The organism is Alkalihalobacillus sp. NPDC127517, assembly GCF_050276055.1.
GTDB lineage: Bacteria > Bacillota > Bacilli > Bacillales > Bacillaceae_D > Alkalicoccobacillus.
The window spans coordinates 115,344-171,157 of the sequence record NZ_JBNNQX010000011.1 but is presented as its reverse complement, the minus strand read 5'-3'; the positions used below and the strand labels follow the sequence as shown (position 1 = coordinate 171,157).

At 39.6% G+C, this 55,814-nt stretch carries 70 protein-coding genes, 2 tRNA genes and 1 other annotated feature (1 of these 73 only partly in view); of the genes, 62 read left to right on the top strand and 10 right to left on the bottom strand.

Annotated elements, in window-relative coordinates:
• Positions 1–109: 109 nt before the first annotated feature.
• On the bottom strand, positions 110–505 hold the full coding sequence (locus ACQKKO_RS16205) for a sigma-w pathway protein ysdB (RefSeq protein ID WP_498648994.1): 396 nt from the start codon (positions 503–505) through the stop codon (positions 110–112).
• A gap of 173 nt (positions 506–678) precedes the next feature.
• Here ACQKKO_RS16205 and ACQKKO_RS16200 point away from each other — a divergent pair, with 173 nt between their 5' ends.
• Positions 679–1,761 (top strand): M42 family metallopeptidase, encoded by a 1,083-nt coding sequence (locus ACQKKO_RS16200; RefSeq protein WP_498648992.1) that lies wholly within the window; start codon positions 679–681, stop codon positions 1,759–1,761.
• A 281-nt stretch (positions 1,762–2,042) separates the two neighbouring features.
• Here ACQKKO_RS16200 and sspI read toward each other — a convergent pair whose 3' ends face one another.
• The gene (gene sspI / locus ACQKKO_RS16195; protein WP_479822301.1) at positions 2,043–2,249 is read right to left on the bottom strand and encodes a small acid-soluble spore protein SspI; all 207 of its coding nucleotides are present in this window, start codon (positions 2,247–2,249) and stop codon (positions 2,043–2,045) included.
• A 112-nt stretch (positions 2,250–2,361) separates the two neighbouring features.
• Between sspI and ACQKKO_RS16190 the strand changes: the two genes are divergently transcribed.
• The 14 genes from ACQKKO_RS16190 (at position 2,362) to uvrC (ending at position 19,839) form a co-directional block, all read left to right on the top strand.
• Positions 2,362–3,117, top strand: coding sequence for a TrmH family RNA methyltransferase (locus ACQKKO_RS16190; protein WP_498649026.1), 756 nt, complete (start codon positions 2,362–2,364; stop codon positions 3,115–3,117).
• 68 nt (positions 3,118–3,185) lie between these two features.
• Positions 3,186–3,418, top strand: a binding site (T-box leader).
• Between the two features lie 46 nt (positions 3,419–3,464).
• Entirely contained in the window at positions 3,465–4,499 is a 1,035-nt protein-coding gene (gene pheS / locus ACQKKO_RS16185; RefSeq protein WP_498648988.1) for a phenylalanine--tRNA ligase subunit alpha, read from the top strand.
• 17 nt (positions 4,500–4,516) lie between these two features.
• Positions 4,517–6,937: a phenylalanine--tRNA ligase subunit beta gene (gene pheT / locus ACQKKO_RS16180; protein ID WP_498648986.1), complete on the top strand. Its 2,421-nt coding sequence runs from the start codon at positions 4,517–4,519 to the stop codon at positions 6,935–6,937.
• Between the two features lie 285 nt (positions 6,938–7,222).
• Complete coding sequence (zapA, locus tag ACQKKO_RS16175) at positions 7,223–7,483, top strand: cell division protein ZapA (protein WP_498648984.1); 261 nt, start codon at positions 7,223–7,225, stop codon at positions 7,481–7,483.
• 21 nt (positions 7,484–7,504) lie between these two features.
• On the top strand, positions 7,505–8,050 hold the full coding sequence (locus tag ACQKKO_RS16170) for a CvpA family protein (protein WP_498648982.1): 546 nt from the start codon (positions 7,505–7,507) through the stop codon (positions 8,048–8,050).
• 82 nt (positions 8,051–8,132) lie between these two features.
• A complete protein-coding gene (gene polX / locus ACQKKO_RS16165; protein WP_498648980.1) occupies positions 8,133–9,863 on the top strand; it encodes a DNA polymerase/3'-5' exonuclease PolX in 1,731 nt (576 codons plus the stop codon).
• 16 nt (positions 9,864–9,879) lie between these two features.
• On the top strand, positions 9,880–12,240 hold the full coding sequence (locus ACQKKO_RS16160; protein WP_498648978.1) for an endonuclease MutS2: 2,361 nt from the start codon (positions 9,880–9,882) through the stop codon (positions 12,238–12,240).
• 15 nt (positions 12,241–12,255) lie between these two features.
• A complete protein-coding gene (locus tag ACQKKO_RS16155; protein ID WP_498648976.1) occupies positions 12,256–12,672 on the top strand; it encodes a DUF350 domain-containing protein in 417 nt (138 codons plus the stop codon).
• A gap of 527 nt (positions 12,673–13,199) precedes the next feature.
• Complete coding sequence (locus ACQKKO_RS16150; protein ID WP_498648974.1) at positions 13,200–14,267, top strand: amino acid ABC transporter substrate-binding protein; 1,068 nt, start codon at positions 13,200–13,202, stop codon at positions 14,265–14,267.
• A 92-nt stretch (positions 14,268–14,359) separates the two neighbouring features.
• The gene (locus ACQKKO_RS16145; protein WP_498648972.1) at positions 14,360–15,535 is read left to right on the top strand and encodes an amino acid ABC transporter permease; all 1,176 of its coding nucleotides are present in this window, start codon (positions 14,360–14,362) and stop codon (positions 15,533–15,535) included.
• 5 nt (positions 15,536–15,540) lie between these two features.
• A complete protein-coding gene (locus ACQKKO_RS16140; RefSeq protein ID WP_498648970.1) occupies positions 15,541–16,749 on the top strand; it encodes an amino acid ABC transporter permease in 1,209 nt (402 codons plus the stop codon).
• Between the two features lie 17 nt (positions 16,750–16,766).
• Positions 16,767–17,558, top strand: a complete 792-nt coding sequence (locus ACQKKO_RS16135; RefSeq protein WP_498648968.1) for an amino acid ABC transporter ATP-binding protein — start codon at positions 16,767–16,769, stop codon at positions 17,556–17,558.
• A 99-nt stretch (positions 17,559–17,657) separates the two neighbouring features.
• On the top strand, positions 17,658–17,972 hold the full coding sequence (gene trxA / locus ACQKKO_RS16130) for a thioredoxin (protein ID WP_203089748.1): 315 nt from the start codon (positions 17,658–17,660) through the stop codon (positions 17,970–17,972).
• Between the two features lie 91 nt (positions 17,973–18,063).
• Positions 18,064–19,839, top strand: coding sequence for an excinuclease ABC subunit UvrC (gene uvrC, locus ACQKKO_RS16125; protein WP_498648966.1), 1,776 nt, complete (start codon positions 18,064–18,066; stop codon positions 19,837–19,839).
• Positions 19,840–19,904: 65 nt separating this feature from the next.
• Here the strand turns inward: uvrC and ACQKKO_RS16120 are convergent, their stop codons facing one another.
• Positions 19,905–20,312, bottom strand: coding sequence for a YslB family protein (locus ACQKKO_RS16120; RefSeq protein ID WP_498648964.1), 408 nt, complete (start codon positions 20,310–20,312; stop codon positions 19,905–19,907).
• A 379-nt stretch (positions 20,313–20,691) separates the two neighbouring features.
• Between ACQKKO_RS16120 and ACQKKO_RS16115 the strand changes: the two genes are divergently transcribed.
• Genes ACQKKO_RS16115 through sdhB form a run of 3 tightly spaced genes read left to right on the top strand, consistent with a single transcriptional unit; the run spans position 20,692 to position 23,856 of the window.
• Positions 20,692–21,300 (top strand): succinate dehydrogenase cytochrome b558 subunit, encoded by a 609-nt coding sequence (locus ACQKKO_RS16115; RefSeq protein ID WP_498648962.1) that lies wholly within the window; start codon positions 20,692–20,694, stop codon positions 21,298–21,300.
• 40 nt (positions 21,301–21,340) lie between these two features.
• Positions 21,341–23,110 carry a succinate dehydrogenase flavoprotein subunit gene (gene sdhA, locus ACQKKO_RS16110; RefSeq protein WP_498648960.1) on the top strand — a complete coding sequence of 590 codons (1,770 nt, stop codon included), beginning with the start codon at positions 21,341–21,343 and terminating at the stop codon, positions 23,108–23,110.
• Positions 23,107–23,856, top strand: coding sequence for a succinate dehydrogenase iron-sulfur subunit (gene sdhB / locus ACQKKO_RS16105; RefSeq protein WP_203089762.1), 750 nt, complete (start codon positions 23,107–23,109; stop codon positions 23,854–23,856). The genes sdhA and sdhB overlap by 4 nt, the downstream gene beginning before the upstream one ends.
• A 52-nt stretch (positions 23,857–23,908) precedes the next feature.
• On the opposite strand, the gene ACQKKO_RS16100 is transcribed toward sdhB, so the two are convergent.
• Positions 23,909–24,133 carry a helix-turn-helix domain-containing protein gene (locus ACQKKO_RS16100; RefSeq protein ID WP_143846335.1) on the bottom strand — a complete coding sequence of 75 codons (225 nt, stop codon included), beginning with the start codon at positions 24,131–24,133 and terminating at the stop codon, positions 23,909–23,911.
• A 258-nt stretch (positions 24,134–24,391) separates the two neighbouring features.
• Between ACQKKO_RS16100 and ACQKKO_RS16095 the strand changes: the two genes are divergently transcribed.
• From ACQKKO_RS16095 to ACQKKO_RS16035, 13 genes are all read left to right on the top strand, one after another.
• On the top strand, positions 24,392–25,621 hold the full coding sequence (locus ACQKKO_RS16095; protein WP_498648958.1) for an efflux RND transporter periplasmic adaptor subunit: 1,230 nt from the start codon (positions 24,392–24,394) through the stop codon (positions 25,619–25,621).
• Positions 25,614–26,303: an ABC transporter ATP-binding protein gene (locus tag ACQKKO_RS16090; RefSeq protein ID WP_498648956.1), complete on the top strand. Its 690-nt coding sequence runs from the start codon at positions 25,614–25,616 to the stop codon at positions 26,301–26,303. The genes ACQKKO_RS16095 and ACQKKO_RS16090 overlap by 8 nt, the downstream gene beginning before the upstream one ends.
• Positions 26,296–27,525, top strand: coding sequence for an ABC transporter permease (locus ACQKKO_RS16085; protein ID WP_498648954.1), 1,230 nt, complete (start codon positions 26,296–26,298; stop codon positions 27,523–27,525). Before ACQKKO_RS16090 ends, ACQKKO_RS16085 begins: the two co-directional genes overlap by 8 nt.
• 389 nt (positions 27,526–27,914) lie before the next feature.
• Entirely contained in the window at positions 27,915–28,178 is a 264-nt protein-coding gene (locus tag ACQKKO_RS16080) for a phosphocarrier protein HPr (RefSeq protein ID WP_479822261.1), read from the top strand.
• A gap of 3 nt (positions 28,179–28,181) precedes the next feature.
• On the top strand, positions 28,182–29,903 hold the full coding sequence (gene ptsP, locus ACQKKO_RS16075) for a phosphoenolpyruvate--protein phosphotransferase (protein ID WP_498648951.1): 1,722 nt from the start codon (positions 28,182–28,184) through the stop codon (positions 29,901–29,903).
• A 160-nt stretch (positions 29,904–30,063) separates the two neighbouring features.
• The gene (locus ACQKKO_RS16070; RefSeq protein ID WP_498648949.1) at positions 30,064–30,513 is read left to right on the top strand and encodes a MarR family winged helix-turn-helix transcriptional regulator; all 450 of its coding nucleotides are present in this window, start codon (positions 30,064–30,066) and stop codon (positions 30,511–30,513) included.
• Between the two features lie 38 nt (positions 30,514–30,551).
• Entirely contained in the window at positions 30,552–31,352 is an 801-nt protein-coding gene (gene racE, locus ACQKKO_RS16065; protein ID WP_498648947.1) for a glutamate racemase, read from the top strand.
• Between the two features lie 140 nt (positions 31,353–31,492).
• A complete protein-coding gene (locus tag ACQKKO_RS16060) occupies positions 31,493–32,587 on the top strand; it encodes a GerMN domain-containing protein (protein WP_498648946.1) in 1,095 nt (364 codons plus the stop codon).
• Between the two features lie 117 nt (positions 32,588–32,704).
• Positions 32,705–33,475, top strand: a complete 771-nt coding sequence (rph, locus tag ACQKKO_RS16055; RefSeq protein WP_498648943.1) for a ribonuclease PH — start codon at positions 32,705–32,707, stop codon at positions 33,473–33,475.
• Entirely contained in the window at positions 33,465–34,064 is a 600-nt protein-coding gene (locus tag ACQKKO_RS16050) for an XTP/dITP diphosphatase (protein ID WP_498648941.1), read from the top strand. Before rph ends, ACQKKO_RS16050 begins: the two co-directional genes overlap by 11 nt.
• A 14-nt stretch (positions 34,065–34,078) precedes the next feature.
• A complete protein-coding gene (locus ACQKKO_RS16045) occupies positions 34,079–34,588 on the top strand; it encodes a metallophosphoesterase family protein (RefSeq protein ID WP_498648939.1) in 510 nt (169 codons plus the stop codon).
• A gap of 324 nt (positions 34,589–34,912) precedes the next feature.
• Positions 34,913–34,983: transfer RNA gene (locus tag ACQKKO_RS16040), tRNA-Gly, on the top strand.
• A gap of 15 nt (positions 34,984–34,998) precedes the next feature.
• A tRNA-Arg gene (locus ACQKKO_RS16035) sits at positions 34,999–35,072 on the top strand.
• Positions 35,073–35,216: 144 nt separating this feature from the next.
• Here the strand turns inward: ACQKKO_RS16035 and ACQKKO_RS16030 are convergent.
• The 3 genes from ACQKKO_RS16030 to ACQKKO_RS16020 are packed head-to-tail and all read right to left on the bottom strand — an operon-like array spanning position 35,217 to position 37,260.
• Positions 35,217–36,329, bottom strand: a complete 1,113-nt coding sequence (locus ACQKKO_RS16030) for a site-specific integrase (RefSeq protein ID WP_498648937.1) — start codon at positions 36,327–36,329, stop codon at positions 35,217–35,219.
• Between the two features lie 49 nt (positions 36,330–36,378).
• The gene (locus tag ACQKKO_RS16025; RefSeq protein WP_498648935.1) at positions 36,379–36,795 is read right to left on the bottom strand and encodes an ImmA/IrrE family metallo-endopeptidase; all 417 of its coding nucleotides are present in this window, start codon (positions 36,793–36,795) and stop codon (positions 36,379–36,381) included.
• A 12-nt stretch (positions 36,796–36,807) separates the two neighbouring features.
• Complete coding sequence (locus ACQKKO_RS16020; RefSeq protein WP_498648933.1) at positions 36,808–37,260, bottom strand: helix-turn-helix domain-containing protein; 453 nt, start codon at positions 37,258–37,260, stop codon at positions 36,808–36,810.
• Between the two features lie 196 nt (positions 37,261–37,456).
• Here ACQKKO_RS16020 and ACQKKO_RS16015 point away from each other — a divergent pair, with 196 nt between their 5' ends.
• Genes ACQKKO_RS16015 through ACQKKO_RS15995 form a run of 5 tightly spaced genes read left to right on the top strand, consistent with a single transcriptional unit; the run spans position 37,457 to position 38,646 of the window.
• Positions 37,457–37,699, top strand: coding sequence for an XRE family transcriptional regulator (locus tag ACQKKO_RS16015; RefSeq protein ID WP_498648932.1), 243 nt, complete (start codon positions 37,457–37,459; stop codon positions 37,697–37,699).
• Positions 37,677–37,997, top strand: a complete 321-nt coding sequence (locus ACQKKO_RS16010; RefSeq protein WP_498648930.1) for a DUF771 domain-containing protein — start codon at positions 37,677–37,679, stop codon at positions 37,995–37,997. The genes ACQKKO_RS16015 and ACQKKO_RS16010 overlap by 23 nt, the downstream gene beginning before the upstream one ends.
• Positions 37,998–38,012: 15 nt before the next feature.
• The gene (locus tag ACQKKO_RS16005; RefSeq protein ID WP_498648929.1) at positions 38,013–38,141 is read left to right on the top strand and encodes a hypothetical protein; all 129 of its coding nucleotides are present in this window, start codon (positions 38,013–38,015) and stop codon (positions 38,139–38,141) included.
• Between the two features lie 4 nt (positions 38,142–38,145).
• The gene (locus ACQKKO_RS16000; RefSeq protein ID WP_498648926.1) at positions 38,146–38,370 is read left to right on the top strand and encodes a hypothetical protein; all 225 of its coding nucleotides are present in this window, start codon (positions 38,146–38,148) and stop codon (positions 38,368–38,370) included.
• Between the two features lie 18 nt (positions 38,371–38,388).
• On the top strand, positions 38,389–38,646 hold the full coding sequence (locus ACQKKO_RS15995) for a hypothetical protein (protein WP_498648924.1): 258 nt from the start codon (positions 38,389–38,391) through the stop codon (positions 38,644–38,646).
• 16 nt (positions 38,647–38,662) lie between these two features.
• Here ACQKKO_RS15995 and ACQKKO_RS15990 read toward each other — a convergent pair whose 3' ends face one another.
• Positions 38,663–38,932 carry a hypothetical protein gene (locus ACQKKO_RS15990; RefSeq protein ID WP_498648922.1) on the bottom strand — a complete coding sequence of 90 codons (270 nt, stop codon included), beginning with the start codon at positions 38,930–38,932 and terminating at the stop codon, positions 38,663–38,665.
• A gap of 94 nt (positions 38,933–39,026) precedes the next feature.
• Here ACQKKO_RS15990 and ACQKKO_RS15985 point away from each other — a divergent pair, with 94 nt between their 5' ends.
• The 8 genes from ACQKKO_RS15985 to ACQKKO_RS15950 all read left to right on the top strand — a co-directional run bounded on the left by ACQKKO_RS15985 (position 39,027) and on the right by ACQKKO_RS15950 (position 43,606).
• The gene (locus ACQKKO_RS15985; protein ID WP_498648920.1) at positions 39,027–39,221 is read left to right on the top strand and encodes a hypothetical protein; all 195 of its coding nucleotides are present in this window, start codon (positions 39,027–39,029) and stop codon (positions 39,219–39,221) included.
• Between the two features lie 95 nt (positions 39,222–39,316).
• The gene (locus ACQKKO_RS15980) at positions 39,317–40,552 is read left to right on the top strand and encodes a phage replication protein O (RefSeq protein WP_498648918.1); all 1,236 of its coding nucleotides are present in this window, start codon (positions 39,317–39,319) and stop codon (positions 40,550–40,552) included.
• Positions 40,549–41,157, top strand: a complete 609-nt coding sequence (locus ACQKKO_RS15975; RefSeq protein ID WP_498648917.1) for a DUF6011 domain-containing protein — start codon at positions 40,549–40,551, stop codon at positions 41,155–41,157. Before ACQKKO_RS15980 ends, ACQKKO_RS15975 begins: the two co-directional genes overlap by 4 nt.
• On the top strand, positions 41,151–41,588 hold the full coding sequence (gene ssb / locus ACQKKO_RS15970; protein ID WP_498648915.1) for a single-stranded DNA-binding protein: 438 nt from the start codon (positions 41,151–41,153) through the stop codon (positions 41,586–41,588). Before ACQKKO_RS15975 ends, ssb begins: the two co-directional genes overlap by 7 nt.
• 318 nt (positions 41,589–41,906) lie before the next feature.
• On the top strand, positions 41,907–42,365 hold the full coding sequence (locus tag ACQKKO_RS15965; protein ID WP_498648913.1) for a hypothetical protein: 459 nt from the start codon (positions 41,907–41,909) through the stop codon (positions 42,363–42,365).
• 10 nt (positions 42,366–42,375) lie between these two features.
• Positions 42,376–42,903, top strand: a complete 528-nt coding sequence (locus tag ACQKKO_RS15960) for a Holliday junction resolvase RecU (RefSeq protein WP_498648911.1) — start codon at positions 42,376–42,378, stop codon at positions 42,901–42,903.
• Between the two features lie 112 nt (positions 42,904–43,015).
• Positions 43,016–43,384: a hypothetical protein gene (locus tag ACQKKO_RS15955; RefSeq protein ID WP_498648909.1), complete on the top strand. Its 369-nt coding sequence runs from the start codon at positions 43,016–43,018 to the stop codon at positions 43,382–43,384.
• Between the two features lie 30 nt (positions 43,385–43,414).
• Positions 43,415–43,606 carry a hypothetical protein gene (locus tag ACQKKO_RS15950; protein WP_498648907.1) on the top strand — a complete coding sequence of 64 codons (192 nt, stop codon included), beginning with the start codon at positions 43,415–43,417 and terminating at the stop codon, positions 43,604–43,606.
• Between the two features lie 12 nt (positions 43,607–43,618).
• Here ACQKKO_RS15950 and ACQKKO_RS15945 read toward each other — a convergent pair whose 3' ends face one another.
• Entirely contained in the window at positions 43,619–43,798 is a 180-nt protein-coding gene (locus ACQKKO_RS15945; protein WP_498648906.1) for a hypothetical protein, read from the bottom strand.
• A 79-nt stretch (positions 43,799–43,877) separates the two neighbouring features.
• Here ACQKKO_RS15945 and ACQKKO_RS15940 point away from each other — a divergent pair, with 79 nt between their 5' ends.
• A complete protein-coding gene (locus ACQKKO_RS15940) occupies positions 43,878–44,162 on the top strand; it encodes a DUF7352 domain-containing protein (protein WP_498648904.1) in 285 nt (94 codons plus the stop codon).
• A 12-nt stretch (positions 44,163–44,174) separates the two neighbouring features.
• On the opposite strand, the gene ACQKKO_RS15935 is transcribed toward ACQKKO_RS15940, so the two are convergent.
• A complete protein-coding gene (locus tag ACQKKO_RS15935) occupies positions 44,175–44,351 on the bottom strand; it encodes a hypothetical protein (RefSeq protein ID WP_498648902.1) in 177 nt (58 codons plus the stop codon).
• Positions 44,352–44,460: 109 nt separating this feature from the next.
• On the opposite strand from ACQKKO_RS15935, the gene ACQKKO_RS15930 reads away from it, so the two are divergent.
• From ACQKKO_RS15930 to ACQKKO_RS15850, 17 genes are all read left to right on the top strand, one after another.
• On the top strand, positions 44,461–45,045 hold the full coding sequence (locus ACQKKO_RS15930; protein WP_498648900.1) for a hypothetical protein: 585 nt from the start codon (positions 44,461–44,463) through the stop codon (positions 45,043–45,045).
• Entirely contained in the window at positions 45,046–45,486 is a 441-nt protein-coding gene (locus ACQKKO_RS15925; protein WP_498648899.1) for a hypothetical protein, read from the top strand.
• 32 nt (positions 45,487–45,518) lie between these two features.
• Entirely contained in the window at positions 45,519–46,049 is a 531-nt protein-coding gene (locus tag ACQKKO_RS15920) for a hypothetical protein (protein WP_498648898.1), read from the top strand.
• A 171-nt stretch (positions 46,050–46,220) separates the two neighbouring features.
• Positions 46,221–46,625, top strand: a complete 405-nt coding sequence (locus ACQKKO_RS15915; RefSeq protein ID WP_498648897.1) for a hypothetical protein — start codon at positions 46,221–46,223, stop codon at positions 46,623–46,625.
• Positions 46,626–46,697: 72 nt separating this feature from the next.
• Positions 46,698–47,051: an HNH endonuclease gene (locus ACQKKO_RS15910; protein ID WP_498648895.1), complete on the top strand. Its 354-nt coding sequence runs from the start codon at positions 46,698–46,700 to the stop codon at positions 47,049–47,051.
• A gap of 129 nt (positions 47,052–47,180) precedes the next feature.
• The gene (locus tag ACQKKO_RS15905; protein ID WP_498648893.1) at positions 47,181–47,663 is read left to right on the top strand and encodes a hypothetical protein; all 483 of its coding nucleotides are present in this window, start codon (positions 47,181–47,183) and stop codon (positions 47,661–47,663) included.
• 122 nt (positions 47,664–47,785) lie between these two features.
• Complete coding sequence (locus ACQKKO_RS15900; protein WP_498648892.1) at positions 47,786–48,877, top strand: hypothetical protein; 1,092 nt, start codon at positions 47,786–47,788, stop codon at positions 48,875–48,877.
• Positions 48,855–49,433, top strand: a complete 579-nt coding sequence (locus tag ACQKKO_RS15895) for a hypothetical protein (RefSeq protein WP_498648890.1) — start codon at positions 48,855–48,857, stop codon at positions 49,431–49,433. Before ACQKKO_RS15900 ends, ACQKKO_RS15895 begins: the two co-directional genes overlap by 23 nt.
• Positions 49,434–49,505: 72 nt before the next feature.
• Entirely contained in the window at positions 49,506–49,850 is a 345-nt protein-coding gene (locus tag ACQKKO_RS15890; RefSeq protein WP_498649024.1) for an HNH endonuclease, read from the top strand.
• Positions 49,851–49,907: 57 nt separating this feature from the next.
• Positions 49,908–50,114 carry a hypothetical protein gene (locus ACQKKO_RS15885; RefSeq protein ID WP_498648889.1) on the top strand — a complete coding sequence of 69 codons (207 nt, stop codon included), beginning with the start codon at positions 49,908–49,910 and terminating at the stop codon, positions 50,112–50,114.
• 187 nt (positions 50,115–50,301) lie between these two features.
• Entirely contained in the window at positions 50,302–50,637 is a 336-nt protein-coding gene (locus tag ACQKKO_RS15880) for a P27 family phage terminase small subunit (protein WP_498648887.1), read from the top strand.
• On the top strand, positions 50,634–52,268 hold the full coding sequence (locus ACQKKO_RS15875) for a terminase TerL endonuclease subunit (RefSeq protein WP_498648886.1): 1,635 nt from the start codon (positions 50,634–50,636) through the stop codon (positions 52,266–52,268). Before ACQKKO_RS15880 ends, ACQKKO_RS15875 begins: the two co-directional genes overlap by 4 nt.
• Positions 52,269–52,282: 14 nt before the next feature.
• Positions 52,283–53,437 carry a phage portal protein gene (locus ACQKKO_RS15870; protein ID WP_498648884.1) on the top strand — a complete coding sequence of 385 codons (1,155 nt, stop codon included), beginning with the start codon at positions 52,283–52,285 and terminating at the stop codon, positions 53,435–53,437.
• Positions 53,430–54,221, top strand: coding sequence for a head maturation protease, ClpP-related (locus ACQKKO_RS15865; RefSeq protein ID WP_498649022.1), 792 nt, complete (start codon positions 53,430–53,432; stop codon positions 54,219–54,221). The genes ACQKKO_RS15870 and ACQKKO_RS15865 overlap by 8 nt, the downstream gene beginning before the upstream one ends.
• A 2-nt stretch (positions 54,222–54,223) precedes the next feature.
• Positions 54,224–55,387: a phage major capsid protein gene (locus ACQKKO_RS15860; protein WP_498648881.1), complete on the top strand. Its 1,164-nt coding sequence runs from the start codon at positions 54,224–54,226 to the stop codon at positions 55,385–55,387.
• 2 nt (positions 55,388–55,389) lie between these two features.
• Positions 55,390–55,680 carry a phage gp6-like head-tail connector protein gene (locus ACQKKO_RS15855; RefSeq protein WP_498648879.1) on the top strand — a complete coding sequence of 97 codons (291 nt, stop codon included), beginning with the start codon at positions 55,390–55,392 and terminating at the stop codon, positions 55,678–55,680.
• Positions 55,667–55,814, top strand: partial view of a head-tail adaptor protein gene (locus tag ACQKKO_RS15850; protein WP_498648877.1) — the start only. The gene runs 221 nt beyond the window's last position; the window shows 148 of its 369 coding nt (coding positions 1–148); the start codon lies at positions 55,667–55,669; the stop codon falls past the right edge of the window. The genes ACQKKO_RS15855 and ACQKKO_RS15850 overlap by 14 nt, the downstream gene beginning before the upstream one ends.

Genomic DNA, 55,814 nt, shown 5'->3' with positions numbered 1-55,814 from the left:
TTGGGACAAACACAAAACGAATAAGGAAAATGGCGAATGATTCGATTGGTGAATCATTCTCCATTCGTAATTTTATAAGCGAATTGATGTTTTCTCCTAATCTCTTTCTCTACTCCTTCAGCTGATCGCGTAGAAATTCTTTTATAGGTGATTTCCACTCAATGGTTGCTTCCGGATAGCGAGTCCGAATGTCTTCCTCGATATATTGAAAGTCTTCTCGCTTTAAGCCTTGTAGTGCATTAAATTCCTTTGTCCAGATATAGATGGTAATGATATCGAAGGAGGATTTTGTAGTGCCCATATATTTCTCTCCTTCAAACATCACGCCTTTGTACGTAAGGGAAAAGTTTTTGCGAACATCGGTTTGATCATCTAAAAAGAAAAATTGCTGATGTCTGTGAGCTTTCTCGAGTTTTCGTAAAGGATGGAAAAAGTATTTTACGATACTGTATACGACTATTAATATGGCAAGTAAAAACATGAGTCTAAAGATAATAACCATCATATGGACTGAGCCTCCTTGGCTTCATCAAAATTATGAATGTACGTTTGTCTTATGCTATGCTATACGAATGAAAGAGAAAAGAGTTGCATCTTTTTTAGAAAAAAATAAAATAAAGTTTATAAAGAAGAGAAACCTATTGATATAGGCTTAAAACAGTCTAAGGAGGCAATGACATGCAAGAAGATCAACAGCTTAAGATGTTAAAGGATTTAACGGATGCAAAAGGAATATCTGGATTTGAAGCAGAGGCACGAAAAGTCATGAATACATATATCGCTCCTTATGCAGATGAAGTGTATACGGACAGACTTGGAAGCCTGGTTGCAAAGAAATCTGGCTCACAAGATGGACCAAAAGTTATGGTGGCTGGCCATTTAGATGAAATCGGATTTATGGTAACTTCCATCGATAAAAAAGGATTTCTTCGGTTTCAAACAGTAGGAGGCTGGTGGGGACAAGTCATGCTAGCTCAACGAGTGACTGTTGTAACTGAGAATGGGGAAGTGCCAGGTATTATCGGTTCAAAGCCACCGCATATTTTAACACCAGAGGCGAGAAAGAAACCTGTTGAGATCAAGGACATGTTTATTGACATCGGAGCGGAGAGCAGAGAACAAGCGGAAGAATTTGGCGTACGTCCTGGAGACGCAATTGTACCCGTGTGCGAGTTTACCGTGATGAAAAATGAGAAGCTTCTTATGGCAAAAGCTTGGGATAACCGCATTGGCTGTGCCATTGCTATAGATGTCTTAAGGCTGTTAAAAGATGTGGACCATCCGAATACGGTTTATGGTGTAGGAACTGTTCAAGAAGAAGTAGGACTACGAGGAGCCAAAACATCGGCTGCACTCATTCAGCCTGATATCGGTTTTGGTGTAGACGTAGGAATTGCCGGAGACACTCCGGGAATTACAGAAAACGAAGCCCTTGCCAAAATGGGAAATGGCCCTCAAATTGTTTTATATGATGCATCAATGATTGCTCATAAGGGGTTACGTGACTTTGTTGTAAAAACAGCTGATGAGCACAACATTCCTTATCAATTTGAATCCATGGCTGGAGGCGGAACGGACTCAGGTGCCATTCACCTAACAGCAAATGGTGTTCCTTCCCTCTCTATTACGGTTGCCACACGTTATATCCATACACATGCAGCCATTTTGCATCGTAATGATTATGAGAATGCGGTAAAGTTAATCGTTGAAGTGATTAAAAAGCTTGATACAGAAACAGTGAATACCATTACGTATTCCTAACAAAAAGAAGAAGTCTGGACAAGACCAAAATTAATGAGAAAATGGCGAATGATTCTACGATCGAATCATTCGCCATTCTTGTTTTTTAGTAAGACGAGCGGAAGGAGAACCCGAGACTCCTGCGGAATAGGACGCGGTGAAGACACTGTAGCGGCGCCTTTCCCGCGTAAGGGGCTGAGGCCGTCCTTGTGGGTGCGAGGGATTCTCCTGGAGCGGATATTGTGCTAGGTTCGTGTTTTGCACACAACATTAATGTTATCTCCCAGCCATTTCTTTTATGTTTATTGCAACCCTTTACTAATCATATCGCAAATTTCATTCTTTTGTTCTTCGTTTGCTTCTTTCCAATACACTTCAAACATAACACCTAGTCCTGGTAGCATTTTCTCTTCACCGTTTTGAATAGCATCTACAATGGTTGCTTCCACTTCTTGATCACTATGTCCATGAATGTTGGCCATAATTGCACCGCGTAGGTTAAAACCCATATAAATCTCTCCTTTTTTAATGAAAATCTGTATACAATGTAGTATGGCTTGTTTAAAGTAGAATATGCTGAGGAAAGATGAAGATGGATGAGGAAGTAGAAAGGTGAATGAGATGAAACAAATTGATTCAAGTAAAAACGAACAAGTTAAACAATGGAAAAAATTACATAAAAAAAGAGGCAGAGAAAAAGTAAACCAATTTCTGATTGAGGGCTTTCATTTAGTGGAGGAAGCGGTGCGTGCTGGAATTGAATTTGTTGCGGTTATTGTTTCAGATGAAGAGCTCATTCCATCTAGTTGGGATGTGGATGACAGAAACATAATCCTGACGAATGACAGTGTCTTAAAGGAATTAAGTGAAACGGATTCCCCACAAGGGATTATGGCCGTATGTACGATACCAGTTCAGCAAGAATTGTCTGCGGATTATGGCCGGTATTTATTAATTGACCGCGTCCAGGACCCTGGGAACATCGGTACCTTAATTCGAACAGCCGACGCTGTCGGAATGGATGGAGTCATCGTTGAAAAAGGATCAGTGGATTTATATAACAGTAAGGTGCTAAGGTCATCTCAAGGATCTATGTTCCATCTCCCTGTCATTAAAGGTGAACTTACAGATTGGATTGATGCGTTTAAACAAGCGGAAGTCCCCGTTTATGGAACATCTCTTCACAATGCGTTGGTCTATACGGAGGTTCAACCAACGGAAAGCTTTGCACTGATTTTAGGGAATGAAGGAGAAGGTGTTCAACCGGATCTGTTAGACAGGACAGATCAGAACCTGTACATTCCTATCTATGGTAAAGCAGAGTCCTTAAATGTGGCGATTGCTGCGGGAATCTTGCTTTATCACTTAAGAACGTAATGCATTTTATGAGTTGGTGTTGCGATTAAGAGGCGAATTTATTATAATGAATAACAGATTCATACATGATAAATGCGAAGAAGGAACATAGTAAACCCCTTACCGCCTTTCAGAGAAAGATGTGTACGCTGCGAGCATCTTAAGGAAATGGAGAGGTTGAATTCACTCTGGAGCAGACATTAGCGCGCAATTGGTGCGAAGATGTTTCCGGCTTTAAGCCGTTATCCGTTAGAGCGTTTTAAATAGATGGCGACATCTGTTTTTTAAACTAGGGTGGTACCGCGAGTCTTTCGTCCCTTTTTGGGAGAGAGGCTCTTTTTTTATTTTATAAAGCAGGAGGAATGAACATGAAGGAAACATTAGAAGCGCTTCTTCAAGAGGCACTTGGAAAGATCGAAGCAGCAGAGGATGGTCGAGCACTACAAGAGGTACGTGTTTCATACTTAGGAAAAAAAGGACCGATCACAGAAGTTTTGCGTGGTATGGGAAAGCTATCTGCTGAAGAGCGACCAAAAGTGGGTCAAATGGCCAATGAAGTACGAGACGAGATTAAAACAAAGCTGGATGAAAAGGAACAAGCACTTGAAGACATTCGAGTTGCAAAGCAGTTGGAAGAACAAAAACTTGATGTAACGATGCCGGGTCGACCAATTGAAAAAGGCACAAAACACCCGCTTCAAGCCGTTGTGGAAGAAGTAGAGGACATCTTTATTGGTCTTGGTTTCTCTGTAGCAGAGGGCCCAGAGGTAGAAACAGACTACTACAATTTTGAAGCTTTAAACTTACCAAAGGATCACCCAGCTCGTGATATGCAGGATTCCTTTTATTTCACAGATGAGTTGCTGCTTCGTACGCAAACATCTCCTGTGCAGGCAAGAACGATGGAAGCACATGATGGTGTAGGTCCAGTTAAAGTCATTTGTCCAGGTCGTGTGTTCAGACGTGATAATGATGATGCAACACATTCGCATCAATTTATGCAAATTGAAGGATTGTACATTGACCATAATGTGCGTATGAGTGACCTCAGAGGAGTTCTGGATTCGTTTGTTAAACGATTCTTTGGAGAGAACCGTGAAATTCGACTTCGTCCAAGCTTCTTCCCATTTACAGAGCCTTCTGTTGAGGTAGATGTAACGTGTGCTTTATGTGGAGGAAAAGGATGCCGAGTCTGTAAACAATCAGGATGGATTGAAGTGCTTGGAGCGGGAATGGTTCATCCAAAAGTGTTGGAAATGAGCGGATTCGATCCAAACGAATACAGCGGCTTTGCTTTTGGAATGGGTGTAGAGAGACTTGCTATGCTTAAGTACGGCATTGATGATATCCGTCATTTCTATACAAATGACAAACGATTTCTTGCACAGTTCAAAAGGGTTTAAGGAAGGGGAGAAAAAATATGCTTGTTTCATATAACTGGTTAAAACAATATGTAAATGTAGATGATGTAACAGCAGCAGATATTGCTGAAAAGATGACGCGTGGTGGAGTTGAAATTGATTTTGTTCACAGCTTAAACCAAGGTGCTTCCTCCATTGTGGTAGGATATGTCCAGTCTTGTACTCAGCATCCAGATGCAGATAAATTATCGATCTGTCAGGTTGATATTGGCGAAGTGGAAACGGTTCAAATCATTTGTGGAGCTGCAAATATTGCTGAGGGTCAAACGGTTGTTGTAGCAAAGGTTGGCGCACGACTACCTGGTGATTTGAAAATCAAAAAAGCAAAGCTACGCGGAGAATTATCACAAGGAATGATTTGTTCTCTTCAAGAGCTTGGAATCGATTCAAACGTTATTTCGAAGGATGTTGCAGAGGGGATTTACGTATTTTCTGAAGCCATTGCTCCAGGAACTGATGCCCTTGACGCCTTAAATCTGACGGACGAAGTGCTTGAATTAGACCTAACTCCGAACCGATCTGATTGCTTGCATATGCTTGGCGTGGCGTACGAAGTAGCAGCCCTTTACGGAAAAGATGTGACTCTTCCAGAAGAGAACGTAGAGGTAGATAGCGCAAGCGCAAGTGACCTCATTTCGGTTGAAGTAGAAAATAAAGAGGAAACAAGCTATTACGAAGCGGTTGTGATTAAAGATGTTAAGGTCGGAGTTTCGCCGCAATGGCTTCAAAACCGTTTGATGGCAGCTGGAATTCGTCCAATTAATAATGTGGTTGATAGTACGAATTATGTTCTCTTGGAATATGGTCAACCATTGCACGCATTCGACTACGATAAAGTAAGCTCAAATCAAATCCTTGTTCGTCGTGCAAATGATGGCGAAGAGCTTGTGACCTTAGATGGACAAACGCGTTCGTTAACTGGTGAGAACCTAGTCATTACAGACGGAGAAAAACCTGTAGCATTAGCTGGTGTGATGGGTGGTAAAAGCACTGAAGTAGATGAGTCCACAACGACCGTGTTACTTGAAGCGGCCGTTTTCCATTCTTCACTGATTCGTCAGTCATCGCGCGTAGCGGGTGTTCGCAGTGATTCAAGTGCGCGTTTTGAAAAGGGCGTAAATCCTGAACGCACACCTCATGCAGCCAAACGAGCAGCAAAACTTATTCGTGAGCTTGCATCAGGATCCATTCTTTCAGATGCAGCGGTTGTTGATGCACGAACAATGACAGAACCCAAAATTGAGCTGAATCTGATAAAAATGAACCAACGACTTGGGATGGATTTAACAAGTGAGGAAACAGCAGCGATTTTCAAGCAGCTTTCCTTTAAAGTGGAACAAACAAACGAAGGGTTTGTTGTGACAGCGCCTATGCGACGTCCTGACTTACAAATTCAAGAGGACTTGTACGAGGAAGTAGCTAGAATCTATGGTTATGATAACATTCCTGCTACTCTTCCAGAGGGGACAACGTCACAAGGCTCGCTCACACCTTATCAAGCAAAAAGACGTCGAGTAGCTAGCTACTTTGAAGGTGTTGGATTAAGTCAGGTTCTAACTTACTCTTTAACGAGTCCTGCTAAGGCAAATGCCTATAAGCGTGAGGATCAGGCATTAATTCAATTATCAATGCCAATGAGTGAAGAGCGTAGCACAATGAGAACAAGTTTAATGCCTCATCTATATGATGTATTGTCTTATAACGTAAATCGTAAAAATGCAAACATGCACGTGTACGAGATTGGATCGATCTTCCGTTCAAACGAAGAAACCTTAACAACACAACCATCCGAGCACGAATACGTAGCTGGTGCCTTAACAGGTATTTGGCAGGAAAACACATGGCAAGGGGAGAAAAAGGTTGTTGATTTCTTTGTAGTAAAGGGGATCATTGAAGGGTTGGTAGCTGAATTAGGATTAGAAAACGTCATTAGCTATAAGCCGTCCACTCGTCCGCACTTGCATCCTGGACGTACTGCTGAAGTGATTATGGATGGAAAAGTAGTTGGTTATCTAGGACAGCTTCATCCAACTGTCCAACGTGACTCAGATCTTCGAGAAACGTATGTATTTGAAATCGATTTACAAACATTGCTTCATACTGACGTTTCACTTATTCAATATAAGCCACTGCCACGATTCCCGTCGATTGTACGTGATATCGCACTTGTTGTGAATCAAGAGCAAACAGCGGCAGAGATTCAGCACATTATTCAAGGTGCAGGTGGATCCTTGCTTACATCCGTTCAATTATTTGATCATTACGAAGGGGAACATTTAGAGACAGGAAAGAAATCTCTTGCGTTCTCACTCACATACCTTGATTCGGAAAAAACCTTAACAGATGCAGAAGTAGAAGAAGTTCATCAAATCATTCTACAAAAACTTGAATCCGATGCAGGGGCAACACTGCGTCAATAACTAAAAATAGTGTAAGAAGGAAGGCAAATGATTCTAAAATGGGATCATTTGCCTTTTGTTGTTAGAAAGGGCGGAGGGAGAATGCGAGACTCTGGCCGTACCCGGGGGTGCGAGTGTTCTCCCGGAGCGGAAATGGTGCTCTTTTCATTTGGAGAAGAGTTTTGTTTGAAAGACTGGTTCTTCGTGTTATCATATAAGCTAGGGGTTTTTCTTGACTCAAAATTGAGCTGAAGTCGACTAGATGTGACGACTTGGCACAATCAGGTGAACGAGGGGGCTTTTTGGGTGGCGGATCAAAATGACAAAAAACATCGGACAACTGTCTCGATTTATGGTCAGCAATATACGATTGTTGGTCAAGAAGAGCCAGCTCATGTTAAAGAGGTTGTTCGGTTTGTTGACAAACAAATGAGAGAAATGAAACGTAGAAATCCATATCTAGATACAACTCGCCTCGCCGTGCTCACCGCAGTTAATGCCGTTAGCGAATATAAAAAACTAGAAAAACAACTGTCCATAAAAGACGAAGATAAAAAAGAAATTTAGCAAGACAGGAGAGTCAGAATCATGTTAAGTATCATTATTTTATTGATGCTCGTATTTAGCTTTTTTGTAGGAAGAAGAAGAGGATTTATTCTTCAACTTATTCACTTAACAGGTTTTATTATATCGTTATATGTTGCCTATAGGTATTCAGGTAATCTGGCGGATAACATCCAATTCCGGTTGTTTATTCCTTTCCCTGAATTTGACGGGGATGGAATTGGAGGAATGCTGATCCAAGCATTTAACACAGAAGATGTGTATTATCGTGCCATTGCATTTGCCATTTTGTTCTTTGCGACACGTATCATTTTACACATCGTCGGAACAATGCTTGATTTTGTTGCCCACTTACCAATATTGCGTACAATTAATAAGCTACTTGGAGGCATCCTTTGTATCGTTGAAACGTATCTGATTGTTTTTGTGCTGTTGTATGTAGCGGCCGTTCTGCAAATAGATGTGGTTCAAGGGTTTATGCAAGATTCAATTGTTGCACAGTTTATGTTGAATCACACACCATTCTTATCTGATTGGATCAAGGACCTGTGGATCAGTCAAGATTTTTAGAAGGCTAAAAAGGCTGGCTCAAGTGAGTCTGCCTTTTTTACCTTTAGATTAGAAAGCTAGTGAAAAGGAGCGGATAAGACATATGGATAAAAAGAAAGTGATTCAAATACTCGAATCAATTGCGATACATCTTGAGATTAAAGGGGAGAATTCTTTTAAAATTTCCGCTTACCGAAAAGCAGCAAAGGCACTCGAATCCGTTGCTTCAACTTTAGAAGAAATTGAAAAGCCAGAGAAAATTGATGGAATTGGAAAAGGGACAGCCTCTGTTATTGAGGAATTAAAAGAGACAGGCCATTCTAGCCTGCATGAAGAATTACAAGCATCCATTCCAAGTGGGTTATTACCCCTATTAAAACTACCTGGAGTAGGTGGGAAAAAGGTTGGTAAGCTATATCAAGAATTAGGAATTACAGATATGGAGTCTTTAAGACAAGCTTGTCTCGAAGAAAAATTACGTGGGATGGCCGGATTTGGGGCAAAGACAGAAGAAAAGATCCTACTAGCAATTGAAGCGTTTCAAACACGTCCTGAACGAGTAGGGATTGCCATTGCACTCAAAGCCGCAACATTCTTGTTGGATAAACTTCATCAAATGGATGGAATTATTCGTTATGAGCTCGCTGGCAGCTTAAGAAGAATGGAAGAGACTGTGAAGGATATTGACTTTATCCTCTCCACAGACAATCGTGAAAGAGTGATTGAACAATTACTTGCTATGGAAGGTATTCAACAGGTAATTGGGGCAGGAGAAACAAAGGTCTCAATCGAAATGGCAATCGAGGAGTTTGTGATTGGCGTTGATTTCAGGTTAGTAGAAGATGTTGAATTTGCTTCCGCGCTCTTACATTTTACTGGCTCAAAAGAGCACAATGTGAAGCTTAGGCAGCTAGCAAAGGAACGAGGAGAACAAATAAGTGAGTATGGTGTGTTAGATAAGGAATCAGGTGAAACAAAAACATTTAAAACTGAAGAGGCGTTTTATGCGCATTTCGGATTAGCCTTTGTACCACCTGAGGCCAGGTTAGGACGGGATGAGCTTGTGAGTGAATCTGATAGACAGGACTATGTTTCAGAGTCTCAAGTCCAATCGGATCTCCATATGCACACCGTCTGGAGTGATGGCGCTCATTCAATAAAAGAAATGGTTCAAGGCTCAAAAGAACGTGGGTATACTCATCTTGCTATTACTGATCACTCGAAGTTTTTACAAGTGGCGAATGGTTTAACGGTTGAAAGGCTAAAGAACCAGCATGAAGAAATCCGCGCCTTGCGAGAAGAATCTGATCTACATATTCTCACAGGAATTGAGATGGATATCTTACCTGATGGATCATTGGATTATGATGACGATGTATTAAAAGAGATTGATTTTGTAATTGCGTCCATTCATTCTTCTTTTTCACAAAAAGAAGAGGTGATTATGGAGAGATTAAAGAATGCTCTATTTAATCCTCATGTTGATTTGATTGCTCATCCAACGGGTCGAATCATTGAGAGAAGAGAAGGCTATGCTGTGGATGTACCGACGTTAATTAAGTGGGCTGCTGAAAGTGGAACCGCCTTGGAACTCAATGCGAGTCCTGAACGACTTGATTTATCTGCACATTGGGTCAAGCTTGCGTATGAGCATGGTGTACCGATTTCTATTAATACGGATGCACATCATATTGATCGTTTATCATTTATGAAATATGGAGTTGGCGTAGCTAGAAAAGCGGGCATCCCAACAGATGCAATTATGAATACATGGTCGTTAGAGCGACTACAAACGTATTTACACACAGAGAAATCAAAACGATTGAAACGATAAATAAAGGAGTTCATTTATGGAACATGTGATGCGTGTATTAGAATATACAAAATTGAAAAAACAGCTCCTCGAGCATGTTTCTTGTTCTCTAGGTAGAGAGAAAGTTGAAACATTAGCTCCTTCAACGGACCTGGATGAAATTCAACAATGGCAGGAAGAAACAGCCGAGGGAGTTGAAGTTCTTAGACTTAAAGGTCATATTCCACTAGGTGGAATAAAAGACGTGAAGGCTGAAGTAAAACGCGCTCAAATTGGCGGGGTCTTAAGTGCGACAGAGCTTGTAGGGATCAGCTCAACTCTTTATGGTGGAAGGCAAATGAAAGCCTTCATTGAAGACGTAGTAGAAGAAGAGAAAACGCATATTCCATTACTATCTGACTATGCAACCCAGCTTGAATCTTTACGTGACTTAGAGCGTAGCATCAACCAATGTATTGATGATTATGGTCAAGTGATGGATTCTGCAAGTTCAGAGCTTCGTACATTGCGCCATCAAGTTCGAAGCTTTGAATCCAACGTACGTTCAAAGTTAGAATCATTAACAAAATCACAATCTACACAAAAGATGCTTTCCGACTCAATCATTACAATTCGTAACGATCGATATGTGATTCCTGTAAAGCAGGAGTACCGCGGTTCCTTCGGAGGGATTGTTCACGATCAATCGGCATCAGGTGCAACGTTATTTATTGAACCTCAAGCTGTGGTGATATTAAACAACCAATTGCGTGAGGCTCGCGTAAAGGAAGCGCAGGAAATCGAACGCATATTACGAATGCTTTCAGACAGGGTCGCTGAAGATGGGGAAGCAATTTTACTTAACTTAACGATTCTTGCACAATTCGATTTTATTTTTGCAAAAGCGAACCATGCGAAAAAGCTAAAAGCTACTAAGCCTAAGCTGAACCGCAGGGGTTTTACCAACATAAAGGATGCGAGACACCCTCTACTTGATCCTACGTCGGTTGTTCCCATCTCACTACAGCTAGGTGGAGACTATCGTTCACTCATTATTACTGGGCCAAACACTGGAGGAAAAACCGTTACATTAAAAACCGTTGGACTTTTAACTTTGATGGCTCAGTCTGGTTTGCAGGTGCCCGCAGAGTATGATTCTGAGCTTGCAGTGTACACGTCGATCTTTGCTGACATTGGCGATGAACAGTCGATTGAACAAAGCTTAAGTACGTTTTCTTCACATATGACAAACATTGTACGAATTCTAGATCAAATGAATGCAGACAGTCTTGTGTTAATCGATGAATTAGGGGCTGGAACTGATCCGACAGAAGGAGCAGCGCTTGCTATCTCGATTCTTGATACGATCTATCGCCGCGGAGCCTGTGTGATGGCTACAACCCACTATAGTGAGTTAAAAGGATATGCGTACAACCGTGAGGGAGCGATCAATGCGAGTGTAGAATTCGATGTAGAAACACTTCGACCGACATATCGCTTACTTATTGGAGTGCCTGGTCGAAGCAATGCATTTGCCATTTCTAGAAGACTCGGTTTAAGTGAAGAGATCATTGAAAAAGCAAAAGAACAGATTGATCTGGATTCAACACAGATGGAAACTGTTATTGCTTCTCTTGAAGAAAGCCAAAAGCGTGTACAAAAAGAATCAGACGAAGCGACTCAGCTTCGAAAGGATTCAGCGAAGCTCCACGCTGAGCTTGAGGAAAAGCTAGCTGAGCTTGAATCAGAGAAAGAACATATTCTAAGACTAGCTGAAGAAAAAGCTGAAAAAGCAGTTAAAGATGCAACGGAAGAAGCAGAAGTCATTATTGCCGAGTTAAGAGACTTACAAAAACAAGGACTTTCAGTCAAAGAACATCAAATCATTGAGGCGAAAAAACACCTTGATGAAGCGGCACCAAAGCTGACGAGCAAGCAAAAACGTGTGAAGAGGATGGCTCAACAAGCAAACCGAAAACCGATTCCTGGTGATGAAGTCAAGGTCTTAAGCTTTGGGCAAAAGGGAACGGTCCTTGCTGATCTTGGGAGCGATGAGTATCAAGTTCAGATGGGGATCATGAAGATGAAGGTTGATCTAAAAGATATACTGATTACCGAAAAAGCAAAACCGGTTGAGACAAGACCAATGGCCACACTGAGGAGCACTGGAACCCATGTGAAGCCAGAACTTGATTTACGCGGAGAACGGTTTGATGAAGCGATGCACCGAGTTGAAAAGTATATAGATGATGCTTTGCTTGCTGGTTATCACCAAGTGTCTATCATTCACGGTAAAGGAACGGGTGCTCTTCGCAAAGGGGTAAAGCAGTTAGTTGACAAACATCCCCGAGTGAAAACAGCCAGAGACGCTGATTCAAAAGATGGAGGTCTTGGAAATACCGTAATAGAACTTAAATAAAGAAAGGCTGAAACGATGGAACAGTTAATTATTGAGAATGAGTATGTACGCACACTTGCCCTATACAGTGTGAGTATTTTAGCATTAGTCGTATTTTTAGCCATTTTTGAAACGGTCACATCCTACCGGAACTGGGTAGAAATCAAAAAAGGGAATATTGCTGTCGCGATGGCGACAAGTGGAAAGATTTTTGGAGTAGCTAATATCTTTAGACACTCCATTCAAAACTCAGATTCCCTTTTGATCATGTTAATGTGGGGAGCCATTGGATTTGTTCTATTATTGCTCAGCTATTTTATCTTTGAGTTTTTAATGCCTTCATTTAAAGTAGATGAAGAAATCAAAAACGATAATAGAGCGGTCGGCTTAATTTCAATGATTATCTCAATAGGCCTCTCCTACGTGATTGGAGCGGGCATTCATACACGTTAGATAGGAGAGTGCTATGGAAAAGCTAGCTAAAGTCTTATACGCCTGTTGCGGAGTATTGCTGATCGCAGGGGTCATCTTTTTATGGTTGAATTAGATTTTATATAGTTAATTATTATGAAATAAAATAAAGATAACAAACGAATGACTCTCATAGTAGAGTCGTTCGTTTTTTTTAGCTTATCTAGTGGAAGGAGAACCGTAGACTCCTACGGAATAGTTCGCGGTGAAGACTCAGTAGCGGTGCCCTTCCGCGGAGGAGGCTGAGGCCGTACCCGTGGAAAGCGGAGGATTCTCCTGGAACAGAATTGTTGCTACTAGTCATATTTATAGCCAATATCTAAAGTTCCTCATCCAACTATTAAACTCAATTGGAAATTAGTTATCTAATTGTGAATCAATATGTGTAAAATCTATATTTTTCTAAAAAATATAGTCAGATAATTTGACCAATTAAATGTATTTGGAATTCAACTAGTATATAACTAACATAGTTACTTTATATGAATTGTTAGGGGGAATTGAGAAAAATGAAAAAGTGGATCGTAAATGGAATCGTAGTAACGAGTTTTGCTGCATTACTTGTCGCTTGTTCAGAGGATACCGACACTCCAGCTGAAGAAAATGGAGGACAGTCATCAAACTCCGGAAACTCGATCTCGGCTATTCAAGATCGTGGAGAACTGATTATGGGGGCAAATGACCAGCTTCCTGGCTTTGGATACGTTGGTTCAGATGGAGCATACGAAGGTTTTGATATTGAGTTTGGAAAAGTAATGGCTGCTGCAATAATTGGAGATGCAGATGCTGTCGAATTTAGACCTTTGTCTGCTCAAGAGCGGTTTACCGCTTTGCAAACAGGTGAAGTGGATATGCTTATCCGTAATACTACACTTACGCTTAACCGTGACGTTGAGATCGGTTTAAATTTCGGACCAACTACCTTCTATGATGGTCAAGGCATGATGGCTCCTTCTGATAGTGGAATTGAATCTTTAGAAGATTTGGCCGGAGCAAGAGTCGGAGTAGAGCAAGGGACAACAACAGAGTTGAATTTAGCTGACCAGATGAGTAAACGCGGCATTGATTTTGAATCCGTAACATTCGCTGATCAAGATAGCTTAATAGCTGCCTACGAGTCAGGGACAATTGATGCTTGGACGACGGATCAATCCGGACTCATTTCAAGACTAGAGACGCTTCAGGATCCGTCAGGGCATGTCATTTTAAACGAAGTTCTTTCTAAAGAACCACTTGGTCCAGCCGTTTTAGATGGAGATGACCAATTCCTAGAAATCATGTTCTGGGCAACGAATGCAACCATTCAAGCTGAAGAATTTGGTATCACATCTGAAAATGTGGATGATTTCTTAGATACAGAGGATCCTGACATTGCTCGTTTCCTAGGTGTTGAAGAAAATTTAGGAGAGCAATTAGGGTTAGAAAATGATTTTGCTTACCAAATTATTAAACAAGTTGGAAACTATGCAGAAATCTACGATCGTAACTTGGGTGCGGACAGTCCGTTTGAACTTGAACGAGGTCTCAACGCTCTATACACCGATGGCGGGTTACTCTACTCTCCACCATTTAGATAAACCCAATTCATTTATAGAAATAGCCTGCTTCGATTGAGAGGCAGGCTATTTTCATTCATTAATAGGTAACGATGAAGAAAGGATGACATCCATTGGCACAGCCATCTACTCACAAACGCCCGCCTTTTTGGCGTAATCAAAAATACTTAAATCTCATATGGCAGCTACTATTTTTAGTGTTCATTATAGGCTTTATTGTTTTCTTAGCAACAAATGCAATGGCTGGTTTAAACCGGGCAGGGCTTGGACTGAGTTTTCAATTCTTAACGAATCGTGCTTCTTTTCCTATTGGAGAAACCGTGGTTAGCTTCTCTCCTTCTGATACGTTTGTCAGAGCTTTATATGTAGGATTTCTAAACACATTAAAGGTCTCCATTGTAGGGATCGTATTAACAACGATTGTAGGAGTTCTAGTTGGAATTAGTCGGTTATCTAGTAACTGGCTGCTCCGTACACTATCTACCTGGTACATAGAGATTTTTAGAAATACACCAGTACTCGTACAAATCTTCTTTTGGTATTTTGCAGTAATGCTAGCAATGCCGAGAATCCAAGATGTGAATGCCAATTACGGTTTTATCATTAGTAACCGCGGATTTGTATTCCCTTGGTTCGATGCAAATTCAACCCTGTGGGTTTGGGTTGCTTTACTTCTTGTTTTGGTGGTCGCAGCGTTCATTACATTTAAGTGGAAAAACAAACAACAAATCGAACAGGGAAAAAAGCTTTACCCAAGTCTTTGGTTATTGGGTGTTCTGTTTGTAGGAGTTGTTGGCGGATATCTTGTTTTAAGGGAATTCCCTGCTTCATTAAGCTTACCTGAACATACTGGAACAGGCTCGGTTGGCGGATACCGGTTTTCTCCAGAATTTGCAGCCATTCTGTTTGCACTAGTGATGTATACGGCAACCTATATCGCTGAAATTGTTCGAGGAGGCATTCTTGCTGTACCTAAAGGACAAATTGAAGCTGCAGAGGCCTTAGGCTTAAGCTCATCAAAAATCTTACGCTTCGTCACATTTCCACAGGCGATTCGTACGATTATTCCACCCGTTACAAGTCAATATCTTGGCTTAGCAAAAAACTCTAGTTTAGCGGTGGCAGTTGGGTATCCAGATTTATTTAGTGTCGGGAGTACCACATTAAATCAAACAGGTAGAGCCATTGAAGTTATAACCATTATGTTACTTGCTTACTTAACGATAAGTGTTGTGACATCCATCATTATGAATATTTATAACAAATACACCGCATTGGTAGAGAGGTGAATGGAATGAATACGGAAAAACTCCAACAGATAAAGACCACACCTACATCGCCTATGCCTGCTGAAGTAAGACTTGGTCCAGGTGCTTGGCTTAAGAAGAATTTGTTTTATTCATGGTTTAGTTCCATTCTCACCATTACATTACTTGCTCTTGCGGTGTTGTTAATTAAAAATATTGCAGGCTGGACCTTCTTTACGGCGCGCTGGGAAGTCATCTCCGCTAACTTTAAGCTGTTTATGGTGGGTCAATATCCTATCGATCAGCTTTGGAGAGTGTGGAGCGCCTTGCTCCTCGTGAGCTTGTTTATCGGTCTTACATATGGGGCCAAACGAGGTATATCTACCATCATGTTTTTCTCTGTAACAATTGTCTATCTTGTTTCGTTTGCTTTACCATTTATCTCTGGTTCCTCTCGTTTTTGGCTAGTTGGAGCCCTAGTCAGTTTAGGAGTCGGAGTTGGGCTAGGTATTGTTGTTCCCCATCTCAAAAAGATTGTCGGTTATGCATGGATTCTCTGTTTTATTCTTGTGCTATTTTTCATACAGGGCTTTGGCATTTTACCTGAGGTACGAACTAATACATGGGGTGGCTTAATGCTTACCATGATGCTTGCAACCATTGCCATTGTCTTCTCTTTTCCTATTGGTGTGTTGTTTGCGTTAGGCCGTGCGAGTAAGCTACCAATTGTACGTACGATCAGTGTCATTTATATCGAAGTCATTCGTGGTGTCCCTTTAATCACCATTTTGTTTATGGCTCAAATTATGGTTCCTTTGTTTTTACCTGGGGGCGTAACCGTAGATAACGTGGTGCGGGCAATGATTGGTCTAGTGATTTTTAACTCTGCCTACATCGCTGAGAATGTAAGAGGGGGACTGCAAGCTGTACCCAATAGTCAAGTTGAGGCCTCTCATGCTCTAGGGCTTAGTACGTTTAAAACAACGGTATTTATTGTTCTTCCGCAAGCGTTGCGTGTAACCATACCTTCCATGGTGGGGCAGTCAATCTCTATTCTTAAAGATACGACGCTTGTTGCGACTGTTGGTTTGTTAGATATTTTAGGGATTGGACGCACGGTTACATCCAATCCAGAGTTTTTAGGGACTCAGAAGGAAGTGTTTGTCTTTGTTGCATTGTTATTCTGGGTTATTTGTTTCACGATGTCGGTCACTAGTCGCAAGCTGGAACGATCGTTAAGTGTCGGACACAATTAAGAATGGAGGCTGAAAGCATGAGCAAAGAAACAGAAGTATTAGTTGAATTCGATCCGAGTATTCCTTTACATGAACGAGAAGACATTATCGTATGTGAGGGTGTAAATAAATGGTACAGTAATGAACTGCATGTGTTAAAAGATGTAGATGTTTCCATTAAACAAGGAGAAATTGTTTGTATCCTTGGGCCATCCGGATCTGGAAAATCAACGTTTATCCGCACGATTAATGCCCTTGAAAAAATTCAAAAAGGTCATATCACAGTAGATGGAACACAGCTTTCTGAAGATAATGCAGCGGTGGATACCATTCGCAAGGAAACAGGGATGGTGTTCCAGTCATTTAATTTGTTTCCACACCTGACAATTTTAAAAAACATTACATTATCCCCTATATGGGTTAAGAAGTGGCCAAAGGCAAAGGCAGAAAGTATTGCCCTTGAATTACTTGAGCGGGTCGGTATTCCGGAACAAGCGCACAAGTTTCCAGGGCAATTGTCCGGAGGCCAACAGCAACGTGTAGCCATTGCGCGTGCACTTGCTATGCGTCCAAAGATCATGCTGTTTGATGAGCCTACTTCTGCACTTGATCCAGAGATGGTGAAAGAGGTATTAGATGTTATGAAGGAGTTATGTACAACGGGTATGACCATGCTTGTGGTAACACATGAAATGAGTTTTGCGAGAGAAGTAGCTGATCGCATTATTTTATTTGATCAAGGGGAGCTGGTTGAGATGGGAACTCCTACAGAGCTTTTTGATAACCCTAAGCATGAGAGAACGAAAGCCTTTTTATCAAAAATATTGTAATCACTATTTGGGTTTGTAAGCAATTCATTCGCATCCGAGATATTTGAGTGCTATAATACATTTGAAACCTAAGTTATAGGATTTAAAGGAGGATTTATCATGGCAATTGTGAATGTAACAGACCAAACGTTTTCTTCTGAAACAAGTAGTGGTGTTGTTCTTGCTGATTTCTGGGCTCCATGGTGTGGGCCTTGTAAAATGATTGCACCTGTTCTTGAAGAACTTGATTCAGAAATGGGCGATAAGATTAAAATTGCAAAGCTGGATGTTGATGAGAATCAAGAAACAGCTGGGAAATACAGTGTAATGAGCATTCCAACACTTCTTGTGTTTAAAGACGGAGAAGTAGTGGACCAAGTGGTTGGTTTCCAACCTAAAGAAGCGCTAGCTGAGCTAGTTAACAAACATCTGTAAGTACCTCTTGCACATGTAGAACCGCTTTCTCTTGCAGAAAGCGGTTTTTCTATGTATTCTTGTAAAACCTATTAGAAAAGGGGGGAGTCGAATGAGCCAGCTTAAAGAAAAGCTGACGATACTTCCTAATCAGCCAGGCTGTTACTTAATGAAGGATCGCCAAGGAACGATTATCTATGTTGGGAAAGCGAAAATCCTTCGTAATCGTGTTCGTTCCTACTTTACAGGATCACATGATGCCAAAACACAGCGACTTGTTAGTGAAATTGTAGATTTTGAATATATTGTTACCAGTTCAAACATTGAAGCACTGATCCTTGAGATGAATCTTATAAAAAAACATGACCCAAAATACAATGTCATGCTTAAAGATGATAAAACGTATCCCTACTTAAAAATTACTAACGAAAAGCATCCAAGATTAATCACAACAAGACAAGTGAAGAAGGATGGTGGGAAGTATTTTGGCCCTTATCCGAATGCTGGAGCAGCAAACGAAACGAAAAAATTGCTTGATCGCATCTATCCTTTGCGTAAGTGTAGAAATATGCCTGATAGTGTTTGTTTGTATTACCATATTGGACAATGCCTTGCTCCCTGTGTATATGAAGTAACAGATGAGCAGAACCAAGACATGATTCAAGGGATTAGCCGGTTCTTAAAACATGGACATTCAGAAGTGAAAGAGACACTGACGGAACGTATGATGAAAGCTTCTGAGGAACTTGATTTTGAACGTGCAAAGGAAATCCGCGATACGATCTCTCATATGGATGCCATAATTGAAAAGCAGAAGATGACGGTAAATGATCATGTGGACCGAGACGTATTTGCCTTTGCTTATGATAAAGGATGGATGTGTGTCCAGGTATTTTTTGTAAGGCAAGGAAAGCTAATTGAACGAGATGTTTCCCTTTTTCCGTTCTATAAGGAAGCCTCTGAAGATTTAATGACGTTTGTTGGTCAATTTTACTTACAGAAGCAACATATCAAACCTCAAGAAATTCTTGTTCCAAGTGAGGTTGAGGCGGACCTCATGAATGAACTTCTTGAAGTCAAAGTTCTTGTACCAAAGCGAGGACCTAAAAAAGACCTATTGGACCTCGCTTCAGAAAATGCCCAAGTGGCATTAAAAGAAAAGTTTTCTTTAATTGAAAAAGATGAAAATCGAACGATCCATGCGATTGAACGATTAGGTAAAGCCATGGATATTGCAGCCCCGTATCGGATTGAGGCTTTTGATAACTCGAATACGCAAGGGACCGATCCTGTATCCACGATGATTACCTTTCTTGATGGTAAGCCTAGTCGGAAGGACTACCGAAAGTACAAAATCAAAACAGTTGAAGGGCCGGATGATTATGCGTCCATGCGAGAAGTGGTTCGCAGACGTTATATTAGGCTCTTAAAAGAAGATTTACCACTCCCGGACTTAATTGTAATTGATGGAGGGAGAGGGCAAATTGGTGCTGCGCAAGAAGTCATTGAAGATGAGCTTGGGTTAACCATCCCTGTATGTGGTCTGGCAAAAGATGAAAAGCACCGCACATCCCAACTGCTTAAAGGTTCTCCACCTGTGGTCATACCGCTTGAGCGCGATAGCCAGGAATTCTATTTATTACAACGGATTCAAGATGAAGTTCACCGCTTTGCCATTACGTTTCACCGATCTGTTCGTTCAAAAACATTCTTTCAATCAGTACTGGACGATATTCCGGGTGTTGGCTCTAAACGAAAACAAAAGCTGTTAAAGCATTTTGGGTCTGTGAAGAAAATGAAAGAGGCAGAAGTTGAGGAGATTGTGAAACAAGGTGTTCCGCAATCGATTGCGGAAGCGATTTTAACTAAACTTAACGAAGAGTCATAAAAAAACGGCGAATGTTCCCTATTCTGGGGTACATCGCCGTTTTTTTCATATGTAGTTCTCGTGTACTAATCAAGTGGATCGTGACGATCAATGGTTACTTGGATCTGAACAAGCTGACGTTTTTCAGTTAACACAGCTACAGCTGTTGCCTGCGTTTGTGTTTCAAGCTGTTGAGCAAGAAAACCAGCTTCAAGCTGATAGCAGCGTTGATCTTTTTTGCCCATCCAAGGTCCAGTCAGTTCAAATGTTTTTTCATAGGGTTTTTCTTTTACTAAGGAAAGAGTACCCCACTCCGCTTTTTCAAAAAATGAAATCAACTCATCTGTTGTCTCTTGTGGATAAGACCTTGCCGTAGATTTACCGACCCAATAAAGTAAAGTCTCTTTTTCCGTTCCGAGTAACTCAGATAACACATCATTTCGAATAAGGTCATAACCGAAGTTAGACGTTTCTAGTTCAACCTTTGGTTCCATATCAAGTAAACACCTCTCTAGATTCTAGTATAAAGCACTCCGGAAAAATTTCTATAGGTATCAAGGTGATTTTTTTATGTTCATTATTATAACAATAAATCTATTTTTCTTACTTAATTTATCAACATTTTTAACCTTTGTATGATTAAGAGAGATGGTCTTATCCCGTTAATTAATGAATATGCTAGAATTTCTTAAGTGTAAATTGTATACGGTTTCTTGACGGGTTTATCTGATCAGAGTACAATTAATTTGTCGGATTTTATTACCTATTACCCTTTGATATTTCAGCAAACGATGTCAGGAGGATTTGTTTATAAGTAAAATAGAAAAAGAGAACATGCGCTGATCGGTAAAATTTTTAGTGGGGGGAACTAGTATGCCTGAAAATCGTGAGTATCTGTTTCGAAGACTGCATTCTTTGCTAGGTGTAATACCAATAGGAGTATTTTTAATTCAACACTTTGTTGTAAACCATTTCGCTACAAGAGGCGCCGAGTCATTTAACACGGCCGCACATTTTATGGAAAGCCTTCCTTTCCGTTATGCTCTTGAAATTTTCATTATTTTCATTCCATTGCTTTATCATGCTATTTATGGCGTTTATATAGCGTTTCAAGCAAGAAATAATTCGTTCCAATATAGTTATTTCAGAAACTGGATGTTCCGTATTCAAAGAGTTACAGGAATTATCCTCGTAATCTTTATTACATGGCACGTATGGGAAACAAGAATCGCAGCAGCACGAGGCGCGACAGTTGATTTTGATATGATGGCGAATATTTTCAGCAATCCATTTATGATTGCGTTTTATATTGTTGGAGTTGTAGCGGCTACATTCCACTTTGCAAATGGACTATGGTCATTTGCCGTATCTTGGGGTATTACAGTCACTCCAAAGTCTCAGCAAATTTCAACATTTGTAACATTGGGTATCTTTATTGTGATGACATATGTTGGTCTTCGCGCCATTTTCGCATTTGTCTAAAATGATTGTTTCGAGCGTATATTGAAGGAGTGAGTCAAGTATGAGCAAAGGCAAAATCGTTGTTGTTGGTGGTGGCTTAGCAGGCTTGATGGCCACAATTAAAGCAGCAGAAAAAGGCGTACCTGTAGATCTATTTTCCATTGTACCAGTAAAGCGTTCACACTCGGTCTGTGCGCAGGGCGGTATTAATGGAGCTGTTAATACAAAAGGGGAAGGAGATTCTCCTTGGGAACACTTTGATGACTCTATTTATGGTGGCGATTTCTTAGCGAACCAACCGCCCGTTAAAGCGATGACAGAAGCAGCACCTGGAATCATCCACCTTCTAGACCGTATGGGCGTTATGTTTAACCGTACACCTGAAGGACTGCTTGATTTCCGTCGTTTTGGAGGAACACAGCATCATCGTACGGCATTTGCGGGAGCAACAACTGGTCAACAGCTTTTATATGCGTTGGACGAGCAGGTTCGTAGACATGAAACGAGTGGTCTCGTGACGAAGTATGAAGGCTGGGAATTCCTGTCAGCAATCGTTGATGACGAAGGCACATGTCGTGGAATTACGGCACAGGAATTAAGCTCTTCTCAGATTGAGAGTTTTCCTGCTGATGCTGTCATTATGGCAACTGGTGGTCCTGGAATTATCTTCGGTAAATCAACGAACTCGGTTATTAACACAGGGTTTGCGGCAGCTAAGCTTTACAAGCAAGGTGTTGACTATGCAAACGGTGAGTTCATTCAAATTCATCCAACAGCGATCCCTGGGGATGATAAGCTTCGCTTAATGAGTGAATCAGCTCGTGGTGAGGGTGGCCGTGTGTGGACGTATAAAGACGGTAAGCCATGGTATTTCCTTGAAGAAAAATATCCTGCCTATGGAAACCTTGTTCCTCGTGATATTGCAACACGTGAGATCTTCTCGGTATGTGTTGACGATAAGCTAGGAATTAATGGGGAGAACATGGTCTACCTAGACCTTTCTCACAAAGATCCGAAAGAACTTGATATCAAGCTTGGTGGAATCATGGAAATCTATGAAAAGTTCATGGGTGATGATCCAAGAAAAGTACCAATGAAAATTTTCCCTGCGGTTCACTATTCAATGGGTGGTATGTGGATCGATTACGACCAGATGACAAATATTCCTGGATTGTTCGCAGCGGGTGAGTGTGATTACTCTCAGCATGGTGCAAACAGACTTGGAGCCAACTCTCTACTTTCTGCCATTTACGGAGGAATTGTTGCTGGTCCTAAGGCAGTTGAATATATCAATGGTCTTGAGAAATCAACAGATGCCATGTCTTCTTCATTATTTAGTGAAGAAGTACGCAAAGAGCAAGCGGCTTACGATAAAATTCTTACGCTTGATGGAAAAGAAAATGCGTATGTACTTCATAAAGAGCTTGGAGAATGGATGACTGATAATGTAACCGTTGTTCGTTACAATGATGCATTACTGAAAACAGACGAAAAGATTCAAGAGCTTATGGAACGCTTTAACAATATTAATATCAACGATACGGCTAAATGGAGCAACCAAGGAGCTGCATTTACGAGACAGCTTGGTTCCATGCTAGATCTAGCTCGAGTCATTACACTTGGAGCCTATAACCGTAATGAAAGCCGCGGCGCTCACTACAAGCCTGATTTCCCTGAACGTAATGATGAAGAGTTCTTGAAAACAACAAGAGCAAGTTATAACGCTGAGACAAATGCACCTGACTTTGTTTATGAAGATGTGGATACATCGCTCATCAAACCTCGTAAGCGTGACTACTCTCAGAAAAAACAAGGAGTGGCTAAATCATGAGTGAAAAACTAATTCATTTTAAAGTAACTCGCCAGGATGAGCCAAATGGAGATAGCTATGTAGAAGAATTTCATATTCCTTATCGTGCGAATATGAATGTTATTTCGGCTCTAATGGAATTTAGAAGAAACCCAGTGAATGCAAAAGGTGAACAAACGACACCGATTGCTTGGGATATGAACTGTCTCGAGGAAGTATGTGGAGCTTGTTCCATGGTGATCAATGGTAAGCCACGTCAATCATGTACAGCACTCATTGATAAACTAGAACAGCCCATTCATCTTGAACCAATGAAAACCTTCCCGGTTGTCCGTGATTTAATGGTTGACCGTAGCAGAATGTTTGATTCATTGAAAAAAGTGAAAGCATGGATTCCAATTGATGGAACGTATGATTTGGGGCCAGGTCCAAGAATGGCTGAATCAAAACGTCAATGGGCGTATGAATTATCAAAATGTATGACTTGTGGGGTTTGCTTAGAGTCTTGTCCAAACGTAAACAGTAAAACAGAGTTTATTGGACCAGCTGCTCTTTCACAGGTTCGTCTGTTTAATGCTCATCCAACAGGTGAAATGAATAAGGCAGAACGTCTGAATGCACTAATGGGTGAAGGCGGTCTAATGAACTGCGGAAACTCTCAAAACTGTGTTCAATCTTGCCCTAAAGGAATTCCATTAACAACTTCTATTGCGGCACTAAACCGTTCAACTGCACTACAATCATTCAAGAATTTCTTTGGTGGTTGATCATAATAAAAAGACTGAAGTCCATGACTTCAGTCTTTTTTTGTTGCACAGATTATATTGTTAATTCACCTAATCTAATGAGTTCAATGACTGCTTGAGAGCGCCCCTTTACTCCAAGCTTTTGCATCGTATTAGAAATGTGATTTCGAACAGTTTTTTCGCTGATGAATAGGTCTTGAGCAATATCCTTCGTCGTCTTATCTTGAACGAGTAGTTCGAATACCTCACGTTCCCTTTTTGTAAGTAAAGGTTTAGGTCCGAATTCTGCTCCTTTCAATGAGTTCACTCCTTCATGCTCGGGCTAGAGCTACCGTATCCGGTAAGGGTTAAGTCATGACAGTATATGTATAAGGAAAACGATTGGTGCGATACTTTCTGCAAGCATTTTTAAATTGAATGATGGTAAATTATGTGTAACTTTATAAACTTTATAAAAATATTAGATTTATTTTACTGTTTTGATATTGCCTAATCTTGGATTCTCACTGATAATAAAACAAATGGAATAATTTTGAACATTTAAGGGGCGAAAGAATTGGGCAAACGAGCTTTGATTGTATCAGGTATTGTCTTAGCAAGTGTACTGGTTGTTGGGGGCACAGGTTTTGGTGTATGGCATTTTACAAATGCGAATGCAGCGAACGCAGAATTTGGTGAAGGCGAGATATTCCCAATGAGGGTTGGGGACTTAGGAATGGGTATGGAATCCTATCCGATGCAGGCATTTACCGGAAAGATTGAAGCAGAAAAGCAAGAAAAAGTCTTTATAAACCCGGAACTTGGCAAGATTAAAGAAACCTTTGTACAAGAAGGGGACGAGATTCAAGAAGGAGACCCACTTTTTGAGTATGAGCCTGTTGAAGTAGAAGATACAAGCCTTGAGATTGAGCAAACACAAATGGAGCTTGAAATGGCCTATCTTCAAATCAATCAATCTCAGAAAAAGATTGATAAGTTAACAAAATCAATCAAGAATGCTGAAAAGGAAGAAAAAGAACTTCTTCAGGAAGAACTTGATCAGGCAAACTATGATCTAAAAGTGATTAACCTGGAAACAGGACAAACTCAAAAGCGGTTAGATGCACTTAAGAAAACAGGTGAAACAAATGCCAACGTCGTTGTTAGTAAAACAACAGGCATTGTTCAATCCATTAATACAGATATTGCCGATGGAGCACAAAACGAAGCAGCTAACGCGCCATTTATTCAAATTATAACCAATGGAGATTACTTAATTAAAAGTCAAATTAATGAACTACTAATCGGAACATTAGAAGAAGGATCTGAAGTATTAGTAACGGCAAAAAATGGACAAGAAGGCGAATGGGTTGGAACGGTCACTGAAATCGGAAAGCTGCCTGTATCAAGTGAAGAAGACAGCTATGGTGGATACTATGAAGAAAGTAATCCACAAACATCTAAGTATCCATTTACCGTTGTTCTACCTGAGCATGATGGACTTGAAATTGGCTATCACGTAAATGTTGAGCCAATGATGGGTGATTTTGAAGAAGAGGAAACGGATCAAATTGTCTTAGATTCCTTTATCATTTTTGAAGAAGATGGACTTTCTTATGTTTGGAAAGTTAGTGAAGAAATGACATGGATGAAGCAAGAGGTTGAGGTTGGTGAAACAAACGAAGAAATGTACACAGTTGAAATTTTAAGTGGTTTGACAGAGGATGATTACATCACATACCCTGAACCAGCTCCAACTGAAGGGGACGAAGCTGTCTTATTTGATGAGGAAATATTCTATGATTGAGCTATCAAAAATCTTTAAGTCTTACAAATTAGGAAAAGATTCGGTTCCTATTCTGAAAGATATTAACTTAACAATTGAAAAAGGCGAGTTTGTAGCAATAATGGGGCCATCGGGTTCGGGGAAATCAACACTGATGAACATCCTTGGTTGTTTAGATAAGCCGACATCTGGTGCGTACAATTTAAACGATGTGAATATGCTTGCTGGGAAAGATAATTACTTGGCAGAAATCCGAAACCGTTCGATCGGCTTTGTCTTTCAAACATTCCATTTAATGCCACGCCTCACTGCACAGCAAAACGTTGAAATGCCACTAATATATAGTGGAGTAAAGAAAAAAATCCGCCGTAAAAAGGCATTTGACGTGCTTTCTAAGGTTGGATTATCTGAACGCGCAAGCTTTAAGCCATCAAGTCTTTCTGGTGGACAAAAACAGCGTGTGGCCATTGCGCGTGCACTTGTTAATGAGCCTTCCTTTATTTTAGCAGATGAGCCGACGGGAGCTCTTGATACAAAAACGAGTGAACAAATTCTGGATCTCTTTACGGAATTGAATAATGAAGGTATTACGATTGTGATGATTACGCACGACAAAGAAGTAGCAGATAAAGCCGATCGAACAATCTTTATCCGGGATGGGCAGCTGTTTGTAGAAGAGAAAGGAGAGCCAGTTCATGCTTGAGAATATTAAGCTATCCTTTCAATCCATCTTTGCTCATAAGATGCGTTCGATTCTGACAATGCTTGGAGTTATCATTGGAATTGCAGCAATTATTGCGATTGTATCGATGATTCAAGGGCAAAGTGAAATGTTAAAAAGTAGCATTATCGGTATGGGGAATAACACGATTCAAGTGACGTATGAGGACGCGATGATGGGCGGAGAAGAAGATATGTGGGGCAGTGGTGAAACCTATATATCAGCTCCACCTGTATCCGAAGAAACATTAGAGATGATTACTTCTGACCCATTGGTGGATACGATTGCTTTGTTTCATAAATCATGGAGTGTTGAGACGTATCATCAAATGAATATGTCTTATCCTGAATCAGTTGCTGTTGATTCCACTTACTTCGATTTGTTTCCAGTTGATATTCATGAGGGGCGAATGCTTACAGAAGAGGAACTGAATTCATCTTCACAACTGGTGATGATAAATGAAGATGCACGAACGGAATTGTTTGATGGCGGGGAAGCAGTCGGACAATCAATTGATATTAAGGGTATGCCTTTTCGTGTAGTTGGTGTTTTTGAAGATCAAAAGTCGGATAGTGAATACTACTATGACGAATGGACAGAACCTAAGATTTATCTCTCAAAAGGAATTTGGCCGATTGTTGAAGGGTATGATGCACCAACGCAAATTCTAGTTAAAGCAGTAGGGCCAGATGCCATTGAAGAGGCAGGTCAATTAACGGCAGGAATTTTAAATGCAGATTTATCAGGAATGGAATCAGCTCAATACCGTATCCCAGATCTACAAGCCATTACAGCCGACCTTGAAGCGGCCAACCAGGCGTTTGCATTCTTACTTGGCGGAATAGCGAGTATTTCTTTGTTAGTTGGCGGAATTGGCGTTATGAATATTATGCTTGTTTCTGTAACAGAACGTACTAGAGAAATTGGAATCAAAAAAGCATTAGGAGCAAAGCGTTACATGATCCTCCTTCAGTTTCTAACGGAAGCGATTGTGTTAACAAGTGTAGGAGGAGCCATTGGTGTGTTACTTGGAATTGGCGGAGCGAAAATTATCTCTAATATTATGGATATGCCGTTCTATATCTCCATCTCAGCCATTGTGGGCGCACTTATCTTCTCCATGCTGGTTGGAATCATTTTTGGTTTATTACCATCAATCAAAGCTTCAAAGCTTCAGCCAGTAGATGCATTAAAATACGAATAGGTATGAAGCGACCCATTCCTTTAGAAACTTTTTCAAGGAATGGGTTTTCACGTATGTTCTTAAAAAAAGGCTGTACACTAAGGACTAAAGATTGATAAATAATTTTTGTGTATGATATACTATTCATGATCTACTGCTACACGTGGCTTCTACTTATTAAAATCAATCCTTCTCATGCAGAAGAGAAGCGAAATACATGTACTTAGGTTATGAATAGGGTATGACTTTTTTGATCAGGCATAAAAAGTCTGTTCTATTTTACGGTAATATGCTATTCTTTTTTTTGAACTAAAATAGGTGCTTCTTCAGACATTCTGCATATAGTAGCTGAAAGTCTAGAAAGAACCTACAATCTCAAATTTATATTTAAGAAAAGAGGCTGATTCATTATGGCAGAAAAAACGTATAAGATTACAGCAGAAACAGGAATTCACGCACGTCCAGCAACTCAACTAGTAAACAAAGCTGGTCAATTCTCTTCTGATATCACTCTTGAATTTAAAGGTAAGTCTGTAAATCTTAAATCCATCATGGGTGTTATGTCTCTTGGTGTAGGCCAAGGCGCAGAAGTAACAATTAAAGCTGAGGGATCTGATGCAGACGAAGCACTTGCTGCAATCGAAGAAATCATCAAAAACGAGTTAGGGGAATAATACATGCCACAAGTAATTTCTGGCATCGCAGCTTCCCATGGCATTGCTATTGCAAAGGCCTATGTGCATGAAGAGCCTGATTTCACAATCAGCTCTTCAGAAGCATCTAATCCGAGTGCTGAGATTGAGCGCTTTGAAAACGCTCTAAGCGTGTCAAAGGATGAGCTGTCTGCCATTAAAGATAAAACTGAACAAAATCTTGGTGCAGATAAGGCTGAAATTTTTGCTGCCCATCTGTTGGTTTTAAGTGACCCCGAGCTGATTGATTCAGTTAAGGATAAGATTACAAATGAGAAACGTAACGCTGAATTTGCTCTTAATGAAATAGCAGATCAATTTATTACCATTTTTGAAAATATGGATAACGAATACATGAAAGAACGTGCATCGGATATTCGCGATGTTTCAAGACGAGTGATTGGTCATCTTCTAGGAATTGAAGCTGGATCACTTGCTACGATTAGCGAAGAAACGATTGTTATTGCTGAAGATCTTACTCCTTCAGATACTGCTCAGTTAAACCCGTTATTTATTAAAGGGTTTGCAACAGATATCGGTGGTCGGACCTCGCATTCTGCAATCATGTCTCGTTCACTGGAAATTCCTGCGGTTGTTGGTACAAAGGAAGCCACGAAATCCATAAAAACCGGCGACATCGTAATTGTGGACGGAATTGATGGCGAGGTAGTGATCAACCCATCTGAAGACGTGTTAGCTTCATTTGAACAAAAGAAAGCTGATTTCCTTAAGCAAAAAGAGGAATGGGCTAAACTTGTAAATGATCAAACAACCACATCTGATGGTGAGCACGTTGAGCTTGCTGCAAACATTGGTACACCTAAGGATCTTGAAGGTGTTATTGCTAATGGCGCAGAGGGTATTGGTTTATACCGTACTGAGTTTCTTTATATGGGTCGAGACAATCTTCCTTCTGAGGAAGAACAATTCGAAGCGTATAAAGAAGTCGTGGAGCGTATGGAAGGGAAACCAGTTGTTATCCGTACTTTAGACATCGGTGGGGATAAAGAACTTCCATATCTAGATCTTCCAAAAGAGATGAACCCGTTCCTTGGATTCCGTGCGATTAGACTTTGTCTAGAGCAGCAGGACCTGTTCCGCGTTCAGCTTCGTGCGCTTCTTCGTGCAAGTGCGTTTGGAAATCTTAAGATCATGTTCCCGATGATTGCTGTTCTTGAAGAATTACGCCAAGCGAAAGCTTTGCTTAATGAAGAAAAGGACAAGCTTATCGCTGAAGGAATAAATGTTTCTGATTCAATTGAGGTTGGTATTATGGTAGAGATCCCATCTACTGCAGTAGCAGCTCCTCAATTTGCAAAGGAAGTTGATTTCTTTAGTATTGGAACAAACGATTTGATTCAATACACATTCGCAGCTGACCGCATGAATGAACAGGTTTCATACTTGTATCAGCCGTACCACCCAGCAATTCTTCGTTTAGTTGAGATGGTGATTAAAGCCGCTCATAAAGAAGGCAAATGGGTAGGAATGTGTGGAGAAATGGCTGGAGACGAAGTGGCGATTCCACTTCTACTTGGATTAGGTTTAGATGAGTTTAGCATGAGTGCTACATCGATTCTTCCTGCCAGAAGCCAACTTCTAAAGCTATCTAAAAAAGAATTGGCCGAGTTTGCACAAAAAGCTCTTGAGCTTGATACAGCAGACGAAGTGGCGAAGCTTGTTCGTGAGAATTATATTTCTGAGTAACAGGTTGATAAAACGGACTCCTTTTTAGGTGTCCGTTTTATTTGTTTTAAGAAGAAGGACATTTCAAGACTTTTGTTTACTAACACTTGAATTCCGATATGAAAAAAGAGACAATAAAATGAGATAAGATAGAAGTTGGAATGGATAGGAGGTGCGATGAATGACCCATGAGCAAATCGAAGAAATTGAACGTTCCCTACGTAGAGTAGCAGATATGGTTAAACAAAAAGGTCGAGTCATTCTTTCACAGTTCCCAATCACACCCCCTCAATTTGTGGCGCTTCAATGGCTAAAGGAAAAAGGGGATATGACTATTGGCGAGCTTTCAACCAGTATGTATTTAGCTTTTAGTACAACGACAGATCTTATTGATCGGATGGAAAAAAGCGAACTGGTCGCCCGCGTAAAAGATGCAAATGATCGTAGAGTCGTTCGCATTCACCTTCTGGAAAAAGGAAAAACGATTATTCAGGAAGTGATTGTAAAGCGTCAGGATTATTTAGAAGATATTTTAGCGGACTTTTCGCAGGATCAGGTAGATACCCTTGAGAAAAGCCTAAGCTTACTCCATGATCAAATGAAAGCAGTTAAAGGTAAAAAATCAACCTAAGTATGGTTCAGATATAGATAGAAATTGAGGGAAACATCGTGGATAGACCGATTGGTGTCATTGATTCAGGACTTGGTGGATTAACCGTTGCAAAAGAACTCATGCGACAGTTACCTAAGGAAGAAATTGTGTATGTAGGAGATTCAAAGCGTTGTCCATACGGTCCGCGTCCTAAGGAAGAAGTACGTACGTACACGTGGCAAATGATTCGTTACTTACAAACCAAAAACATAAAGATGCTTGTGATTGCTTGCAATACAGCAGCAGCTGTTGTGTTAGAGGAAGTGAAGAAAACACTTGATATCCCTGTGGTAGGAGTAATCTACCCTGGTGCTTCAAGTGCGCTTAAAGCGACTGTAAAGGAGCATGTTGCAGTCATTGGAACAACTGGGACGATTAAGAGTGGTGCCTATTCAAAAGCGCTGACATCTATTAATAGTTCGGTTCAAGTAGAAAGTCTAGCTTGCCCACCTTTTGTTCCGCTTGTTGAGCAAGGTATTTTTGAAGGAGAGGAAGCAAGTCGCATTGTCGCTGACACATTGGCTCCTTTAACGGGTAAAGGCTTTGATACGCTTATTTTAGGATGTACACATTATCCGTTGCTTGCACCACTTATTAAAAAGTGGTCTGGCTCTTCTATTACCTTAATCTCATCAGGTGAAGAGACAGCGAGAGAAGTCAGTGGCCTCCTTTTCCATGGCGACGCGGCTTATACAGGAGAAAGAGTGCCTGCTCACACGTTCTATACAACAGGAGAAGAAGAGCTTTTTAAACGATTGGCGAACCAATGGCTAGAAATTGAAGTCGGCAGAGTTGAAACCATTGTAATTGATCAATAAGGAAATGCAGGTGCTAACGAAGGTCCTAAGTGGATCTTCGTTTTTTTTTATATAAAACAGTTTGTCTAAACTTTGCAGGTCTAAATTAAAGATAGGCTCGTATACATGAAAGTACAAACTATCTAGGGAGGGAAACAAAAATGCGAAAGTACTTAAAAACAGGTGCTCCACTTATCTTAGCAGCTACACTTGTGACAACTGGGTGTTCAATAGGATCAAAAGATGTTTCAACTAAGATGGATGTACCTCAAGTGAATTATGTAGAGGATACGGACGAAATTAAATTAGATGAGACAGGGACGGTTGATGAGGTAAGTGATGAAGACTCTCAAGAAGAAGACAATGAGCAAGCAGCAGAATCAGCAGAGACCGTACAGCGAGAATTATACTTATTAGATGCAAATGGCATGGTGGTGCCACAAACATTAACGCTGCCTAAACAAGAGGGTGTGCTGAAGCAATCGCTTGAATACTTAGTGGCGGATGGACCGGTTTCTGAGTTACTACCTAATGGCTTCCAAGCCGTTCTCCCACCTGGAACAAGTGTAACGGTGAATTTGAACGAAGAGGAAAAAATAGCCGTTGCTGACTTCTCGAGAGAATTTGAGAGGTACGATGCAAACAAAGAACAGCAGATCCTTCAAGCGATCACATGGACACTTACTCAATTTGATAGTGTAGAAAAGGTACAGATTCGAATTAATGGGTACGATCAAGAGGTTATGCCACTCAACAAAACGCCAATCGGGGATGGAGTAAGTCGCTCTGATGGGATTAATCTCGAATCGAACCAAGTGGTGGATCTAGTGAATAGTGAAGAAGTTTTGTTATATTTTATGGGTCATCAAGGCGAATCCCGTTATTATGTTCCTGTTACAAGAAGAGTTGAAGCTGGTGAAGACGCGCTTACAACAGCTGTGAATGAATTAATTGAAGGACCTTCTATTGGCACATCACTTGTGTCAGGCATCCAAACAAAAGCGAATCTTCTTGGAAATCCTGAAGTGAAGGATGGAACATTAACACTGGATTTTAATGAGCACATTTTAGAAAGCAGTGAGAATATGGCTGTTTCACAGGATGTTTTAAATATGCTGGTTCTCACATTAACAGAACAAAACGGCGTGGATAAGGTATCCATTGAAGTGAACGGGGAAGCCTCTATTTTAAATCAAGAAGGTGAGCCAGCAGAACCCGTTTCAAGACCAAAGCAAGTCAATGATCATAGTCTATAAAAAATGTTTCGCTTTTACCTTTGCGTTTTTGGGGGGAGACTTTATAATAGATAGAGGTAGAGAAGGAGCGAGTAGCCCTTCTCTTTTCATTTTTTAAATAGAAAAGGAACGATTGATATGGTACGAATAGATGATAGACAAGCAAATGATTTACGTAATTTAACACTGGACATGCATTTCACAAAACACCCAGAAGGCTCTGTTCTTATTTCGATGGGAGATACAAAGGTGATTTGTAATGCGAGTCTTGAAGACAGAGTTCCACCATTTCTAAGAGGGAAAGGTAAGGGCTGGATTACTGCTGAATATGCGATGCTTCCAAGAGCAACGCAAGTCCGAACCATTCGTGAATCCTCTAAAGGGAAAGTGACAGGCCGAACGATGGAAATTCAGCGCTTGATTGGTCGCGCACTTCGCACAGTTGTAGACTTAAACAAAATGGGTGAGAAAACAATCTGGATAGACTGTGACGTCATTCAAGCAGACGGGGGCACGCGGACAGCAGCTATTACAGGTGCATATGTTGCGATGTGTTTAGCCTTTGAAAAAGCGATGGCTGAAGAGCGGATGACTGAATGGCCTGTGACAGACTTTTTAGCCGCGATCTCAGTTGGAATTGATGAGAAAAAGCAGGTGCTCTTAGACCTTTGTTATGCGGAGGACTCCAAAGCTGATGTGGATATGAACGTTGTGATGACAGGTAGTGGGGCATTAGTAGAAGTTCAAGGGACCGGAGAGGAAGCCGTATTTTCTAGAAGTGAACTGAATGCGATGCTGGATGTAGCTGAAAAAGGAATTCAGGAGCTCGTAGGCTTGCAAAAAGAGCATCTTAGTCAGACGAGTGACCGTATCCAGGATACAAAAGGAGTGGGAGCAGATGGAAACTGAATTAATTATCGCCACAACCAATAAAGGAAAGATCAACGAGTTTAAGCAGTTGCTTGAGGGGGAAGAAACGATTGTAAAGTCGTTGCTTGATTACCCAACCATTTCAGATATCCCTGAAACAGGTGTGACCTTTCATGAGAATGCAGCAATTAAAGCAGAAACACTTTGTAAGCTCCTCAATCGCACGGTCATTGCCGATGATTCAGGCTTAGAAGTTGACGCTTTAAATGGTGAGCCAGGCGTGTATTCTGCAAGATACGCAGGTGAGCAAAAGGATGATCAGGCGAACATCGATAAGGTGCTTCATGAATTACAAGATGTCCCAGAAGGTCAACGAACGGCGCGATTTGTCTGTGTGATGGCTGTAGCTCAGCCGGACGAGGAAACGATTTTCTTTAAAGGACAATTTGAAGGTACCATTGCGACAAGTCGCCAAGGAGAGAATGGCTTTGGCTATGATCCGATCTTTTACGTTCCGTCGCTTGGAAAAACGGCGGCCGAGCTGTCATCCGATGAGAAAAATGAACGTAGCCACAGAGGCAAAGCCATACAGGAGCTACTTAAATATAAAAATTTATTTAATTTGTAAGGGAGTGGTCACACATGAAAGCTTTGATCATAAGTGATAGTCATGGCTGGACAGATGAACTTAAACAACTTCTTGATCGGAAACGACAAGATGTAGATAAGATCTTTCATTGCGGAGATTCAGAGCTTGAACCAGAGAAAGGACCACTTGCTGGAGTAACTGGTGTAAAAGGAAATTGCGATATGGGACAGCCTTTTCCGGAAGAGTGGGTAGAAGAAACGGATTATGGACGAATGTACTTCACACATGGACATTTATTTCAAGTGAAAAGTCATTTGAATACGCTTGTGCTGCGAGCAGAGGAAGTAGGCGCTAGGGTAGCATGCTTCGGCCATACCCATGTAGCTACATGCTTCGAAGAGAAAGGCATTGTTTTCATCAACCCTGGCAGCATTCGCTTACCATCAGGAAGAAGAGACCAAACCTATTGCATCTGCGAATTAACAGTACAAGAAATCAAGGTCACGTATTACACATACGACGACCAAGAAATGCCAGAGCTTGGTGGAATCTTTAAGAGGTAGTTGAGAAGGAAAGATTTAAGGATACAATAATATGAGCACATATCACAGAACATATATTGATCTAGCGTAAGGAGAACCCGAGACTCCAGTGGGGAAGTACGTGGTGAAGACTCTGTAGCGGTGGTTTTCCGCGGAAGAGTCTGAGGCCGTACCCACGGAAAGCGAGGGTTGCTCCTGGAGCGGATTTATACCTGACAACTTCCTTATTTATAACTTCGTATTTAAACGTAAATAAATTTTGATAAACTATTGACAGTAGACATCAAATACGGTATATTTATATTCGTCGCTGATATTACTTTTAAAAAAAGCAATCTAAACCATGCGGGTGTAGTTTAGTGGTAAAACCTCAGCCTTCCAAGCTGATGATGTGAGTTCGATTCTCATCACCCGCTTTTCTTTTTTTTTTTGTCCCAGTAGCTCAGCTGGATAGAGCAACGCCCTTCTAAGGCGTCGGTCGGGAGTTCGAATCTCTCCTGGGACGTTACCAAGGATAATTACATAGTTTTGAAAGAAATAAGAAATGTCTTAAACCATTGATTTATCAATGTTTAAGGCATTTTTTGTTTCGGGGAGTTGTATCGAGTTATTTTTAAAAATAAAAAAGTTTTTACACGTATTTTACACATCAACTGGATCTCCGCATACCTTTGAATACACTAATTGTTTTTTCTTCATCCTGTGTACGAAGTTCTTTCACTATGTGAGCATAAGTGCTGATTGTCGTGTCTGTGTTTGAATGCCCTAGTCTCTCTGCTACATAATAAATTGAAACATCTTCGTAAAGTAAGACACTAGCATGTGTATGCCTTAATCCGTGAATGCTGATCGGCTCTATATCTAGATCGCTTAAGATCTTCTTTAGCACGTTGTTTGCAGCTGTATTAGATATTACCTTATATTTAGAGGAAGAGCTATAGAAAACAAGTTTGTGGATATTTTCAGGTGTATCGTTAAAATAAGCTTTAAAGGCGTTCATAACGTCCCCGTCCATTTTTATGTTTCGGATAGATTGGTCATTTTTAGTTGGCCCAAATCCATCTACAGATTTCTTTGTGTATCCCCAAGTCTTATTTACATTGATTGTATTGTTGAAGAAGTTAAAGTCCTCTCGTTGAAGTCCCACTAATTCTCCAAATCTCATACCAGAGGTTAAGGCAAGCAGAATCAGATGCAGAGTTGAATTCAACTCTAGATTTGAGTATAGGTAGTTAAGTAAGAACTGACTTTCTTCAAAGTGTAAATGCTTTTCTTCAGCTCGCTTTGCTTTCTCTCCAGTTAATACAGCTTTCCTTGTAAAATCACTTCGAATGAGACCTTCATCAATAGCATCTTTCACACAAGCACGAATATGGCTATTCAACTTCTTAGAGCTTGAACGTGCATGGTTCTTACCATATTCATTTAGAAAGTATTGATAATCTCTTTTGTTCATTTGTTGAAGTGGTTTATCTTTAAAGAAATCTTTCAATGTTCGTAAAGTGTCTTCATATCTAGCCCGTGTATTCTTACTGATATTCGGTTTGTAGGTATCAAGCCAAGTCTCAAAAAATGTTACTAATGGCTCATCTTTAGTTTGAGGTATAAGGCCTTTTTTAAGTTCAGTCTCAACTTCAGCTGCTACAGCTAAAGCTTCTTTTTTTGTTCGAAAACCTCCTTTTCGGATTGGGGCAGCCTTACCATTAATTTTTCTGCTTATCGTATATTGCCACGTCTTTCCTCGTTTCTGTGCGCTTGCCATCTTTTTACCTCCTAAATACGAATGTATGTTCTCTTATAGAATAAAAAAATTATCCAAGTGATTTTAACAGTGCAAGTTTTTCAGGCACACCGTAATCTCTTACAGCTTCTCTAATCGTAATAGAAGAGTCCCTGCCATCATGAAATAGCAATTCAATGGCAAACGTATTCGCTTCCTTTTCAAGCGGACTGGTAGAAAAGAAAGTACTCTTTTTAAGAAACTGTGTGTTGTATTCAGCGTGCCTGATAGCATGTCCAAGTTCATGTGCAGCAACAAACTTCTTCTGATTTTCATTTAGGTCCTGGTTAATATGAATGATTTTTATCCTGAAGTGTTTGCTGTAGTAGCCTAGTGTGTTACCTAAATGCTCGAACGAGATATGTATACCTAGTCGCTTAGCGATTTTATAGGGGCAGTCAGTCTCGTGCTTTCTCATCAATTTCTCCACTTGTTGTTTGATACGCACAGTCTAACACTCCTATTCGTCACGGTATTTCTTAGGGGTGAATTTTTGCTTTGATAGTCTTTTTGCTAAGCGTAATGAATTCTCTAATGAGCTTATAAGTAATTCTCTATCCTCCGGGTCCATTTCATTAATATCTTGACCATCAAATGCTGCATAACTATCTTCACTTAGACCATCAATCATATTTTGTAATTCAATTTGTATATTTCTTTCATCTTTATCATTGAGTTCAGGTAAATTATTTTTGTCTTTAGTAGAAGCCATTTCTTCTAATTGCTCAGTGGTTATGCCTAACCCTCTACAGATTTTAATAACATTGTCTACAGACGCCTTCCCAATGTCTCTCTCAAGCATAGATCTTAAAGTCGTATAAGGGATATCTATATATGCAGCAAAAGCTTTCTGATTTTTATGTTTGCTTTTTTTAATTAAATTTTTGATTATTTCTGCTCTCTTATCTATCAAAACCCTTACCACCTCTCATTTAATACGTTTTACCGTATTTAAATACATAATATAACTATATCATCTAAAAGTAAACAGTGATTTATACGGAAATTCGTATTTTTTTCTATGATTTCGTTGACATTATACTATATTGAGTATATATTGTTTTTAAGATACGCAATTGAGTATTTTTTGTTGAAAAGGGGGGGGATCATTGCTTAGGAATTTGAAAGCAGAAATGACGCGAAAAAATGTAAAGCCAGCTGAATTAGCTTCGTTACTTAATGTGAGATATGCAACTATAATCGATAAGTTAAATGGCAATTACATTTTTTCTTATAGAGACGCAAAAAAAATTAAAGATCACTTTTTTCCTAGGATGAATATTGAATATTTATTTGAGGATTTCGAAAAGGAGAGTGAGGATATTGGGCATGAACCAACAACTTCAAGTTAGCTTGAGCATTCCAATACCAGAAGATTCTGTCTTAATCTCAAAAGTCGAACTTGAAGAATTAAAAGAAGTTCAGCTGCTCGGTGTGTATTGGAATATGACCGACTTAGAAAACCGAATTGGTAAGAAGAAAAATTGGATAAAAGACAACGTCCTTTATCCTCCTAAATTTAAAAAGGTTCTTGATATTGAAAACGGAGGTTTTGTTTACTATCCAAAGTCTCAAGGCCAAACTTGGTCGTTCCATGCAAATAAGATGGCTAGATTTTTAGATGACAACTTTAATTCAATCTTTAAGTGAACTGGAGGGCTTTGAATGAAGAAGGATGAACCGGAGCTTGATCTTTATGATGCTATAGCTATATCAGTTGGCGCTACTTTAGTCGTTGTGGGTCTCTTTGCGGTAGTTATGGAGTCGTTTGGTTTTATTAGATTGTGGGGGTGAGACAGTGACAAGTGAATTAGCTGAATTGCAAGAACAGGTCAGAGCAACCTTCACAGATCATTATGAAATGAAATATGCAGAAAAAGTACAAATGTATGTGGAGTCACATATAGGCGTATACGGCTCAATTACGATTGATAAGTATGTTGAGATTGCACGAAAGCAGTTCGAAAGAGTTGAGCAATCAATGTTGAACGTTGCTTATAAATGGCAAGCAGATATGTCTTAAAGGGGAGAGTGAATAAAGATGGACGAACAAAAAAAGAATGCATTAAATGAGGTTCTAGAAATGATCGAGAAAGATCAGAAAAATGTTCTTGATAGTTCAGTTGATTTACTAACTATTCATGTTAAGAGTACTTCAACCACATATCAAGAAGCGGATCGTTTGCTTAAGAGAGCGTATGAGTCAGCTCATTGGGAAAATAACCAAGCATTAGTTTCGGTTATTGAAAAAGTGCAGCAAGATTTGGAGATTGAAAGAAGCAACCTATCAATTAAATAGATTGCTTCCAAACTAATTATAGATTCGTGATCTTTACTACAGAACTTGAAGAATAGACTTTTTTATCACTTTCATCAATTTTGGAGAAGAAAGCACACCCTGAAATTACTTTAGTAAGTGACGGAATTAAACCATCGTTGCTATGGTCCAAAACTAAGTAAGGTTCTTTCTTATAGGTGATTAGTGTGCCGTTCTTTTCAACAGCTTCAATGGGGATGATGTATTCATCTTCTGTAATTTTTAATTCCTCATTGTTGCTAAATGTGATTATTGCAGAAGTAGCCATATATATACCTCCTTTCTTAGAGATTGTCTGGGGAGACATATCTATTCTATCAAAAAATGGTAGGTATTTATATTCGGCATAGGAGGTGATAAGAGTGGTTTTCAACAGAGCAGATGGCACAACAGGCAAATTGGACAAGGAGCAAACCTTTTACCTATTCAACCACGTATCTGTGCTTGGAACGGATCGTGGAGCTAAACGTGTAGCAAACCGTTTTGACATGAAGGTTAACGAGGTCTTAGTTGTATTCTTTCAAGTACACAAAAAAGCCCATCACCTGGCACGGTAATGGACTTTAGGGATTGGATATAATTCCATCGACATTCTTATTATACCCAATCCCCATAAGAAAGGCAATATACCACAAGTTAGGAGGGAGTGATGGTGGAAACCAGGTATTTCCGCATACATAGCGGACTTATGACTCCAGAGCATCACAAACGTATAGGGAAGGCAATATGGGTGTTCTTATGGCTCATAGATCGTACAACTGGTGAATCTAAAGATGGACAAGGTAGTGGTGCTGTACTTTATGGAAATCCAGTACCCTATCGGATCATCCATGATGAATTAGGCATTCCAATACCCACAATTAAGGCCCATTGTGATGCATTAAAAAAAGAGGGTTATATCACAGTTAAATCTACTCCAAGAGGTAACGTCATTCATGTGATGAAGTCAAAGAAATGGGAAAACCCTAATGACAACCATTCCAAAAACGGAATGAATCATTCAAAAAATGAAACGAAGCATTCAGAGAATGGAATGCAGGAAAGTGACGATCATTCCAAAAATGGAACGGAGTATTCAGAAAATGGAACGGAGCATTCCAAAATTGATCCCACTATATTAAAAGAAAATATAAATAATAATTTAAAAGATAAAGAGATAAAAGAAAAAGAAAAGACGTTGACTTCTGATTCTCTTTCCTCTGAATCTTTGAAAAATGAGATCTTGCAAGAATTTGTTCGGTTACGTGCAAGAGGATTCCAAACTTCTCCTGCTGATTCAACTGCAGCTGATGAAATCATAGAATCTGGCATTAGCTTGTCTGATGCTACTCAGTATATGCAAGAATGCTTTATTCAATACCAACCCAAACACAGGAGAGATCGTATTAACTCCCTCTCTTACTTCGTTGGCTATATCTTGAACCGTCATCACCAAGAGAGTAGTGAGCAAGGACAAGTTGCTATGGATCTAGCCAAAGAGTTTTTGGAAGGGCTAAAGAAGATGATTCCGGATCATTCGGAGCCAAATATTAAAGAGTGGGCTGCAGACATGCAAAAGATTCTTGATAAAGGCAAGTCGCCTGAGCGTATTCGTGAAGTTGTGTCAGCTGTTCGCAGAGATCAGTTTTGGGCTACAAACATCATGACTCCACGCGATCTAAACGCAAAGTTTGATCGTATGGCTGGTCTTGCCAGTAAACAAGCTGAACCTAGGAAAGCGAATGGACATAAAGATAAATTGCCTGAATGGGCTCAGGAAGAGAAAGAGCAATCGAAAGAAGCTCAAAAAGAGCCTAATAACAGTAATGATCAAGACCAAGCAGCACAAGAATATTACGGTATGCTTGCTGAGCTTAGAGCGCGAAAACAAGGGAGGAAAACAGTTTGAATCACAGAGAAATGCGTCTCATTGACACATTGATTGCAACTAAGGTAAACGGGTGGACTAACATCACCAAGTCAGGCAAGGTTTCTGCTGCCAACTGGTACAAGCCATCAGGAGACGTCACGTACAGCATGAGGAAGTATCAGCCAACCGTTAGTGTGGCTCAAGCCATTGCCGCAGCTAACAACGTAGGCTCATTTAACCTAGGCAACGTTCCAGGAGCATCTTGTCAGGTAACGATACAGCCTTATGCAAAAATAAGCACCGGATTTATTGCCACCGGTGAAGGAGAGACGGTCGCACTTGCTTTATGCCAAGCTATGCTTGCAGCGTTTAGCCTCATGACCGAAGACTATCAATCAGCTGACGATCTGCTAGAAAAAGACGTAGTACCGCAACGTGGAGATATCTACCCTATGTGCAATTTGTGCGGACGTCCATTGAAATCTAAGGCTAGTCAAATCAAGGGTTATGGTCCTGTTTGTTTCGAAAAGCAGAAGGATGAACGTGAGAAGGCCGAGCCAAATGATCTTGATTTGGTTGATATTCTGCATAGAGATCAGCAGTCAAGTAACTTCATGGACGAATTGGAGGCTCAAAAATGTTAAACCGTGTTGTTTTAGTCGGACGTCTTACTAAAGACCCGGAACTTCGGTACACGCCAAGTGGAGTAGCGGTATGTAATTTCACACTGGCGGTCAATCGTCCTTTTACTAACAACAACGGAGATCGAGAGGCAGACTTTATCAATGTCGTGGTATGGCGCAAACCGGCAGAGAATGCAGCACAGTTTCTTGTGAAAGGGAGCCTTGCAGGTGTAGATGGCAGACTACAGTCAAGAAGCTATGACAATAACGAGGGCAGACGCGTTTTTGTGATCGAGGTTGTTGCTGAAAGTGTCCAGTTCTTGGAGCCGCGTAATAAGAGCAACTCAGAACAGAACAATCAACAGCAGAGCTCAAACAATGGGTATAAGGACGATCCGTTTGCGAATGATGGCAAGCCAATTGATATATCGGATGATGATCTGCCATTCTGACAATCAAAAGAAAGTAACCAACGCATAACCTACCATAGCGCCAAACGTCACAGAAAGAAGAAAAAATAAGATAGAACGTTTATTCATAAATGAACACCACTTTCACAGTTTTACAGATAGTTTAACAGGCGTGAATGATGACTACAAGGAGACAGACATGCTAATAATGACCCAAATCAGGCTGATAATAATTGTCCTATTCTTCGGACTGGGGACCTTGGGAACAGATAAGGATCACAAAGTACTTTACTACGCAGGAATTGATGCGGTGTCCATCACGGCGCCGACTGTGACTCTCCTGCTCTAGGGGACGGCTATATGGACCCATTAATCATGGTATTACAGCGCACCACTCGTTTATACAAACCGCCAAGTAGGAAGGGCGACATCTTAGAGTACAAAGGCTCATCATATCTCATCATTGGGATTGAGAGCATTGAAATTTATTACTCAAAATTAAAAGTCAGATACATTTGCCAAAACATAAGCGTGGATATTGCTTACAATTTCACTCCTGAGCCGCAGCTTAACTTACGAGAGTTTTATCAAAAAATTTACGAGCAGGATGATTACGACCTTTCAAAAGTAAGGTTGGGCAAACACTTTTATTACGAGGGTGAGAGCTACCAGGTTACGGAATATACGGATATTGAATTTGAGCATACAGACCTTGTTATCAGCTTTTATGCAGCAAAAATTCATCCCATTCCACAAAAAGAGGCAAAGTCGCTTTATCGAACCGAACGAAAAAAGAAACTGTCATTGATTGAAGATTAAGGAGGGCTCTATGAAACGATCTTATGCAAACAGAGGACAAGCATTTGAAATGGCAATCAACTTTGTAAATCAGCAATACAAGAATATGGGCGTTGCTCTAATTAACAAGCGACCAACACCAGTTAAAGTCTTTAAAACAAGAGGGAGAGATATTCTCAAGGCACAGTGGGAAGCAAAGTCCACAGTCGATTATGACGGTGTGTATAAAGGCAAGGCCATTGCATTTGAAGCAAAGAGTGTAGGAGAAAAACGATTTGATTTGGATCTTCTTAAAGCTCATCAGCTGCAGTACCTTATCGATGCAGAAAAGAACGGAGCCATTTCATTCGTTCTGATCGAATTTAGAAATCATCACCTAATCTTCTATTGTCCAGTCAGCTTCATCGCGCACTATGTAAAAGCAGCAGAAACAGGCGGTAGAAAAAGCATCCCTATAGCTGATTTTGAGGTTTATGCGTATGAGGTGGAAAGAGGTCGTCAGGTAACGCTTGATTATTTGGCTGTGATCGATCACCTGCAGGAGAAACAAGCGTTATGAGTATGGGCATCTTAACAGCCGTTCTCTTTATCTCTTTGTTTGCAGCAATCAATTACAAATTTTATAAGGAATCTCGCAATATCTCAGACTATGAAAGGTGGGATCGTGGAGAGTGAGTAAAGAAAAAGGACTTTATGAGAAATACACGGTTATCAATAACGAAACAGCGAAGCCGGTTGAAGGCTTCACTTTCACTCTTTCTCCAGAAAAAGATCCAGCAGCCGCTTACGCTCTTAAAAAATATGCCGAAATGACAACCAATGAACAGTTGGCTACAGAGATAGAGTGCTATATAGAGTCCATGGAGATGATTGGCACATTAAAAATGCCTCAAGAATGTAGCTACTGCGAAGAGCCAGCGCCAAAGTTAAGAAGCTCTCCTTATATGGCTGATATCGGAGCGGAAATGTGCAAGCATTGCTGGGATTTGCCTAGGAGCAGAGGTAAGAACGTTGAAGGAACGGATATTGGGGAGTTTTAAGGCTACATACCTATATAGGAGGGGATACCGATGTACCCGTTTTACGTTAATGACGAGAAGATTTTTTCTTTCTCATATATGCCAAGAAAAGGTGGCGTAGTAAAAGATGATGATACTGGCAAGTGGTATGAGATCACAGGAGTAGACGAAGGTAGGGGAAGAAAAATAACTGGTAAATCAACATTCAATATGGATAATGCTGATTGGCGACCAATGATATAGGAGGGCAATGTATCAGCCCTCCTCATCCTCCTTCTTCTTTTTCTTTGCTTCATAAGCAGCAAGTAAGAAGAATGTAGCGGCAAGCAGTAAGTAAATTAAGTACAATCGATTGCTTGAGTCTGTAGCGAAGTTAGTTAAAGCTATGACGATCATTGAAATAGCGATTATGTAGCATGATTTCACTTTGCTCATGTAGATCACCTCAACTAGTAATACGTATTAGACCGGATAAGGTTGCGTTAAATTTTACCACTGTACAGGAGGAAAAGAAATGAAAGCAATTTATAAGTACCCTTTGGATGCAAGGACCATGCAAAAAGTTAAATTGCCAGTAGGTAGCAAGATATTATCTGTTGGTAATCAGCGTAATGGAATTGTTGTTTGGGCAGAGGTTGACCCGAAAGAAGAAGAAAAAGAGACTGTATTCTTTTGGGTGTATACGACTGGTGAGGAGTATTTGCAACGAAGTACTCAAAGCGTCTTCTTAGGAACAATTCAAATATCTCTTTCAAACGAATATGTAGTACATGTTTTCTACGAAAAAATTGCGATATAGGAGGGCAATGTATCAGCCCTCCTCATCCTTCTTCTTTTTCTTCGCTTCATCAGCGCCAAGGAAGAAGAACGTAGCAGCTAATGGTACGTACATCAAGAAAAGAATGCTACTTGAATCCGTAACAAAAGTTAACAATCCACTAACGAGCATAATCACACCAATTATGTAGTATGTGTTCATCTTGTTCATGTATATCACCTCGAATAGTAATACGTGTTATATCGGATTAGGTTGCGGAAATATTTATGACTATATAGAAGGAGAAGATAATGTCGATGTTTGAGAAAAGAGAGTTTTCATGAACGTATACACAGTCGTATTGAAAACTGGTGAGAAACTGATCGTAGAAGCTGAAAGGGTGGACGAAGGGAACGGAATGATCCGGTTCATATCAAGTAGGAAGTCATATCCACAGAATTATATTTATGGACCAATAATTCATGCGTCCTTCAACAAAGATGACGTCAGCTATTACACATCAATGGTAAAGAGAGTGGGGGAAGCCATCATGAAATGCTATTATTCAAATGAAATTCAGGTAAGTAAGTCTGTGCTTGAATGGTATGAGAAATATGCCGGCAGAACGATCTATACGGCAATTGGAATTGAAAAGGTGATCAATCAAATGAGACAAGCCTACGGCGATGCAGCAAGGAAAGTACTAAATTCGTTTGCAGAGATCTTCGTTAAAGCTTTTGAGAATATTAAAAAGACAGTCATGGATACATGGAAAGGTATCGTTCATTCACTTAGGGTTCAAGCAGCTGAGGCTTCTCTAGCATACCGAACCAAGCGATTCCAACAAATCAGGCAAATGAGCCCACGTATTGTACCTGTAATTGATCGGCGTCCAATGAGGGTATTTGCCAGGAGCAATTGTTAGATGAATGAAAAGGCACTTGAGTATTACATTGCAGCACATAACAAAGCAATTGAAAAAATCCAAATAACAGAAGGTCCCCAAGCTAGAATTGAGGACCTTACTCCTGTTCAAATGGCTAAATTAGAGTACGAGTATGCAGAAGCAGAAAGACAAGCCTATAGGATAGCCAGTTACTACAAATCACAGCAAAAATACCATGAAGCAATGGCGGAAATTGAACAAGGTAAAGCGTATGAAAGAGTGGTGATCGATGGCGGTGGACGTAGCGCAGATGGTCAGTACCTATCAAGGAAATTTAAAGGAGAAGAATTGAAAAAAGCAGGTAAGCACGAAGGGGATTATATGAAATGGCGCGGTGTTGCTGTTTCTTATGAACGTGCAGCCAATAGCCTTAAAGATATGATCAAAGCAAGGTCCTATGAGGATGGCACAGGTAGATAAACGAATTATTACATGAATGGGGAGTTCAAACTATGAAAATTGATAAAATGACAATGGGGCTTATAGTTGAAGTTGTAAAAGAGACAGTGAAGGAAACAGATCGTTTAAGAGCAGGGGAGAACAAGCGCAAACATGACAATCGATTAAGAAACGTTAAGCTCCTTTTGAAAAACTACCGTTCTTTCAAACGTCATGGGCAACAGGCCAAAGAGGATATTCCGGAATTGATGAAAGCACTCGAATTAGATGATTTCAGTGATGATGCATTCCAAATCAAGTCCATTCTAGCAAACAGAAAGAGAACTGCAGCAATGGTCGTTTATATAGAGCGAATGATCGAAGTGTACCGCACCAGTTGCAAGGAATCGCACTATAACGAGGACTGGAGAAGATACCAAATACTTAACCAACTGTACTTTTTAGATGAGAAAAAGACGATCGATGAAGTGGCAGAACTGCACTTTATCTCACGTCGTACACTGTATAACGATATTGATCATGCGTGCAAAGCCTTGGCAGTATTGATGTTCGGCATTGATGGCGTGCAATTTGAAGCAGGATAACCGTTGCAAAATGGTTGCACACATGGTTGCACTATTCGGTGGTATGATGGTAGTGTGCAATTCCCCTTTATATGATTCGTTATGAAGCACCTACAGATTATGTGGGTGCTCTTTTTCATTGCAGGGAAATGACCCTTTATGTCGAATAGAGTGGCAGGAGGTGATTAAAACATGAAAGAAGACATTATTAATTACATCAAAGTACTACAGAGTATAGGAGATGCTATAAGTAAGTCGAGCAGTTCACTTAAGATAGCAGATGAATATACAATTGAGGGTCAGAGAATAGTTAAAGCAGAAAATGTTAAATACGTATCGCAACTTAACGGATTTATAAATGCTATTAAAGCAGTTGATCTTCCTACTGAATTACAAGAAGATAATAAGCGGTTAGTTGCAGCTATTGAAGATTATAAGATAGCTATTTCTAGACTTCCTGAATCGTTCATGGGAGATGGTCGTGTAGACGAAGAGGTACAGAAAGCTAGAATTGATGCAGTGAATTCGTCTATAAATTCGGTAGAAGTAGCAAGTACAGATGTTGGTAATAAAATTGAAAAGTTATTATCGCAATAATATAACAGTTGAAAAGAGAGTCATCCATTTGGGTGGCTCTCTTTTTGCGTGTTAATAAAGGGAGCTAAATATATGCCAAGTAAACCACGCAGACCATGCAATCATGTTGGCTGTACAGTCATAACAGATCAGCCATACTGTAATAAGCATAAAGTCGTAGCCAAAGCATCTAAGGACTTCGACAATAGACGAGGGTCAGCCTCATCAAGAGGCTATGATGCCAGGTGGCGTAAAGCAAGAAAGATGTATCTAAGGCGTAACCCGTTGTGTGTACGATGTGAAATGAACAATGATCTTGTTAGTGCAACCATCGTTGACCATATCAAACCATACGAAGTGGACATGCAGCTGTTCTGGAATGAGAAGAATTGGCAAGCGTTATGTAAGACGTGCCATTGTTTAGGCATTTCACCTGATGTAAAATGATAGTGAGTAAAATACCAATACGTTACAATAGACGGCTACTTTATATGGTGGTCGTCTTTTTTTGCACAGTGTTATTTTAAAATAGAATATGGCATAATTATCCTTGGAAACGATTAAGGGGGATATATTTTGCTGAAGAAAATTATTGGCGTCATGATTGTTTTATTTTTATTTACTGGCTGTGTTAATTATTCCGATGGCGATCCGGCAGATTTAGAACCAACTATGGTTGCATTACACGAGGATCCACTGACTTTCGGTGAGTTTACTATCTTAATTAATTACATTGGAATTTATGGAGATAGTACTAACTATGCTGACGTATCTTTTACTTGGACGAATCAATCGGGGGATGGTGTTAAAAAGTTTATATCCATGTCTCAAATGGATGTATATCAAGGTGAAAAAATGCTGGATGAGAAAACAAATGCATTTGATGTTTATAATCAGGACATGAGTATGATATTTTTTGATAACTCCGAGAATGAAGAAGTGAATGTAATACTAACTTATGAGTTAAAGAGTACTGAAGAATTACGAATTGTATTCACGCCTCTTAATGAGTTAGCTGAGGATCCACAAGAGGTTGAATTCGACATTAAAAAAAATTAAGTTTAAGGCGTCTACCAATTAAGGTGGACGTCTTTTCATTTGACGATTTATGTCGAACGATAATTGTCAAAATCCCTCATAATACACGTTATAATTTAGGTATTATAGAGGGGGTAATTAGTATGGTATCTAAAGATGTTAAATTAGTATTATTAAAAGCTTATGAATTTTCAACTCCGAAGTTTGCAGGAGATAATTGGTATGAAGATGTTTATGACTATGAATTGATAGACATGCTTTTTAAATCAATTATGAAATTAAGCAAGTCTGCTAGGAAGTATAAAGATGATACAGTCTCTATTAACCTTGGTGATTTTAAACAGTCAGATGATGCAAACAGAGTCGAAGGTCACTTTTTAACCGCAAGGCATGGTGTGAGAATGCCACATATTGATATTAATACTCAAGATGAAATAAGCACAATTGAACCTCACCATGGAGTTGAAGCGAAAGTATACTTTATGATTGATAGGATTTCCGGTCTTATTCTAGTTCAAGAAGATTTTAATAAAATTTTCACTAGAAAATTACTTCACACCTTTCTGTATTCCCATAGAAAATTGATTTATCCGTATATTGACAAAGTTAATCAATTAAATTCCGATAGGTCTATAAAGGTTCATAAACGATCTATATATCGTTTAACTACGTTACCTCCAGTTCAGTTTATGGATAAGTTGAAAGAATTCAAAAAAATTAATAGCGCAATCGTTACATTAGATAGTACCACTGAAAAGAAAGATATTGATGTTAGCGAAGCACTAGATATTGAATTAGATAAACATGAAATAGACAACTATGAACTTGAAATAAAAATAAAAAATAAATCTGGATACTCAATGGTGAAAACTTTTGAAAAGTACTTTGCTAAAGTAATTGAACTGCAAAAATATGATTCATATGCTATCGAAGGTCAATTGGAAAGTGGAAGAATACAAAAAATAACACCTGATTCAATTACAAGAGATTTTGAAGCTCATATTAATCATACTCCGTTAGGTGAGCCTTCAATCAGCGACCTTACAAGAGAAATGGAAAAAGTAATTAGGTTTAAAAATCCGATTTCAGAAGATAAAGGCCCTACACCTAATTATATGCCTTTAGGTAAGGACGAAGCTGTTGAAACAGAAATTTCTAGTTATGCACAACAGATTAATGAAAATTATAAAAAAGAATCTGAGGTCATAAATGATGAGCAGAAAAAAACCTCATAATTTCAGCAGAGTTTGGGAATGGTATTCTTTTGGATTTAATACAAAAAGACTCATCCATGAATTTTTAATACCGACAATCTTGGCAGTATTATTAACTGTTTTAGCTATTTACAGTAATAATACTTTCGATCAAATTTTTAAAGGTATAAATAACTTAAATAAAGAACTTTTCTCAATTCTTGCAATTCAAATCGGATTTAACATAAGTGCTTTAGCCTTAATAGTGTCATCTAATAAAGAAATATTAGCTGGAATATTTTCGACTCAAAAATCTGAACAAACAAACACTGATAATATGACGCAATTAATATCGTCGTTTGCATACTGTATTGTAGTTCAAACTTGTATAGTAGTTTACGGAATACTACATTTCGTTGCCTTGGATAACATTCTTCTAAGTAATATATCAGAGTGGAAATATTATTTTATATCATCGGAAAATATAGGATATATTTTTTACTGTTTTTTAATTGCCCTTGTTATTCATAGCTTTATGGTTTTTATACGAAATATATTTCTAATATACAAGTTCATTTTAATTAAATTAAAGAAATAAAAAATGAATTTTGAAATTGATTAGAGACACTATTAATAGTGTCTTTTTTTACTTTAATGATGAGGTGAAGAAATTAAAAAATTTCATTCCAATGAATTTATTACTTCTAAACAAAAGAAACAGTTCTATCGATCAAAGGATTGGGAGACGTTACGAGTTGAAGCATTGGAGCGTGACAACTATGAGTGCCAAGAGTGTAAGCGTCAGGGTGGGGTCCATGTGGACAGCAAGAAGGTTGAGGGTGAGCGTAAGTCAATCGAGCTTAACGTTCATCATAAGTATGAGATTGAACACTATCCGAAGCTTGCATTAGTCCTGGATAACCTAGAGACATTGTGCTTGCCTTGTCATAACAAAGTACATGGCAAAGGGTTCAAGCCTACTAAGAAAAAGAAATGGGATGATGAAATGTGGTGATAAAACGTTTATTAAATTTACCAGGTGAATATCCGATATGACTCTTGGGGTGTAAAGATGTTTGGAGAAATAGATAATAGTATCAATGTAGAAATAGCAACTAGGTTAGGAGTTCTGATATTTGGATCGTTGATTGCAGGTATAGTTGTAGGATTGATCTTAAAAGCGCTACGACTTCCTATGTGGATTGTGCAACCGGCTGCTTGCTTAACACTCTTATTCGTTATGTATCAGATGTTTATGTTTGGAATTGCCGATTTTTAAATACTTACTGTACAAGGGCTATCTATAGGGATGGCTCTTTATTTTTATATGCCCCCCCGGTCAAAAGGTTTGGCAAAAATATTTGCACCGGGAACCGGTGCAGGGGGTCGATTTCCCAGATTTACTCCGAATTCGCGCGTAAATATAGAATTGGGAAATAGCTGTAAAAAGAAAGGGGGTTAACCTTATGGCTAAAATATTGAGAAGTACTTTAAGAAAGCGGATTGAGAACGATTTGACTAGTCAATTAAATGATAAGAAAATCGTTGGAAATCACTATTCTGACTTAATACAGGATTATCTTTCTTTGTGGGATTTGAAGTGTGATTTAATAGATGAAATTGAGGAAAATGGAATTCAGATCATGGGGATGCATGGTCCTAAATCTAATCCATCGATTAACGATCTGCATAAAACGAATGATCGAATGTTAAAGATTCTTGACTCCATTGGTTTGAAGGCAGCGGCCGCAGAGGAGGATAAGAATAAGAAGCACCAGGGTACAGCAGATGATCTTATATGATCTCACATCCGTTTGTTGAAGAATATATTCAGTTATACCGATCTGGAAAGATCAAACTAAATAAAGAGCGTGTTATGTTGATTAGTTATTTGGAGAATCATGTACTTAACCGTAATGATCTCTATTTTGATGAAAAACAAATAAATGCTTTTAATCGTTTTACAACAAAATGGTACTTTCCTTTACAGCCTTTTCAAAAATTTATTGCAGCATTTGTCTTCTTATACTTTAAGGAAACCGATCGTAACTTTTTTAGGAAATTACTAATTATGATGGGGCGCGGTGGTGGTAAGAATGGATTGATCACTGCATTTACTCATTTTCTTACTAGTGAGTTACATGGCATACCGAAATACAACGTTTCAATCGTAGCTAATTCAGAAGATCAGGCTAAAACATCGTTCGTGGAAATGTACGATACCATTGAAGAGCATGAGGTTCTTGGTAACCTGTTTCATATTACAAAAGTTGAGATTAGAAATCATGCTACCAAAAGTATCGTTAAGTTTAGAACTTCAAACGCAAGTACAAAAGATGGTCTAAGAGACGGTTGCGTTATTTATGATGAGATTCATCAATATGCAACAAACGAAGTAGTCAGAGTTTTCTCGAGTGGACTAGGGAAAGTGAAAAATCCTAGAGAGTTCTTTATTGGAACAGATGGATATGTTCGTGAAGGCTATCTAGATAAGATGAAAGAACGAGCAAATAATATATTGAAAGGTGAAGAATTAAACGATTCTCTTTTTCCTTTCATTTGCAAACTCGATGATGCTGAAGAAGTAGCAGACATAGATAATTGGCAAAAGGCGAACCCAATGTTTTGTGAACCCCGTAGCGAATATGCTGAGGGGCTGTTTTACATTGTTCAAGAAGAATATAAAGACCTTGCAAATGACCCTTCAAACCGAGAAGAGTTCATGACAAAACGTATGGATCTTCCAGAGATTGATCCAACAAAGGAAGTTGCATCCTGGGATGATATTCTTGCAACTAATCGTCCTTTCCCAGCTTTAGAAAACAGGGTAGCTGTGGGAGGTCTCGATTTTGCGAGTATTAAAGATTTTGCTGCTGTTGGTCTCTTGTTCAAAGTTGGCGATGATTATGTATGGAAAACTCATTCATTTGTGCGGAAAGGGTTTTTAGACAAAGTAACTCTTAAGGCACCTATCAAAGAATGGGAAAGATCTGGACTACTTACAATTGTAAATGAGCCAGTCATTGACATCATGAACATAGTGAACTGGTTTGTTGGAATGAGGGAGCTATACGGTGTTAATACAATCGTAGCCGATACATTCAGATTGGATTTAGTGAAAACAGCATTAGAAGCAGAGGGCTTTGAATTATTATGGATTCGGAATCCAAGAGCCATTCACAGCATGTTGGCTCCAAAAGTTGAGACCATGTTTGCGAAGCACCACATCATCTTTGACGATAATCCATTAATGCGCTGGTACACAAATAATGTGTATGTGAACATTAAAAAGGATGGAAATAAAGAGTATTTGAAGAAAGACGAATTCAGGCGTAAAACTGATGGATTTCAAGCTTTTATTCACGCACTATGGCAAGCAGATAGCCTACTGGTCGATGAGGGTGACTTTTTCCTTGATGGTATTGATTTTTAGAAGGGGGTGAGATATTGGGATTGTTTGATCGTTTCAAGAAGAACAGTGAATTAGAGTTTATGCTTGATCTTGATCTAATTGATGATTTCTCTAATAAAACGCATTTAAAACGAATGGCTATCGAAACTTGCATAGGGTTTATTGCTCGTACAATTAGTCAGTCTGAATTTCGTATTAGAGATAACAAAAGCAAGATCAAAGAACCAGACGAAATGTATTACAGATTCAACTTACGTCCTAACCTAAATCAGACAGCTACTCGGTTCTGGCAAAAAGTCATTCGTAAATTAATTTTTGAGAATGAAGTTCTTATCATTCAAAGTGATACAAAAGATCTTTTAATAGCTGATTCTTTTATAAGAAAAAAATATGCTGTTCATGAAGATACATTTTCAAGCGTAGTTACAAGAGAGTTTGAATGGCAACGTACATTTCCATCATCAGAAGTTATATATCTTGAATACTCAAACGAAAAGTTATCGAAATTGATTGATGAGCTTTTTTCGGATTATGGAGATCTTTTTGGAAGATTACTTGAATTTCAGAAACGCAAAAATCAAATAAGGGCAACGATCGATACTTCTACGATCAATGGAACAGATGAAGATAAACAAAAAAGAGTAACTAATTTTATTTCTAAAACTTATGGTGCGGTCAGAGATAAATCGGTTGCTCTAATTCCTCAGCAAAAGGGTTTTGAGTATAAAGAACATCAGAAGGATACAAATGCAGGACCATCCGTTGATGAGATAAACAAAATAACTGATGGATTTATGTTTCAAGTGGCAAATGCGATGGGTATTCCTATTGCTCTTTTAAAAGGCGATATGGCTGATCTTGAAAAACCTACAAGAAATTTTATGGTTTATTGTATCAAGCCTCTTATTAAAAATATTGCCGATGAACTCAATTATAAATGGATTGAGAAGAGAGATTATCTCAACGGCAAAAAAATTGAAATCCGTCCGATCAGCTATAACGATATTTTTGATCTAGCAACTGCAATCGATAAGCTCACAGCCTCATCAGGATTTAGTCCGAATGACATTAGAGAAGAGCTTGGTAAAGAAAGGGTGGATGATCCAGAAATGGACAAGTACATCAGAACGAAGAATTATGAAACGATTGGTTCAGATTCTAGTAAAGGGGGTGAGAATGAAAATGACTAAAGAGTTAAGAGCGCAGCTTGAAACAATGATGTCTAAGAAAACTGATGTTAGGTTTGAAGCATCAGAGAATAGCAAAGAAGCGAAGTTTTATGTTTATGGTCCGATTGGTCGCACTTGGTTTTCAGATGAGAACACTGGAAATGGAGTTCGTAGAAAATTAGAGCAATCTAAGGCCGAAACAATTCACGTCCATATTAATTCACCTGGAGGATCTGCTTTTGAAGGAGTTGCTATAAATAATCTTCTTAAGCAACATAAAGCAAAAATTGTTGTTCATGTTGATGGGTTTGCTGCTTCTGCTGCTTCTGTTATCGCAATGGCGGGTGATGAAATCATTATGCCGGAGAACACAATGTTAATGATCCATAGAGCGTCAACTATTGAATGGGGTAATGCTGCCGCATTTGAAAAGACGGCCAAGGATCTACGCAAAATTGATACCGCTCTTGCTGCTTCTTATAAAAAGCGTTTTGTTGGCGAAGAAGGAGAACTTGAGCAATTGCTTGATGATGAAACATGGCTTACGGCTGAGGAAGCTGTTGCTTTCGGTTTAGCTGATAATATCAGTGATGAAATTGAAATTGTTGAGCTTGAAGATCCAGAAGAGGATCTCGATGGGGATGAGGAAGAAGAGTACGAAAACAGCAAAGAAAGGCTACTAGCCAAATATGGTGTAGCAGCTAAAGCTAATATAACCAACAAAAAAGAGACTACGACTGATCCTGTGCCTGATGTTCCTGTACAGAGTTTAGCGAGTCTCTTTTTAAATTTAGGAGGAAAATGATAATGCCAAAAATGACATTTACAAATTTCGAGGAAGCTAAACAAAGATTTGCAGAAGCTACACAGAATGGAACGTCAGAAGAGCAATCTAAGTCATTAGAAAACATGCTTACAGCTTTAGCTGCTGACGTTCAGAAGGACGTATTGCAAAACGTTGGCCACACAATGGGTGACAATGCAGTTCTTCAAGGTCGCGGTCAAAATGTCCTTACTTCAGAAGAAACAAAATTCTTCAATGCAGTTATTGAGGAAGGTGGATTCAAGGATACAGATACACTTCCTAAAACTACACAAGAACGTATCTTTGAGGACATTAAGGATGAACATCCTCTTTTAGCGCAATTAGGTTTACAAAACCTTGGCGCTGTAACTGAATTTATTTACGGCGATCCAGAAGGTATGGCTGTATGGGGTCCATTGTTCGGTGAGATCAAAGGTCAACTTAACGCCACATTCCGTAAAGAAAGAATTGAGCAACTTAAATTAACAGCATTCATTCCTATTGCTAAAGATATGCTGACATTAGGGCCGGCGTGGGTTGAACGTTACGTTCGCACAATCCTAGTTGAAGCCATGTCTGTTGGTCTTGAGCGTGGATATGTTACTGGTCGTGGACTTACTCAAGATGAGCCGATTGGGTTACTTTATGAGGTCCAAGAGAACGGTGCTGTTGTAGAAAAGGAATCACTTGGAGTTCTAACATTTAAACCAGGCTACACAACGATTCATGAAATGAAGAATGTTGTTAAAGGTCTTGCTATTCGTCCAGTTGGAAAGGATAAAGAATTAAAGGTTCGTAAAGTTGCTGGCAAGGTTGTCATGGTAACAAATCCATTTGATACTTTTGACATTCAAGCCAATGCAACAACGCAAAACACTAATGGTGTTTATGTAACCAATCTTCCGTTTAACCCTATTACCACTGAATCTGTATTCGTTCCACAAGGAAAAGTGATCTTCTTTGTAAAGGGTGAGTACATTGCAGCAATCGGTGGTGGAATGGAAACAAAACGTTATACAGAGACGCTTGCTCTTGAAGATGCGGACGTGTTTATCTCTAAGCAGTTTGCCACTGGTAAACCGAAAGACAATTACGCTGCTCAAGTTTATGATCTTAACCTTGAATTGGTTGATGGTGGAGCAGATCAAGAACCAGCTGGAGCATAAGCATGAACAAGGTCACTGATGAAATTTTAGAACAGTTCAAAGGACGTATGCACATTACGAGTAAGGCGGAGGATGGCAATCTGAAAAGTATGCTAGCTTCGTCTTATTTTTATGTCCAGGATAAATGTGGTGACTTTGATCTTACTGTCGATGGGACAGGGAAAGAACTTGTTTTTGAGCGTTCGAGATACATTTACAATGATGCACTTGAATATTTCGAGGACAATTTTAAATCAATGATTATTGGTTTCCAAATGTCTCAATTGCCGGAGGTGCCTGATGAGGAAGAATGAATATAAGGCACCAAGGGTTCACAGTGGTGAGTTGCGTACAATGGTTCACTTCTATGAGGACGTTCCAAACACTGGTCCAATGCCAGGGGGGACACAAGACAAGCTATTGTTTTCAGCATGGGCGAAAATTGACA

Bases quoted from the DNA above. Each gene is read 5' to 3' on its own strand.
- sdhA (WP_498648960.1), top strand. From the start codon at position 21,341: ATGAGCAAAGGCAAAATCGTTGTTGTTGGTGGTGGCTTAGCAGGCTTG.
- pheS (WP_498648988.1), top strand. From the start codon at position 3,465: ATGAAGGAAACATTAGAAGCGCTTCTTCAAGAGGCACTTGGAAAGATC.
- ACQKKO_RS16030 (WP_498648937.1), bottom strand. From the start codon at position 36,329: ATGGCAAGCGCACAGAAACGAGGAAAGACGTGGCAATATACGATAAGC.
- ACQKKO_RS16120 (WP_498648964.1), bottom strand. From the start codon at position 20,312: ATGGAACCAAAGGTTGAACTAGAAACGTCTAACTTCGGTTATGACCTT.
- ACQKKO_RS15865 (WP_498649022.1), top strand. From the start codon at position 53,430: ATGACTAAAGAGTTAAGAGCGCAGCTTGAAACAATGATGTCTAAGAAA.
- ACQKKO_RS16160 (WP_498648978.1), top strand. From the start codon at position 9,880: ATGGAACATGTGATGCGTGTATTAGAATATACAAAATTGAAAAAACAG.
- ACQKKO_RS15920 (WP_498648898.1), top strand. From the start codon at position 45,519: ATGAAAATTGATAAAATGACAATGGGGCTTATAGTTGAAGTTGTAAAA.
- ACQKKO_RS16050 (WP_498648941.1), top strand. From the start codon at position 33,465: ATGGAAACTGAATTAATTATCGCCACAACCAATAAAGGAAAGATCAAC.
- ACQKKO_RS15860 (WP_498648881.1), top strand. From the start codon at position 54,224: ATGCCAAAAATGACATTTACAAATTTCGAGGAAGCTAAACAAAGATTT.
- ssb (WP_498648915.1), top strand. From the start codon at position 41,151: ATGTTAAACCGTGTTGTTTTAGTCGGACGTCTTACTAAAGACCCGGAA.
- ACQKKO_RS15880 (WP_498648887.1), top strand. From the start codon at position 50,302: ATGGCTAAAATATTGAGAAGTACTTTAAGAAAGCGGATTGAGAACGAT.
- ACQKKO_RS15875 (WP_498648886.1), top strand. From the start codon at position 50,634: ATGATCTCACATCCGTTTGTTGAAGAATATATTCAGTTATACCGATCT.
- ACQKKO_RS16085 (WP_498648954.1), top strand. From the start codon at position 26,296: ATGCTTGAGAATATTAAGCTATCCTTTCAATCCATCTTTGCTCATAAG.
- rph (WP_498648943.1), top strand. From the start codon at position 32,705: ATGGTACGAATAGATGATAGACAAGCAAATGATTTACGTAATTTAACA.
- ACQKKO_RS15950 (WP_498648907.1), top strand. From the start codon at position 43,415: ATGTACCCGTTTTACGTTAATGACGAGAAGATTTTTTCTTTCTCATAT.
- ACQKKO_RS15915 (WP_498648897.1), top strand. From the start codon at position 46,221: ATGAAAGAAGACATTATTAATTACATCAAAGTACTACAGAGTATAGGA.
- ACQKKO_RS16045 (WP_498648939.1), top strand. From the start codon at position 34,079: ATGAAAGCTTTGATCATAAGTGATAGTCATGGCTGGACAGATGAACTT.
- ACQKKO_RS16010 (WP_498648930.1), top strand. From the start codon at position 37,677: ATGAACCAACAACTTCAAGTTAGCTTGAGCATTCCAATACCAGAAGAT.
- ACQKKO_RS16060 (WP_498648946.1), top strand. From the start codon at position 31,493: ATGCGAAAGTACTTAAAAACAGGTGCTCCACTTATCTTAGCAGCTACA.
- ACQKKO_RS15990 (WP_498648922.1), bottom strand. From the start codon at position 38,932: ATGGCTACTTCTGCAATAATCACATTTAGCAACAATGAGGAATTAAAA.
- ACQKKO_RS15995 (WP_498648924.1), top strand. From the start codon at position 38,389: ATGGACGAACAAAAAAAGAATGCATTAAATGAGGTTCTAGAAATGATC.
- polX (WP_498648980.1), top strand. From the start codon at position 8,133: ATGGATAAAAAGAAAGTGATTCAAATACTCGAATCAATTGCGATACAT.
- ACQKKO_RS15885 (WP_498648889.1), top strand. From the start codon at position 49,908: ATGTTTGGAGAAATAGATAATAGTATCAATGTAGAAATAGCAACTAGG.
- uvrC (WP_498648966.1), top strand. From the start codon at position 18,064: ATGAGCCAGCTTAAAGAAAAGCTGACGATACTTCCTAATCAGCCAGGC.
- ACQKKO_RS15855 (WP_498648879.1), top strand. From the start codon at position 55,390: ATGAACAAGGTCACTGATGAAATTTTAGAACAGTTCAAAGGACGTATG.
- ACQKKO_RS15945 (WP_498648906.1), bottom strand. From the start codon at position 43,798: ATGAGCAAAGTGAAATCATGCTACATAATCGCTATTTCAATGATCGTC.
- ACQKKO_RS15910 (WP_498648895.1), top strand. From the start codon at position 46,698: ATGCCAAGTAAACCACGCAGACCATGCAATCATGTTGGCTGTACAGTC.
- ACQKKO_RS15960 (WP_498648911.1), top strand. From the start codon at position 42,376: ATGAAACGATCTTATGCAAACAGAGGACAAGCATTTGAAATGGCAATC.
- ACQKKO_RS16200 (WP_498648992.1), top strand. From the start codon at position 679: ATGCAAGAAGATCAACAGCTTAAGATGTTAAAGGATTTAACGGATGCA.
- ACQKKO_RS15965 (WP_498648913.1), top strand. From the start codon at position 41,907: ATGGACCCATTAATCATGGTATTACAGCGCACCACTCGTTTATACAAA.
- pheT (WP_498648986.1), top strand. From the start codon at position 4,517: ATGCTTGTTTCATATAACTGGTTAAAACAATATGTAAATGTAGATGAT.
- ACQKKO_RS16070 (WP_498648949.1), top strand. From the start codon at position 30,064: ATGACCCATGAGCAAATCGAAGAAATTGAACGTTCCCTACGTAGAGTA.
- ACQKKO_RS16170 (WP_498648982.1), top strand. From the start codon at position 7,505: ATGTTAAGTATCATTATTTTATTGATGCTCGTATTTAGCTTTTTTGTA.
- ACQKKO_RS15935 (WP_498648902.1), bottom strand. From the start codon at position 44,351: ATGAACAAGATGAACACATACTACATAATTGGTGTGATTATGCTCGTT.
- ACQKKO_RS15895 (WP_498648890.1), top strand. From the start codon at position 48,855: ATGAGCAGAAAAAAACCTCATAATTTCAGCAGAGTTTGGGAATGGTAT.
- ACQKKO_RS16205 (WP_498648994.1), bottom strand. From the start codon at position 505: ATGATGGTTATTATCTTTAGACTCATGTTTTTACTTGCCATATTAATA.
- ACQKKO_RS16115 (WP_498648962.1), top strand. From the start codon at position 20,692: ATGCCTGAAAATCGTGAGTATCTGTTTCGAAGACTGCATTCTTTGCTA.
- ACQKKO_RS16155 (WP_498648976.1), top strand. From the start codon at position 12,256: ATGGAACAGTTAATTATTGAGAATGAGTATGTACGCACACTTGCCCTA.
- ACQKKO_RS16005 (WP_498648929.1), top strand. From the start codon at position 38,013: ATGAAGAAGGATGAACCGGAGCTTGATCTTTATGATGCTATAGCTATA.
- ACQKKO_RS16190 (WP_498649026.1), top strand. From the start codon at position 2,362: ATGAAACAAATTGATTCAAGTAAAAACGAACAAGTTAAACAATGGAAA.
- sdhB (WP_203089762.1), top strand. From the start codon at position 23,107: ATGAGTGAAAAACTAATTCATTTTAAAGTAACTCGCCAGGATGAGCCA.
- ACQKKO_RS16090 (WP_498648956.1), top strand. From the start codon at position 25,614: ATGATTGAGCTATCAAAAATCTTTAAGTCTTACAAATTAGGAAAAGAT.
- ACQKKO_RS15900 (WP_498648892.1), top strand. From the start codon at position 47,786: ATGGTATCTAAAGATGTTAAATTAGTATTATTAAAAGCTTATGAATTT.
- ACQKKO_RS15940 (WP_498648904.1), top strand. From the start codon at position 43,878: ATGAAAGCAATTTATAAGTACCCTTTGGATGCAAGGACCATGCAAAAA.
- ptsP (WP_498648951.1), top strand. From the start codon at position 28,182: ATGCCACAAGTAATTTCTGGCATCGCAGCTTCCCATGGCATTGCTATT.
- ACQKKO_RS16080 (WP_479822261.1), top strand. From the start codon at position 27,915: ATGGCAGAAAAAACGTATAAGATTACAGCAGAAACAGGAATTCACGCA.
- ACQKKO_RS16150 (WP_498648974.1), top strand. From the start codon at position 13,200: ATGAAAAAGTGGATCGTAAATGGAATCGTAGTAACGAGTTTTGCTGCA.
- ACQKKO_RS16135 (WP_498648968.1), top strand. From the start codon at position 16,767: ATGAGCAAAGAAACAGAAGTATTAGTTGAATTCGATCCGAGTATTCCT.
- sspI (WP_479822301.1), bottom strand. From the start codon at position 2,249: ATGGGTTTTAACCTACGCGGTGCAATTATGGCCAACATTCATGGACAT.
- ACQKKO_RS15925 (WP_498648899.1), top strand. From the start codon at position 45,046: ATGAATGAAAAGGCACTTGAGTATTACATTGCAGCACATAACAAAGCA.
- trxA (WP_203089748.1), top strand. From the start codon at position 17,658: ATGGCAATTGTGAATGTAACAGACCAAACGTTTTCTTCTGAAACAAGT.
- ACQKKO_RS16140 (WP_498648970.1), top strand. From the start codon at position 15,541: ATGAATACGGAAAAACTCCAACAGATAAAGACCACACCTACATCGCCT.
- ACQKKO_RS15930 (WP_498648900.1), top strand. From the start codon at position 44,461: ATGAACGTATACACAGTCGTATTGAAAACTGGTGAGAAACTGATCGTA.